Source organism: Glutamicibacter sp. MNS18 (assembly GCF_026107515.2).
In the GTDB taxonomy this organism is placed as follows: domain Bacteria; phylum Actinomycetota; class Actinomycetes; order Actinomycetales; family Micrococcaceae; genus Glutamicibacter.
Genome location: NZ_JAPCHW010000019.1, coordinates 1 through 43,504, shown reverse-complemented (window position 1 = coordinate 43,504; position 43,504 = coordinate 1). Strand labels below are relative to the sequence as shown.

The following is a 43,504-nucleotide window of genomic DNA, read 5'->3' as shown; positions in this document are numbered from 1 at the left end:
GACCCCTGCGCCTGCATCACCGCCTGCGCCGTATGGTTCTCCGACGCGATCATTTCCAGACCACGCTGCTGACGGGCCAACTCAGCATCAATACGCTGCGCGACCTCCGGATCAAGGGAACCAAGATCCTGGGTTAGGGATTCCGGGGCTAGGGACTGGAATACTGAATTCGTCATTTACTCGACGCTCCCGCCGTTGGTGCTGGCGTAGTCGGCGGCCGACAGCAGTGGGCCTTCCTCAGTCACCTCGACGGTGAACAACCAGCCTGCACCATAGGGATCCTCGTTGAGGATCGCCGGGTTGTCGATGGCTTCGGCGTTGACCTCGACGATGGTGCCGGTCACCGGGGAGTACAGGTCGGAAACCGACTTGGTGGATTCCACTTCACCACAGGTTTCGCCTGCGGTCACCGCGTCGCCGACCTCCGGCAGATCCACGTAGACCACATCGCCCAGGGCGTCGGCGGCAATCTGGGTGATACCGACCTTGGCCGGGCTGGCATCGTCGAGCCACTCGTGCTCGGCCGAGTAGCGCAGGGACGCAAGAACTTTACTCATGATGGTTCCTCTCTGAAGGGAAGCAGTGGGCGCTGTCGGGCGCCCCCAGGTATTAACGTTACTTGGAGCGGGTGTAGAACGGCAGTTCGACAACTTCAAAAGGCAGAGTCTTACCTCGCAGCTCGACATCCAGTGCGGTACCGACCTCGGTGTGTGCACCATCCACATACCCCAGGGCCACCGGGTAGCCCAGGGTCGGAGACGGCAGTCCGGAGGTGATTTCGCCGATGACTTCCCCGTCCTTCAGGATCGGGTAACCTGCACGCCCGGCGCGCTTGCCCAGGCCCTTCAGGCCCACCAGCTTGCGGGCGGTGCCGTTGGCCTTGACCTCTTCCAGTGCGGAACGGCCTATGAAGTCCTCTTCCTTCTTGAAGGAGACCACCGGGCCCAGGTTCGCTTCGAATGGGGTGCGTTCCAGCGAGAGCTCGTTGCCGTACAGCGGCATGCCGGCTTCCAGGCGCAGCGAGTCGCGTGAGGCCAGACCGCAGGGAACCAGCTCGAAGTCGGTGCCGATGGCCACGATCTTGTCCCACAGGCCCGCGGCATCCGCGTTGGCGATGATCAGTTCGAAGCCGTCCTCGCCGGTGTACCCGGTGCGGGCCAGGATGGTGTCCACCCCGCCCAGGGTGAGGTAGGCGGCCGAATAGTACTTCATCCCGGTCACGATCTGCGCGGCGGCCTCATCGGCTGCCAAATGCTTGACGATGGCCTCGGCGTTCGGGCCCTGCACGGCGATCAACGAGGTGTCGGCGGAGGCGTCGTGCACCTGGGCGTCGAAACCCTCGGCACGGGCGGCCAGTTCACGGGCCACCACCGGCGCGTTGCCGGCGTTGGGTACCACCAGGTACTTTTCCTCTTCCAGCCGGTAGACGATCAGGTCGTCGATGATCTTGCCGTCCTCGTCCAGGATCAGCGAGTACTTGGCCTTGCCCAGCTTCACCACGGCGAGGTTACCCGCCAACGCGGTGTTCAGCGCCTTGGCGGCTTCCGGGCCGGTCACCCAGACCTCGCCCATGTGCGAGAGGTCGAACAGTCCCGCGGTGGACCGCACCGCCTTGTGCTCGGCCAGTTCCGAACCGTAGCGCAGGGGCATGTCCCAGCCGCCGAAGTCGGTGAAGTTGGCGCCGAGCTCCTCGTGCTTGGCGTGCAACACGGTGTGCTTGATATCAGTCACGGTCATGATTCCTAGTTCTCGAATGCTTCCGGGGCGGGGCAGGAGCAGATCAGGTTGCGGTCGCCCGCGGCTCCGTCGATGCGGCCTACCGGCGGGAAGTACTTGTCCTGCTTCAGGCTCGGCACCGGGAATACGGCCTGTTCCACCGAGTACTTGCGGTTCCAGTCGCTGGTGATCACCGCGGCGGCGGCGTGCGGGGCACGGCGCAGCGGGGATTCGGCCACGCTGTACACCCCGGCCAGGACCTCTTCCATTTCCTGGCGGATGGTGATCATCGCCTCGATGAAACGCTCGATCTCGGCCAGGTCCTCGGACTCGGTCGGCTCCACCATCAGGGTGCCGGCCACCGGGAAGGCCAGGGTCGGTGCGTGGAAACCGAAGTCGATCAGGCGCTTGGCCACATCCTCCGCGGTGACCCCGGTCTTCGCGGTGATCTCGCGCAGGTCCAGGATGCACTCGTGGGCCACCAGGTTCTTGTTACCGGTGAACAGGATCGGGAAGTGCTCGTTCAGGCGGGTGGCGATGTAGTTCGCGCCCAGGATCGCGTGCTTGGTGGCGCTGGTCAGCCCTTCGCCGCCCATCATCGCGATGTAGGCCCAGGAGATCGGCAACACGCCGGCCGAGCCGAAGGCGGTGGCCACGACCGGCACGCCATCGCGTTCGGTGTAGGTGCCCGAGGCGTCACCCGGCAGGAACGGCAGCAGGTGCTCGCCCACGCCGATCGGGCCGACACCCGGTCCGCCACCGCCGTGCGGGATGCAGAAGGTCTTGTGCAGGTTCAGGTGGCTCACGTCGCCGCCGAACTGGCCCGGCTGGGCCAGGCCCACCAGGGCGTTCATATTCGCCCCGTCGATGTACACCTGTCCGCCGGCGGCGTGGACCTTGTCGCACACCTCGCGCACATCGGCGTCGTACACGCCGTGTGTGGAGGGGTAGGTGATCATGATGGCCGAGAGCACGTCCTTGTTGGCCTCGATCTTCGCATCCAGGTCGTTCGCGTCGATGGTGCCATCGGCGGCGGTCTTGACCACGACGACCTTCATGCCGGCCAGCACCGCGCTGGCGGCATTGGTGCCGTGCGCGGACGCCGGGATCAGGCAGACGTTGCGCTGTCCCTCGCCGCGGGAGGCGTGGTAGCCGCTGATTGCCAGCAGGCCCGCGTACTCGCCCTGGGAACCGGCGTTGGGCTGGATCGAGACCCCGGCGTAACCGGTGATCGAGGTCAGCCGGCCTTCCAGGTCGGTGATCAGCTCACGCCAGCCCACCGACTGCTCGGCCGGCACATACGGGTGGATCCCGGCGAACTCCGGCCAGGTGATGGATTCCATCTCCGCGGTGGAGTTCAGCTTCATGGTGCACGAGCCCAGCGGGATCATGGTGCGGTCCAGCGCCAGATCGCGATCCGAAAGACGGCGCAGGTAGCGCATCATCTGGGTTTCGGAGGAAATGGTGTTGAAGATCGGGTGGGTCAGGTAGTCGCTGGTGCGCAGCAGTTCGGTGGGCAGCTCGAAGCCGTCCGGGGCGCTGAGTTCAACACCGAAGACCTGGGCCAGGGTGGCGATATGGGCGCTGGTGGTGGTCTCGTCGGTGGAGATGCCCACCTGGGTCGCGGAGAGCTTGCGCACGTTGATGCCGGCCTCGGCGGCCTTGGCCACGATCGCGGAGGCATCCTCCACGGTCACCACAACGGTGTCGAAGAAGGCCTGCGAGGCCAGGGCGTAACCGCCGGCACTCAGCGAGCTGGCCAGTACCCGGGCGTGGTTGTGGGTGCGGGTGGCGATCTGCTTCAGCCCGGCCGGTCCGTGGTAGACCGCGTACATCGAGGCGCAGATGGCCAGCAGCGCCTGGGCGGTGCAGATATTGGAGGTGGCCTTCTCGCGTCGGATGTGCTGCTCACGGGTTTGCAGGGCCAGGCGGTAGGCCGGCTGGCCGGTATCGTCGGTGGATACGCCCACCAGGCGTCCCGGCAGCGAACGCTGCAGCCCTTCCTTCACGGCCATGTAGGCGGCATGCGGGCCGCCGAAGAACAGCGGTACACCAAAGCGCTGGGTATTGCCCACCGCGATGTCCGCGCCCTGCTCACCCGGGGAGGTGATCAGGGTCAGTGCCAGCAGGTCGGCGACGATGGTGACCATCGCGCCGGCGTCCTTGGCGGCGGCGATGATCTGCTTGTGGTCCACGACGGCGCCGTCATTGCCCGGCTGCTGCAGCACGATGCCGGAGATCTCGCCCTCGGGCAGGCCCTGGGCCAAGTCCGCGATCTCGATCTCGAAGCCCAGCGCGTCGGCGCGGCCCTGGATGACCTTCAGGGTCTGCGGGAACAGGTTGGCATCCAGTACGGTCTTGCCGGTGCCCTTCTTCTTGTTCGCGCGGCGCATCATCAGCACGGCCTCGGCGGCGGCCGAGGATTCGTCGAGCATCGAGGCGTTGGCGATCTCCAGGCCGGTCAGGTCCATGACCATGGTCTGGTAGTTCAGCAGCGCTTCCAACCGACCCTGGGAGATCTCGGGCTGGTACGGGGTGTAGGCGGTGTACCAGGCGGGGTTCTCCACGATATTGCGGCGGATCACCGGCGGGGTGAGGGTGTCGTAGAAACCCTGGCCGATCATCTGGGTCTTGAGCACGTTCTTCGAAGCCAGGGTACGCAGCGCGGCCAGGGCCTCCGCTTCGCTCAGGGCACCGGGCAGGTCCAGCGGTTCGGCCTGGCGGATATCGGCGGGCACCGCGGTATCCACCAGCTCATCGAGGCTGGAGTACCCCAGCGTGCTGAGCATGGTCTGGACATCGCCGGGGCGAGGGCCGATGTGGCGGGCAACGAATTCGCTACTCGTGGACGACGAGGTCTGCGTAATGGTCATGGTGCGGGAAACTCCGTGGGATCGGTCTAGGGGCATGCCAATGAAAGGTCATTTCCCTCCCCATCCCTGTTCATAAACCTGAGAGTTTTACGTAGCCAGCGCACGAATGCGACTACTTGCACCTTCGGTGAACCGGTAACCCGGTTGCTTTCCAGAGTTGCCTCTTGATGGCGGTACGGTTGCCTGAGAGTTTCCTGGGGAGGATTTGCTCCTTCGGCGCCCTTCCATGGCGTGGGAGGGACTCTCCCGCCATCTGTTAGCGGCGTGGTTCGGGAATTGACCCGGAACACACTGCTAACAATAGCCGCAAGCCGCACCCGGACACAACACCCGGGTCACGGCCCCGTCATCTGGCACCCGAACCGGCCCCGGGTCCACCGAGGCGCACGTAGTCGGGATACTTCGGTTGCAGCAGGTCCCCCGAGGAGGTACCGGTCAGCCGGCGCTTGACCCATGGGGCCAGGTATTCCCGCGCCCAGCCAAGGTCCTCGCGCAGCCGCTCCCCACGGGAGTTCTCCGGCAAGCGCGGCAGCGCCGGCTGTCCGATATCCGTGGCCCAGTCGCCGGGAACCAGACCGTTGTCGGACAGCACCCCCAGGACCTTGCGGGCCATGAGCGTATGGCCGAGTTCGTTCATATGCAGCCGGTCCGTGGCCCAGAGCCGGGGGTCGCTGAATTCCCGCCAGCGCCAGTAGTCGGCCACCATCGCCGCATGCTCATCGGCGATGGTGCGCACCAGTTCGTTGTACAGCGCGGTGCGCGGCCGGGTCCTGGAGAACAGGGGTGATTCGGCGGTGTCGAACCCGGTGAACAGCAGCACCCGGCTCCCGGCTTCGGTGAACCGTCGCACCATGCCCGCATAGCCGTTCATCAGCGAGTTGATGTCCACCTTGGGGCGCAGGATGTCGTTGCCGCCGGCGTAGATGGATACCAGCTCCGGTGCCAGCGCCAGCCCGGGTTCCAGCTGCTGGTTGATCACCTGGCTGATCTTCTTGCCGCGGATGGCCAGGTTCGCGTACTGCCAGTCGCCGCGGGCGCACAGTACCTCGGCCACCCGGTCGGCCCAGCCGCGGGACTGGTTGGGCCGCAGCGGGTCCTTATCGCCCACCCCTTCGGTAAAGGAGTCGCCCAGTGCCAGGAATTTCATCAGGCTCGTGCCCTGCCTTTCACGATGGTGCGGGCGTGCTGGCTGAGCAGCACCCCGGTAGTGGTGTCCACTTCCCCTTCCGGCCCGGAGGGCAGGTAGGCGAAGGCCAGGTGGTAGGCGGGGTCGGCGAAGGCCAACGATGAATTCGCCCCGTCATGCCCGTAGGCGAAGATCGATCCGTAGTCGTTGCCCGCGGTGCCCTTGGCGAAGCCCAGCGCGAAGGACTGCGGCCGCCCGCTGATCCGGTCGATGCCGAAGACCCGTTCCCTGGAGACCTGCGACCAGGTTTCGGGGCTGAGCAGCCCGCGCTCGGCGCCGAGGTCCGGTACCGGGCCGAAGGAGGCGGCGAAGATTCCGGCGAGCGCCTGCGCATCGGCCACGGCACCGAGACTGGCCGGCCCGGCGGCGCGGACCGAGGGCTTGTTGGCCCAGGCCAGCAGCCCGGCCTGCCCGTGGGTGCGCTCCTGGTCGACGTCGAATCCGGCCCGCGAATTCAGCGACATCCCGGAAAGCGAGAACGGGTCGAGGAAGCGTTCGGGCGTGTTGACCACCTGGGTTGGGCGGAAGCGGGCTTCCAGCGAGGCGGGCTGGCCGAGGTAGGCGTCCACACCCAGTGGACCGCGGATGCGACGCTCGTAGAGGTCCTTGAGTTCCTCACCGGTTACCCGGCGCACCAGCTCCTCCATCAGCGTGCCCATACTCAGCGAATGGTAGCCGACGATGTGCTGGCCCAGCGGCCAGTAGCTGGGCAGTTCGGCGAGCATCGCGGCGTACTTGGATGAATCCAGCAGAACGTCCTGGGGCACCCCGCCGGGAACGCCCAGGACGCCACCCTGGTGGCTGAGCAGCTCCCCCACGGTGAGCTTTCCCTTGCCGGCGGCGGCGAATTCGGGCCAGTACCGGTTCACCGGTGCCTCCGGGTCCAGTTTGCCCTCCTGCACCAGCAGCGCGATCACCAGCGATGCCAGGCCCTTGGTGACCGAGTAGACGCAAGCCAGCGCGTCTCCGGCCAGGTAGTCGCCGGCGGTGTGGCTGAGCACCAGCCGTCCGCGGTGGTAGATGGCCAGCTGGGCCGAATAGCCCGGCTGCGCGGCGACGCGACTATCAAGATCGGCGGCCAGCGGGGCGAAGTCCTCGGTGATCAGTTCACGCATGGGGCTTGTTGATCCTCTTTCATTACCTGGTCTGCTCCACGGTTTCCTGGCGGAAACGCAGCTTCCATCCGTTCTCGGTCAGGTGCCACCAGGAGGAGCACAGCAGTCCCTGCCCCTCGGGCTCCATCCGGTAGGCGATCAGCACCGTCGTATCGGACAACGCCTGACCGGTGAGCAGTTGCAGCGGCGCGGTGGCGGGCAGGCTCCGGCCCGAGTCCAGTAGGCGCTGCACGGTGGCCACGTCCAGCAGTATCCCACCCCGGGAAATCTCCTGGTATCCCGGGTGCAGGAAATCGACGTATTCGCCAAAGCTGGCCCGCACCCCGGGATCCAGCACGGCCCGTTCCAGGGCCACGATGGTGGGGACCACATCGGCGGCCGGTTGTGCCGGCGCCGCGAGGTCGGCGGCCGGTTCCGACTCATCGGCGGCTTCCGTTGCCGGGGCAGGTTCCGTTGCCGACGCTCCCCTGGCATATCCCGGGCCGCGGTCCACCGGCTGCCCCTGCTGGTGCGCGGTGGCCGCCGCGCGCGCCTTGTCGTCGGCCGCTTCGTTCAGCTCATGGCCGGCATGGCCGCGAACCCATTCAAAACTGTAGTTCCGGCCCCGGATCGCCTCGTCCAGCTGCTTGAGGATGTCCTGGTTCAGCACCGGCTTGCCGTCGGCCTTTTTCCAGCCCTTCTTCTTCCAGCCGGGCATCCATTTGCTCACGCAGTTGATGGCGTACTGCGAATCGCACAGGATCCTCAGCTCCTGATCGCGCACGTGTTCGGTGGCCCTGAACAGTTCGAGCACCGCCTGCAGTTCACCCATGTTGTTGGTGCCATGGTCCCAGCCGCCAGCCGCCCACGTCGCGTCGTCGATGTACCAGGCCCACCCGGCCGGCCCGGGGTTGCCCAGCGCCGACCCGTCTGCTGCAGCAATGATCGTCATGGGTTTAATCCTGCCATGTCCGGCCGACGGTTTTCGACGGGCACCGCGGGTGGGGCCGGTAGTTGTCCACAGATCGGCCAGTGGCCGGGACCACCGCCCGCTCCTGGGCGATCATCGTTCCATGGCATCACCGACCCCCGAGGCGTCCATGGACCACCTCGACACGACCTGCGCCACCGGCGTGGCCACTGCGCCCACCGGCGAACAGTTGCGCGCCCTGGCTGCCTTGGAAACGCAATACCGCCAGTTGCTGGATGCCCTGGAAGACAAGCAGCTCACCGCTGCCCAATCCCTGGCTTTCCTCAGGATCACCGATGCCACCCGACGCACCGCCTACTATGCGATGATCCGTGCATCAGGTGCTGTCACCGCGACCCAGGCCCACCGGCTGTCCCAGACGGCGTTGGAACATGCCATATCCCAGGACACCGGACAGATTGCCGCTGGTGCGCCGTTGGCCGTCAACCAGCTGCTACCGGCCGGGACCAAGTCCCACTATCGTTCGGAAGTCGAATTGATCGCCCGGGTCGCGGATCTGAGGATCCATTCCGCCAAGGCCCTGGTCAAGTCCCACCGGCAACTGGTGGGCAGCGCCGGGCGCCCGGCCCAGTTCAAGGTCCTGGCCCGGCGGTTCGCCTCCCCGGACCAGAACCCCGAGGTCGTCGCGCAGGCCGCGGCCCGGATTTCCTCGTTGCAGCTGCGTGGCAGGGCGCTGGCAAGGGCCGAATCCCGCGTCGCGCAGTCCACCACCCAGGGCCAGTCGGCGGTCGCCGCGGAACTCAAGTCGTTGTCCGACGAACTCAGTGCACCGGACCTGCCTGAACGCGAGGTAGTGCATGAGCGGTGCGCCGGGCTACGCTACCGCGGGCTGGGTCCCCGCGGGCATGTGTGGGAGCTGACCTGCACGACCGTCGACCACGAATTCCTGAGCACGCTGGCGGATCGGCTGGTCAATCCGAAGCTCGCCGCCAACCGGCAGGGCACTTCCTTCTCCGCCGGGGAACTACCCGCCGATGCGGTGACGGCGCCGGAGGACGAATACAACGACCCTGCCTCAGTGAAGGCCCGCAAGTTGCTGCACACCCTGGTTGAGATCCTGCGCCGCCATGCCGGGGCCCAACGCACGGCGAGAGCCTCGCGCACAGCCGCACAGCCGACGCGGAGCACGGCAGACACCGATGCACCGCAACCCGTCGGCACTCCCGACGAGTCAGCCGGAACGGGCGGGAAGTGCGCGGATGCCGAGCCGGTCGGGTTGGTGCTGCCACCGATGATCGACCTGATTGTCACCATTGACTACGATGCCTTGCGTGGGGCCACGGACGCGGCCGGAATCACCAGCCACGGGCAGCGGATCAGCGCCACCGCCCTGCGCCAATCGGCGGCGATTGCCGGCATTATTCCCGAGGTCCTCGGCGGCGACGGCGAAATCCTGGATTACGGTCGACGACGAAGACTGTTCACCACCGCACAAACGCGCGCGGTGGTGGGACGCGATCGCGGGTGCATCAATCCCGGATGCACGATGCCGGCGCATCGGTGCGAGGTGAACCATATCAAACCCTGGCACCGGGGCGGGAAGACCTGTACGGACAACGGTTGCCTGCTGTGCAAGGGCTGCCATATGGCCTTCCACGCCGGGCACTTCAGGATCAAGCTGATCAACGGGGTACCCTACGTATTGCAGTCCCGCGATCGTGACCCCGAACAGCTGTGGAGACGCAACTGGGTCTGGTATCCACAAGCCGAAGCCCTGGCCGCCTAGTGCAGGCGACCGGGGTCGCAGCCAACGGCTCCGGACGCAGTGGCGGATCTAGGCCGCCGGGTACAGCGGGTTATGGCCGGCCTGCACCCGCTCCGCGGGGCGTACCGGATCCGGCGCGGTGCCGTCCAGGAATTGCGGGCCATCGGCCAGCGCCTGCCGGCCGTGGGATTCCAGCCACCCGTCCAGCAGTGGTCCCCGCGGGATGATCCCGGTGGGGTTGATATCCTCGTGCACCACGTAGTAGTGCGCCTTGATCTGCTCGAAGTCCACGGTGTCGCCGAACCCCGGGGTCTGAAACAGGTCCCGGGCATAGCCCCAGAGATTCGGCATATCCGTCAGGCGGTTGCGATTGGTCTTGAAGTGCCCGTGGTAGACCGGGTCGAAGCGGACCAGGGTGGTGAACAACCGTACATCGGCCTCGGTGATGTGGTCGCCCATGAGGTAGCGCCGGGTGGCCAGGCGGTCCTCCAGATAGTCCAAGGCGGTGAAAAGCCGGTCGAAGGCGTCGTCGTAGGCCTGCTGGCTTCCGGCGAAGCCGGCACGGTACACGCCGTTGTTGACCTCGGTGAAGATCCGCTTGATCAGCGGCAGCATCTGCTCCAGCTGGTCCGCCGGCACAAGGTTCGGTGCACCTTCACGGTGGAAGGCCTTCCACTGGGTGGAGAAGTCCCAGGTGATTTGCGGGTAGTCGTTGGTGACCACGGCACCGGTGGGGATATCCACGATCGCCGGCACGGTGATGCCGCGCGGGTAGTCGGCAAATCGCTTGAAGTAGTTCTCCTGGATGCGTTCGGTGCCCAACACCGGGTCACGGCCCTCGGGATCCAGGTCAAAGGTCCAACTGCGCGCATCGTGGGTCGGCCCGGGCAATCCCACACAGATCGCGTCCTCCAACCCCAACAGTCGGCGTACGATCAGCGTGCGGTTCGCCCAGGGGCATGCCCTCGCGGCCACCAACCGATAACGCCCGGCCTCCACGGGCCATACCTGCGCCCCTTCGCCCAGCGGGGCATCGGGATGCCCGATGGAACTGCCGGGCTCCCCATGGGCCTGGGATAGGTCCGTGTCAGCGGCCAGGATCCGGTCCTGGATGTAGTTGGTGTCCCGGGTGAATTCACCACCGGTGACGTAGCTTCCCTTGGTGGAATACTGCTGGTTCATGATGCCCTCCTGAAGGTACTTGGCCACAGACTAGCCTGTTGCGGTGGCGCTGGGGTGAAATCGGTCAAAAAACCAGGCCCTGGCCCCGATGGGAACCACCGTGGGGGCCCTTCGCCCGGCGATCATGGTCGTCGGCGCTTGCGTCCTGGCTGACCGTGGCCAGGGCCCCGGGCCCCGGTGGCGAGCTGGACCAGCCTTGGGCCAATCAAGCCTGGGGCGGCTCGCCCGGCGCAATCCAGCATCCAGTGGGCCACCTTGAGATTGACGCGTCATTCATGTTTGCCAAATCCCACACTACACGAGATAATTGATACGTCAACAAATTATGGCGATCCGGTGTTCCGGCCAAGGAGAGGAAACAGAAGTGAGCGAAGAAACCCGCTGGCTCGACGACCAGGAGCAGCGCCTATGGAGGACCATCCGGGAGTTCCTGTGGCAGTTCCCCAGCGCCATGGACCGCCAGCTATCCCGTGATTCGGCGATGCAGTCCGGCGAGTATTCGGTGCTGGCCACGCTATCCGAGACGGGCAACGGCCCACTGCGTCCCGCGGCCCTGGCCGCCGAACTGGGGTGGGACCGCTCCAGACTATCCCACCTGCTGCGCCGCATGGAAGGCAAGGGCCTGATCAGCCGTTGCACCGACGCGCAGGATGGTCGCGGACAGCTGATCAGCCTGACCGGTGCCGGCTGGCAGGCCATCCGAGATGCCGCGCCCAGCCATGTCACCTTCATTCGCGAAGCGCTCTTCGACCAGTTGGACCCTTCGGAACGCGCGGTGCTGGAGAAATCGCTGGAACGGATCCTTGGCGGGCTGGGGGAACGCTCGGCGGTGGAGACCGGGCCTAGCTGCTGACCCGCTGCGCGTAGTCGCTGCCCTCCAGCAGCCGGGCGAACGGTCCTGCCGCATCGGCCAGCTCGTCAAAGCTCCCGGATTCGACAATCCGTCCGGCGTCCAGCACCACGATATTCTCCGCCCGGGCGATGGTGCTCAGCCGGTGGGCGATCAGCAGCGTGGTGCGCCCGTTCGACAGCCGGTCCAGCGCCTCTTGCACCAACGACTCGGTGACCGTGTCCAGCGCGCTGGTCGCCTCGTCGAGCACCAACACCTTCGGATCACGCAGCATCGTGCGGGCGATGGCCAGCCGTTGCTGCTCTCCCCCGGAGAAGCGGTGGCCGCGCTGGCCCACCATGGTATCCAGCCCCTGCGGCAGCGAGCTGATCAGTTCGGCAATCTGCGCACCCTGCAGTGCGGACCAGATCCGCTCCTCGCTGGCCCCCGGGGCTGCCCACTCCAGGTTCTGGCGGACGGTGCCATGCAGCAGGTAGCTCTCCTGGGAGACCACTCCGATAACCGAAGCCAGGTCACCGGGTTCCAGGTCCCGCAGGTCGTATCCGTCCAACGTGACCGACCCGGCGCCGGGGTCAGCCAACCGGGCAATGAGCGAACCGAGCGTGGATTTGCCCGATCCCGTGGCCCCGACGACGGCGGTGGTCCGCCCCGCCGGTAATTGCAGGTTGATGCCCTGCAAGGTGGGCAGTTCGGCACCCGGATACCGGAATTCCACCTGTTCCAGGTTCACCTCGCCACGCACCTTCTCCCGAACCAGGCGTTGCGGCTTATCCGGGACCGGCAGCGATTCGTCCGCATCCAGGTACTCGAAGACGCGGCTGAACAGGGCCAGGGCCGAAACCCATTGCACCGAGACCCCCATCAACCCCATGACCGGGCGGAAGATCCCGGCCTGCAGCCCGGTGAAGGCCACCAGCGTACCGATGGTCATCCCGCCGGAGGTTGCCGGCAGTCCCGCTGCCAGGTAGAGCACCGCGGGGACCACCGAGAAGATCACCGACATGGTGGCCATCCGCCACCGCCCGGCCAGCTGGCTGCGCATCTCCAGGTCGATCAACCGCCCACTGGACTCGGCGAACCGCCGCGAATCGTCATCGGTGGTGCCCATCAGCTTGGCCAGACGCACCCCCGAAATACTCAGCCGCTCCTCGATCAGCGAGGTCAGCGTGGACATCTCGGCCTGCCGCCGGGAGGTGATCGCCCGCCGCAGATTGGCCACCTGGCGGGTGAGCAGGATCGCCGGGGGCAGGACCACCAACGAGATCAGGCTCAGCCGCCAGGAGATCGCCACCATCGCGGCCGCGGTCGCCACCACGGTGGTGAAGTTCGAGGCGATCGAGGTGGCCGAGGAGGTCACCACAGATTGCATTTGCCCGACGTCATTAATGAGCCGGGACTGGACCTCGCCGGAGCGGGCCCGGGTGAAGAAACCCAGCGACTGGCGCTGCAGGTGCGTGAAGAGCGAGGTGCGTAGCCCATGCATCACCTGCTGCCCCATCAGCGTGGCCCGCCAGGTCTGGATGACCCCGAGCAGCGCGGTGAGCACCGCGATACCCACCAGCCCGCCGGCACCGGCCAGCAGCGCTGCGACATCCTGTTCGGGAATGGCATGGTCGATCAGGTCGCGGACGATAAAGGGCTGGATCAACCCGATCAGCGAGGCAGCGACAATCAGCGCCACCACCACGACCAGGGTTCCGCGGTGCGGCGCGAACAATGCGCCGATCCTGCGCAGGGACACGGGATGCTCTTCGAGCTGGTTACGGTCCTGGCGCATCTTCCGGCGATCGGCCCCGGATTGCGGGCGGCCTTCGCGCGGTGGCCCGAAATGAGGTTCACTCATGGGCACCTCCTTAGTACGGTAAGTCTGACACCATAATAACAGAGGTAACCTCACTATGTGGTTGCATCTTGAAAACTTCGGCTCCAGTCGCCTATTCTTGACCTATGCCTGATGCAAATTCCCAGCCCGACTTGGCTTCCCTGTTCCACCGGGTTTCCCGGGCCGTGAGGAAGCAGACATCGGCGGCCCTGCACCCGCACGGGATCACCCCACATCAGGCCCGCGCGATGATGTTGCTGGCGCGCGCCGCCGCGCAGTACCCGGACTCGGCAGGGGGTCTGCGTAATTCGCAGTTGGCCGAACAGCTGCGCATCGCCGCCCGCTCGGCCACCGAGGTGGTGGACCAGCTCCAGGACAAGGCCCTGGTGCAGCGCACACCCGATCCCTCCGACCGCCGCGCCTGGATCATCACGCTGACCGACCGGGGCCGTGAGCTGAGCACCCTGATCCGTGAGGACCGGCGGGTGCAGATGAACGACTTCTTCTCCCGGCTCGATGCCAACGACCAGCAGGAACTGCGCCGGATCCTCGGTTCGCTGGTCCAGGACGAGGACCAGCATCTCCACCGCTGACCCGGCCACCGGCAGGCGATGCCGTTAAATGCGGCGGCGGGCCCGAAAGGTGGTTCCCACCCTCCGGGCCCGCCGGGGCACTGCAACTGCCCGAACCGTGCGGGTCAGTTCTCGCTCTTGCCCTGGCGCCAGTAGCCCATGAACGCCACCTGCTTGCGGTCGATGCCCACATCACGCACCAGGTACCGGCGCAGGCTCTTGACCACCGAGGCTTCCCCGGCGATCCAGGCGTAGAACGGGCCGGCGGGGTTCTGCCCGGTTTCCCACAGGATCGTGGAATCCACGTCGATATCCTCCGGGTCGGTGTTGGTTTCCACCACCCCGGCGGCGGGAATCGCCACCGCGTCGCGCACTGCGGCTTCCAGCAATTCCCCGTGCGCGGCGGTGCCCCGGGTCAGCCAGTGCAGCGAGACCCCGGAAGCGGTGCTGGAACCCAGGATGTCCCCGGCTTCAGGGACCTCGATGAAGGCCTGGCCGGTGACCGTCGAGGGCAGGGCCTCGAGGATCGAGCAGATCGCCGGTGCGGCGGTTTCATCACCGACCAGCAGCACCCGGCTTGCCGATCCGGGGCGGAACTCGATGCCGCCGTAGCTGGCATCGGTCAGCGCCTTGTTCGGCCCGAGCAGCAGCAGCCGGTCCCCGATCTTGGCGTTGGCGCCGAATTCGGTGGCCGGCCCACCCTGCAGGTGCCCGTCCACGTACTGCCCGTGCAGGACAAAATCCACATCCAGTTCCGGCGCATCCTCCGAAAGGTTGTCGCGGTGCCCCGCCTCGCGCCAGGCTCGCACCGTGTAGGTGCGCATGACCCCGCGCTGCGCCGGGTCGATCTGCAACCAGCGCTGGTACCAGCCGGCGACGTCCGACGGGCTGGTCAGCCCCTGCGGTCGCATGGTCGCCAGTTCGGCGGGCAACCCGTCCGCGGCGCCGGCGGCCAGCAGCAGCTTGATGCGCAGGTCCAGGGGATGCGAGTTGGTTCCGAAATGCTCCAGATCCGGTCCGCTGAGGGTGATCCGGCGGAAGGAATCGGAGAGCTTCTCGGCGCGGATGACCTCGGTCTGGAAGGCCAGGGTCGCGCAGTGTTCGTGGCTCGGGCGCAGTTCGTCGCGGACTTCGCCCAGACCGGTCGCCGCCGACGGGCCGGAGGCGACGCGCCGGGTGCCGGCGGTGTCCGACGCGGCGGCCACCACCGCCGGTTCACGGCGCTTGATCCCCTTGGCGGCCAGCAGGGTTTCGGCGCGTAGCACCCGGTGCTTGCCGATCGGCAGCACCAGCGGGGTGCCGGCCACCGGGTCCGGGATCACCCGCGAGGGCATCCCGAACACCTCCTTGACCATCTGCTCGGTGACCACCACACTGGGGTGGCCCGCGGCGTGGATCTTGCCGTCCTTCAACGCCACCAGGTGGTCGGCGTAGCGTGCGGCCAGGTTCAAATCATGCAGCACGATGACCACGGTGATCCCGCGGGTGCGGTTCAGTTCGGCGATGGTGTCCAGCACCTCGAGCTGGTGGGCGATGTCCAGGTAGGTGGTGGGCTCGTCCAGCAGCAGCAGCCCGGTTTCCTGGGCCAGCGCCATCGCGATCCAGACACGTTGGCGCTGCCCGCCGGAGAGCTCGTCCACCGGCCGGTCGGCCAGCTCGGTGGTGCGGGTCATCGCCAGCGCACGGGCCACCGCGGCCTCGTCCTCGGCGGAGAAGCGCTTGAACCAGCCCTGGTGCGGGTAGCGTCCCCGGCTGACCAGTTCGCGCACCGTTATGCCTTCCGGGGCGTTGGGGGTCTGCGGCAGCAGCCCCAGCAGCTTGGCCACCTCCTTGGCCGGGCGGGTGTGGATATCGGACCCGTCCAGCAGCACCTGCCCACCGGCGGGTTTCAACAGCCGGGCCAGGGCCCGCAGCAGCGTGGATTTGCCGCAGCCGTTGGCCCCCACCACCATGGTCACTTCCCCGGTGGGGATCTGCAGCGAGAGCTCGTCGACGATGGTGACCTTGTCATAGGCCAAGGTCAGGCCGGTGGCCTCCAATTCGGCCATGGGTTATCCCCCGTTTCCTCTAGAGTTGGCACGCACCAGGACCCAGATCAGGAACGGTGCGCCGAATGCTCCGGTGATGACTCCCACCGGCAAGGACAGGTCCGCGAACAGGTTGGCGGCCAGGAAGTTCGCCACCGTGACGATGACCGCGCCGGTCAGGGCCGCCAGGCCGATGTTGATCGCCCCGCGGGTCAACGCCGCGGTGATCGGACCGGCCAGGAAGGCCACGAAGGCCAGTGGTCCGGTGACCGCCACCGGGATGGCGCCCATCGCCACGGCGACGAGGACCAGCAGCATCCGTGCCGAGCCCACGCGCAGGCCCAGCGCGGCGGCCGCGTCCTCGCCCAGTTCCAGCAGTTTCAGCTGCCGGATCACCAGCGGCAGCAGCGCCCCGACCAGCCCCAGCGCGATGAGCAGCACCCAGGCCTTCTCCCAGGTGCTCGGGGCCAGTGAACCGGTCAGCCAGCGGATCGCGTCGGCCGCGGTGTTCAACTGCGCCTGGGTGAGCAGGAACTGGATGACCGCCTGCAGCATGGCGCCGATGGCCAGCCCGGCCAGGATCAGCCGCGGCCCGGTGCGGCTGCCGGAGGCCGACAGCCAGTAGATCAGCGCCGCGACCCCCAGCCCGCCGGCCAACGCGGCCAGGTTCAGCCCCCATCCGGTGAGCCCGAGGTAGATCATGGCAACGATCGTGGCGGTGGCCGCCCCGTAGCCGATGCCGATCACATCGGGACTTGCCAGCGGGTTGCCCAGCCAGCGTTGGAAGAGCGACCCGGAGATGCCGAACCCGGCCCCGGCCAGGATCCCGACCACCAGCCGCGGCAGCCGGTCCTCAAGCAGGATGAAACCGGTGCCCGGAACGCTCTGCCCGCCGAGCACCTGCAGCACCTGCCCGGCCGGCAGCGCATCACGACCGGCGAAGATGTAGGCCGCGGCGGCCAGCAATAGCACGGCTGCGAGCCAGGCGGCGCAACGGGCCACCGGGCGGCGGCGCCGGCGCGTTGCCGGGGCGGCAGCGGTCTGGGCGGTCCTGGCTGGAATCATAGTTTCACCCCGGTCAGTCCGCGGCGCATCAGGATGATGAACAGCGGCGCACCGAGCACCGCGCACATCACCCCGACCTGGATCTCGCCGGGCGGGGCGATGACCCGCCCGGCCACGTCGGCGGCCAGCAGCAGGATCGGTCCGGCGATCAGCGAGCCGGGCATCAGCCAGCGGTAGTCCGCGCCCAGCAGCAGCCGCACCGCATGCGGGATCATCAGCCCGACGAACCCGATGGGCCCGGCCACCGCGGTGGCGCTGCCGGCCAGCAGCACGATGCCCAGCGAGCCGAACAGCCGCATCCGTCCCAGGTTGAATCCCAGGGCGGTGGCGGTGTCATCCCCCATCGACACGGCGTTGGAGACCCGCGCGGTGAGCAGCACGATCAGCGTACCGAGCAGCACCAGCGGCAGCGCCGCCAGATAGGTGTCCACCCCGCGCGCGGCCAGGGAGCCCACCTGCCAGAAACGGAATTCATCCAGCGAGGCGCGCGAGACCATCATCACCGCGTTGGTCATCGCCGTCAGCCCCACGGCCAGCGCCGCCCCGGCCAGCGCCAGCTTGATCGGGGTGGCCCCCTCGCGGCCGATGCTGGCCAGCAGGTAGACCAGCAGCATCACCACGGCCGCGCCGATGAACGCGGCCAGCATCATCGATCCCAGGCTGACCGCCCCGCCCAGGGCCACCAGGCCCACCACGGCCAGTGCGGAACCGGCATTCAGCCCCAGGATGCCGGCATCGGCCAACGGATTACGGGTCAACCCCTGCATCCCGGCACCGGAAAGCCCCAGGGCGGCGCCGACCACCAGCGCTCCCACGGTGCGTGCAATCCGCGAATGAACCACCGCATGTTCGGGGTTGGCGGCGTCGAATTGGGTCAACGCCTCGATCAGGGCGCCGAACGGAATCGTCCGCGCGCCGAAGAGCAGCGAGGCCAGCACGGCGCACAACAACAGCACCAGCAACCCGGCACAGAGCCCCAGTTTGCCCAGCGCCCCGGTACGCTCGGCGCGTCGTGTACTTTCGGTCGCGGTCATTGCTTCCTACACTCGTTCATATGGAACATCTTGCCTCGCCGCGTTGGCTGGGTCCCGGACTGGGCCTGCTGCGTGCGAACAATCCCTCGGAAATGACCCTGCAGGGCACCAACAGCTATCTGGTATTCGACCCGGCCCTCGACGAACCGGCCGGTACCAGCCCGGTGATCGTGATCGACCCGGGACCGGAGCTGGAGGACCACCTGCAGGCGTTGGCCCGCTTCGAGGTGTGCCTGGTGCTGGCCACCCACCGGCATGCGGACCACACCGGCGGGATCAACCGGATCCACGAGTTGACCGGTGCACCGGTGCGCGCGCTGCTGCCCGCACACTGCCGTGACGCAGCGCCGCTGCTGGACGGGGAACTGATCCAGGCCGCCGGTACCAGCCTGCAGGTGCTGCATACTCCGGGACATACCTCCGATTCGGTCTGCCTGCTGCGCCAGGGCGCGTGCACGAACCTGTTTACCGGGGATACCGTGCTGGGCTCCGGGACCACCATCCTGGAGCATCCCGACGGCACACTGGCGGACTACCTGGCCTCGCTGCGCATGTTGCGCGCCGTACCCGATACGCCGTTGCATCCGGGCCACGGCCCGCAACATCCGGGATCGCACCGGCTGCTCGATGACTACCTGGCCCACCGTGAACAGCGCCTCGGACAGGTGCGCGGCGCCCTGGCGCGGCTGGGAAAGACCGCGGCACAGGCGGCCCCGGCCGAACTGCTGGGCCAGGTGTATCCGGACATCGACGCCCGTCTGGCCGCCGCGGCGACCCACTCGCTTCAAGCGCAACTGCACTACCTGGAGTCCAACGCCTAGCCGCTACTTGGCGGCTGCGGCCTGCTGCGCGGCCTCGGCCAGCGACGGCACCACGTTCTCGATGGCCCAGGACAGCGACAACGGCGAGGCCGCGGAAACCGAGAGTACCGCCTGGTCACTGGCCACCGCGACCAGCCCGCCGGTGGATGCCGAGGGGATCTGGCCGAAGAGCGCGTTGGATGCCAGTGCGTCCTCGATGCTCGCCCCGCTGGCCACCGAGGCGAAGAAGATGTCTGATTCCAGTTCGCTGGCCCGCTCCGGGGACCATTCGAAGTAGAAGCTGCCCTCGGGTGTGTTCTCGGTGACCACCTCGGCCTGGGTCATGCCCAGCGCGGAAAGGAAACGGGGACGGTTGTCCGCACCGGCGTACAGGCTGATGGTCTTGGGCTGGGACAGGTCCCCGGCGATGAAGGTGGTGTCCTTGAACACCGGGTGGGCTTCGGCCTGTGCCGCCAGTTCCCCTTCGAGGTCCTCGATCAACGCCGCGGCCTCATCGCTCTTGCCCAGCAACTGGCCGGCGGCCTCGGTGCTCTGCTGCCAGCTGGTGAGGTAGTTCGCCTCCAGCGGTCCGACGGTCGGGGCGATCTTGCTCAGCTTCTCGTACTCGTCCTGCTTCAACCCCGAGTATGCGGCGAAGATCACCTGCGGGTCGGATGCGGCGATGGCCTCGAAGTCGATGCCGTCGGCGACGGAGAACTGGGCCGGGGCATTGTCCGAGCCGATCTCGGCACCCAGCTCGGCAAGCCTGGCGTCCTTCCAGTCGGTGGAGTTGTTGGCATTCTGTCCCCAGACGTCGGCATCCATACCTACCGGCACGGTCCCCAGCGCCAGCAGCGCATCGGCGTTCACCCAGGAAATCGTGGCCACGCGTTCGGGCACCTGCTCGATGGTGGTTTCCCCGTAGATGTGCTCGATGGTGATCGCCCCGTCGGCATCGGGCCCCGAGGTGGACCCCGATCCACAACCGGTCAGGGCCAGGGCAGTGGCGGCCGCAGCGGCCATGAGGGTGTGACGACGAGTGAGTTTCATTGTGAGTCCGTAACTTCTCCAGGTGGCAGTTCCAACCCCGGGGTTGGTTAGGCAAACCATACCCGGGCCGGATGCAACATTACGCCCACGGTCGGCCATTACGCAATACAGCCGGGCTGTAATCGGGCTCACTGCGGGCCCGCCGCACCGCTATTCGGCCAGTACGGCGATTCCCCCGGCGTGCCGGCCGCGCAGCATCCGGCGCGGGGAGGCCAGCGCGATCGCCAGGCGGACCACCAGCAGACCGGCCGCCACCGCGCCGAGCACCACCAGCACCGTGAGGGGTTTGAGCAGGATCGCCAGACCCGCCAGCGGCAACACCAGTACCGCCGAGGCCACCCCGAAGCCGATGGCCGCGGTGAGCGTCGGGATCATGACCGACTTCACCCGGGCCCGGTTCATCACCGCCTCCGGCATGCCCAGCCTATCCAGCCCGTGGTACAAATCCGCCCGATCCAGGGTCCCGGCCGCCTGGGTGATGGCGCTGGAGACGGCCACGCAGGCGAAGCTCACCGCCAGGGTCAGCAGCACCCCGGTGAGCACATCGGAGGCCAGGTGCGCTTCCCATCCCTGCAGGGACGCGTCATCCCCGAACTGCATCATCGCCGCACCGCTGCCGCCGACCACGGCCACGAAGGCGGCCATCGCCACCCCGGATACCTGGCGCCAGGCCTGTTGCGGGGATTCCAGGATCATCCGCGCCCCCAGCAGCGCGGCCGCGTCGCCGGCCTTGCGCAGTTTCGCGCGTCCCACCATCGCCACCAGCCAGGGGCCGACCAGGTTCATGATCCCCAGCCCCAGCCCCATTCCCAGGACCAGCACCACGATCATCACGGCCAGGTCCTGGGCGATCATGCCCAGGTTGGTGAACAAGGCGTACAGCACGGCCAGGGTCACCAGCACGATCACCACACGGATCCAGCTCGGGGTGCTCACGGTGCTGCGTTTGCGCACCGCCAGCGGGGTGATCACCAGCTTGCGCAGCCCGGTGAGCGAACTGATCACCGACAGCACCGCCACGGCGGCCAGCACCGCCAGGATCACCGGCACCGGCACCAGCAAGCTCGACCCCAGCGCCGCCCCCTGGAACCGTACCAACCCCACCAGCGGGACCAGCAGGAAGTAGAGCAGCACCCCGCCCAGCGCCCCGAGTACCGCCGCGGCCAGCGCCTGCAGCACGCTGATCGCGCGCACCTGGGCTCCGGTGGCCCCCAGCAGTCGCAACGAGGCCAACGCCCGGTCCTGGCTGCGGGCCGATAGCTGCGCCGCAGCCCGGCCCAGCACCAGCAACGGGATGACCAGCAGCATCACGGCCAGTGCCGCCAGCGACAGGTAGAAGCCCTGGGCCTCGGTATCGAACTGCCTGAAGGACAGGGCCCCTCCGACCACCACCAGCACCAGGGCGCTGACCACCGCGTAGGCACTGAGGGTCAGGAGCAACGGGGCCCGGCGGGCGGGTGTGGGCCGGCCCAGCAGCCAGGCCATATGCAGCAGGTTCACGGCAGGGCCACCGATCCGGTCCGGGCCTGGGCGCTGTCATCGACGATGGCGCCGTCACGCAACCGCACCACCCGGTCGCAGCGGGCCGCGACCTGTTCGTCGTGGGTGACCATCACCAGGGTCTTGCCGTCCCCCACGGTCCCGGCGAACAGGGTGTCGAGCACCTCGGTGCCGGTCACCGAATCCAGTGCGCCGGTCGGCTCATCGGCGAAAATCACCTGCGCCCCGGTCACCAGTGCCCGGGCGATGGCCACACGCTGCGCCTGCCCTCCGGACAGTTCGCCGATCCGGCGGTCCTCCAGGCCGGCCAGGCCCAGGCGGGACAGCGCTGCCGCCGCCTGCGCGGTGGCCTCGCCGCGGGCCACCGAGTTGATCATCAGGGCCATGGCCACATTTTCCACGGCGGTCAGCTCCGGGATCAGCAACCCGGACTGGAAGACGAAGCCGAAGGCCTCGCGACGCAGCCGGGAACGCCGGGACTCGCCCAGCTCGGTGATCGCCTGCCCGTCGGCGCCGGGCAGGTGCAGTACCACCTGCCCGGAATCGGGGGTCTCGATCCCGGCCAGGGTGTGCAGCAGGGTGGATTTCCCGGACCCCGAGGGGCCCATGATCGCCAGGGAACGACCGGGGTGGACCTGCAGGTCCACCCCGGCCAGGGCGGTGGTTGATCCGAAACGGCGGATGAGGCCTCGTGCGGTGAGCACGGCAGTGTTTTCTCGCATGGTCCAATATTTTCAGTTCCGGCCCGGCAATTCCTCGCCCGGCCGGGCGAATTACGCCGCCGCTTTCCTCATACCCTGGTCGCAGTCGCGCCACCGGGAACTCAGCCGCCGGTATGCTGGAGGCACCATGCTCCTGCAATTGTTCACCCAACCCTTTTGCGCCCCGTGCGTCCGTGCCCGTCATGTGGTGGACCGGGTCAGCCAGCTGGTGCCCGGGCTGCAGGTCGAACACATCGATGTGGTGGCCCGGTGGGAGCTGGGGCAGGCCGCGCAGGTGCTTTCGACCCCGGTCATCAGGTTGCTCGATGGCGGCGAACCGGTGTTCCGCGCCGAGTCGGTTCCCACTGTGGACCAGTTGCTGGCGGTACTTGCCGCCCACACCCGGACGTAGGACCCGACACGACTCACACCCCGGGCAGAACGCTTTCACCCCGTTCATGGGGAAGAATGGGTCGGGTGAGTGTTGTATCTGGTCTTGGGCATGAGTGCTTCGAACGTGTATTGGCCGACTCGTCGAACCGAATCGAATGGCTCCGGGCCCGGGCCCAGGGGATCACCGCCACCGATGTGGCCAAACTGTCCACCGAACGCTCCATCCGCTCGGCCGCCTGGGACAAGCTGCACGGTTCGGGCTTCTCCGGCAACCCCTACACCGAGCACGGCCGACGCCGCGAACCGGTGATCGCCGCCTGGGTGCAGGAGAATTTCAACATCTTCCCCTCCAGCCACCTCTTCCATTCCCGGAACAACCCGATCCACCTGGCCACCCCCGACGGTTTGGGTTTCGCAGCCGACGGCACCCCGGTGCTGGCCGAGATCAAGACCACCAACAAGCCCTTCAACCGGGTACCGAAAAACTACCTGCGCCAGATCCTGTGGCAGCAGTACGTCATCGGTGCGGAGAAGACCCTGTTCGTCTGGGAGCAGCACGAGAACTTCGTTCCATTGCAGGCCGTCCCGCAGTTCCGCTGGGTGGAACGTGATGACACCATGATCGCGGACCTGATCAATTTGGCCGATGCCCTGGTCGCCGAACTGCGCCGGGCCACCGCCCGGCAGCAGCAGCTCAACGACTACGGGCCCGCGGCACTGCGCCTCTAGCTCCTGGCCCCGTCACGGTTAGCGCACTTCGGGACGGATCCGCGGATCGGGCAACGATTCGGGATAATCCTCCAACAGCTCCTGCAGGAGCCTTTCGCGCACCATATTGCTCAGGTCCCACAGGTCCCCGGGATTGCGCGCCGATAAAAAGATGGTCACGGTCTGCAGCCCGCCCACCGCGTCGGTCACGACCAGGGAGTTGCTGCGTCCATCCCACAAATCGGAGGATTCGAGCAGCTCACCGGTCCTCCGGCGCAGGTAATCCACCGGGGCGTTCCACTTCAGTTCCAGCACCACTGTCCCGGAGATCTCGGTGGTACGCCGCGACCAGTTCTCGAACGGCGTGGTGGTGAAGTAGGTCGAGGGCAGGATCATGCGCCGGCCGTTGAGCAGCAGCACCACCACATAGCTGAGCGTGATTTCCTCCACGGTGCCACGCTCGTCCTCCACCACGATGATGTCCCCCACCCGGATGGCGTCGGTGAAAGCCACCTGCATCCCGGCGAAGACATTGGCCAGCGGGGTCTGGATGGCCAGGCCGACCACCACCGAAAGCAGGCCCGCGGAGGCCAGGATACCGGCGCCCAGGGCCCTGACCTGTTCGATGGTCAGCAAGATCGCTGCAATGGCGATCACGATCAGGATCGCGGCGATGACCCGGCGCAGCAACCCCATCTGGGTTTGCACCTTGGCCAGTTTCCGCCCGTTGCCGAACTTCTTCTCCAGCCGTTCGAGCATGAAGTTCTCGACCGCCTTGGCCAGCCTGATCAGGAACCAGGTGACGAACATGACCAGCAGCACCAGCCAGATGAACTGCCAGATCTCGTATCCGGCCTGTTCGCGGTGCAGGGCCAGCAGGGTGCTCTTGACCACCACCGAGGCCAGCGCGCCGAAGAAGGGCAGCCTGGTGGAGGCGATATCCTGCTGCATCGACTGGCTGTGGCGGAAGACCCGGGAGAAGACGAAGCTGAGCACGAAGGTCAGGACTGCGACCAGCAGTAACCCGACCGCGACCACGGCCCAGAATCGCAACGATTCGGGTAGGAAATTGGAGGCTTCAACGACCTCGGAAACGGTCTCTTCGATCGGTTCGGTGGGACTCATGAGCATGCTTATAGCATGTCATAGTCGGCTTTACGGCAGCTGGGCAGCACACCGGTGCATGCCGAATGTGAATTTTCCCCGCACCGCGAGTATCAATGCCGTTGCGTTTATATCCCGATTGCGCTGGCCCCTTGCTTCTGGCCCCAGGCGGGTCTCTACTGGTAGAGGGTCGCTGAACCAGCGCCCGGCGTATATGCAATAAGGAAAGCCGGTGAGGGCAATGCGCCACAAGAAGCTCGGATTAACCGCAGCGATACTCGCATCAGGTCTCTTGGCCATGGCCCCCGCGGCCACGGCCTCCACGGTTCCGGCCGCGTCGCCGGCCACCGCCTGTGCCACCGTGTACTGGGGTTCGCTGCCCAAAGCGGTCCCGACGTACTCGTCGGCCACGGTTCATGATGTCCGCACCGGACGCCACAGCTGCTATGACCGTCTGGTGATTGACCTGAACGGCAAGAACGTGGGCTACTCGGTGAAATACGTGGACAACCTCTACGAACCGGGAAGCGGCAAGAAGGTCAACCTCAGCGGCGGGGCCAAGCTGGCGATTACCGCCCATGCCCCGGCCTACGATGCCAAGGGCAATCCCACCTATCTGCCCGGATCCAAGGTGCGCACGCTGAACTACTCCACCTTCAGGCAGCTGGCCTACCTGGGCAGTTTCGAGGGGCAGACCGAATGGGGCCTGTCCACCCGGGCACTGCTGCCGATGCGGGCCTTCGTCCTGGACGGACCGGGGCAGGGTTCCCGCCTGGTCGTTGACGTGGCCCACTACTGGTACTGATCCGGCTGCCGCGGCGGGTCAGTCGGTGTCATCCTCGGCCTCGGGGCGTAACACCGGCTGACCTGTGCGCGTGTTTGTGCCACCATGCAGTGTATGAGCCGAACCTTCCCGTATCAGCAGGTAGATGTTTTTGCGCCCACCACTTTTAACGGCAATGGATTGGCCGTGGTTTTCGACGCCGATGGGCTGGACACCGGCCAGATGCAGGCCTTCGCGCGCTGGATGAACCAATCGGAAACCGTCTTCTTCATTTCCCCCACCGAATCGGATGCCGACTACGCGATCCGGATCTTCACTCCCAGCATCGAGCTGCCGTTCGCCGGACACCCGACGCTGGGCGCGGCCCACGCGTGGTTGGAAGCCGGCGGCGAACCCCAGGTACCTGATCAGTTGCTGCAGCAATGCCCCGCCGGACTGATCGAGGTCCGCATCGAACGCCAGCCCAGCGCCAAATACGCCCGGCGGCTTTCCTTCCTGGCCCCGCCCCTGACCCGCAGCGGCCCACTGGAGGATGATGTCCTGCAATGGGCTACCGCCGGGCTGGGCATCGACCCGCGGGACGTGATCGCCCACCAATGGCTGGTGAACGGGCCGAACCATGTGGGACTGATGTTGCGTGACGCCGATGTGGTGCTGGGCATCGAGCCGGACTGGGTGGCATTGGAGGGTCTGGAAATCGGGGTCATCGGCCCCTATACCTCGGCGAGTATCCCGATGGGCTCCTGGCAACCGCGCGACAGCGTCCTGCCCCGGGTGGCCGGCACCCGCGAGGAACTGCGCCCGCTGGATGCCTCGGATCTGCAACGCTCGGAGGAACGCTTCGGTTCGGTGGTGCTGCAGCCTCCCGCCGATTTCGAGGCCCGCTCCTTCATCCCCAGTGAGGCCATCCAGGAGGATCCGGCGACGGGTTCGCTGAATGCCGGCTTCGGCCAGTGGCTGATCGAGGCCGCCCTGGCCCCGCAACGCTATACCGTGCGCCAGGGGACCAGGGTCGGGCGTGCGGCGGTCCTGCATGTGGAACACGATGGGGCCGGGGTCTGGGTCGGCGGGGATGTGGTGACCCGGATCGACGGGAACGTTAGCTTCGACGCACATTAGTTGCATTTGTCATCTTTCTTGGGGTCCGGCGACTAGGCTTGGCTCGTGACTTCCACCGAATTTGACTCCAAAGCCGCCTGGCGCGCCCTGTGGGCACTGGTCATCGGCTTCTTCATGATCCTGTTGGACACCACCATCGTCTCGATGGCCATGCCGGCGATCATGGGTGCCCTGGAAGCGGATCTGACCTCGATCATCTGGGTGAACAGCGCCTACCTGCTCACCTTCGCGGTACCGCTGCTGGTCACCGGACGCCTGGGCGACCGGTTCGGTCCCCGCAATATCTACCTCATCGGGCTGGCGGTCTTCACCGTCTCCTCCTTGTGGTGCGGCCTCTCGCCGAGCATCGGCAGCCTGATCGCCGCCCGGGCGTTGCAGGGCCTGGGCGCGGCAATGATGTCCCCGCAGTCGATGACGCTGATCACCCGGCTCTTCCCCTACGCCCACCGCGGTGCGGCCATGGGCGTCTGGGGCGCGGTGGCGGGGATCGCCTCGCTGATCGGGCCGATTGCCGGCGGAGTACTGGTTGACACCCTGGGCTGGGAATGGATCTTCTTCATCAACCTGCCGATCGGCGTGCTGACCTTCCTGCTGGTCATGCGCCGGGTTCCGAAGCTGCCGGTGCATTCGCCGACCTTCGACTGGGTGGGTGTGGTGCTCTCCGCGGGAGCCATGTTCGCCCTGGTCTTCGGCATCCAGGAGGGTGATTCCACTGGTTGGCAGCCGTTCATCGGACCCATCGGGTCGGTTCACCTGATCGTTGCCGGTGTGCTCCTGATGGCTTTGTTCATCTGGTGGCAGGCCCGCACCCGTCTTGCGCCGCTGGTGCCCTTGGGCCTGTTCAAGGACCGCAACTTCTCGTTGGCCAACCTGGGTATCAGTTTCATGGGGCTGTCCATCACCACCTTGAGTCTGCCGATGATCTTCTACCTGCAATCGGTACGCGGGCTCACCCCCACCCAGGCGGCCCTGTTGCTGTCCCCGATGGCGATCGTGGCGGCCATCTGCGCCCCACTGGTCGGCAAGAGCGTTACCCGCCATGACCCACGGGTTTTCGCGGTGCCCGGGTTCCTGCTTTTCGGCGGAGGCATCGTGGCCTACGCGCTACTGATGCATGCCCAGACGCCGCTATGGATCCTGTTGCTTCCCTCGGCCGTGCAGGGTGTGGGTTCGGCGCTGATTTGGCCCTCACTGTCGCTGACCGCCACCCGCGATCTGGGTCCGGCCAATGCCGGGGCCGGATCCGGGGTATACAACACCACCCGGCAGATCGGCGCGGTACTGGGTTCTGCACTGATCGCGGTGATGATGCAGTCGCGTATTGCGGCGCAGGTTGCCACCCTGGAGGGCGGTCCCGGGGTGGAGCAGTTGCCCGATATCTCCGGTGAGCTCACCCCCGGGGTGGAGTTGCCGCAATTCCTCCACGAGGCGATCTCCCTGGGCCTGGGTGAAGCCCTGCTGCTACCCGGCCTCGTCGCCCTGGCCGCAGTGGTGGTGGTCTGCTTCTTTCGTGGCTCACCGGCCAAGGACGCGCCAACTGTCGAACGCTAGTTAGCGCAGAACCCGGGTGGTGTGCTGTTCCAGGACACCACCCGAGTTCTGCGCATCGTTTGCTGTCAGGCCTGGCCATCGGGCTTGAGCGTGAATCCAGGAACCTTGTCGGTGAGCTGTTCCCGTGACGCGGCAGCCAGAGCGTTGGCATGCCCACCGGCTCCGTCTGTCCATGATTCGGATGTGGCGACCCGGCATTTGCGAAGCCGCCGTACCCACGGCCCTTTCCGGGACCGCCCGGTCACCGGTTGAGCCAGCGGGATTCAGTTCTTGTTCTTCTTTTTCTGCTGGCGATAGGAACGCCGGCCGAAGATCAGCGCGACGGCGATTCCCGCCAGCCAGATGTCCTTGGCCAAGGCGGTGCCATCGGCTGTGGGGCGCACCCCATCGGATTCGGTCATGCCGGGGGTGCGCAGATAGCTGCTCAGTAGCACCCCGGAGAACGCGGCCAATCCCAGCCCGGCCAGCCGTGATGGAATCAGTGGAAGCAACAGGGCCGATCCCAGACCGATTTCCGCACCGGAAACCATCTTGCCGAATGCGGCCGGTTCCAGGGAGGCCAGCTGCGGTACCCCGTTGGTGGCCAGTTGTTGCAGGCCGGCGGCACTTTCCTCGTCCAGGCGCAATTTATTGATGCCGCTGTTGAGGATAAAGGCACCACTGACCAGACGCAGTGCTGCATTTGCAATTGAGATACCCATAGATACTCACTTCCTTCATTAGTGCTTTGTCTACGGCCATGCCCAGTCAATGACTGCCAGGCACCTGCTGTTTAGCCTAATCACCCTAGACCTGGATCACAATGACCAGACACGCGCTCACCGAAGATCCCCAGTTTCGGTGCCGTGTTTCCCGGGACTGTGGCGGACGCCCCCGGGTCGAAAGGCGAACCATGCTAGATTCGAAAATCATGATCTCATCCTCCGCCGTACCTGCTGCCGCCCTTGAACTGCTGATTGAACAGGGCTTCGATACCACCAGCGTCGACGAGCTGGCGGCCGCGGCCGGGATCTCGCGTTCGACGTTCTTCCGCCGCTTCGGGTCCAAGGAGAACATGGTCTTCGCCGACCAGGAAATGATCATCACCCACCTGCAAACGGTTCTGGGCACAAGTTCCGCCCCGGCCTTGCAGGCCCTGGTCGACGCGGTGGGAGTGGTTTTCGACCAGTACACCGCCAACCCCCCGGCGGCCGAGCTGCGCCACCGACTTCTGCAGGAAGTCCCGTCGTTGCGTGATCGCGAGCTGGTCTCCACACATCGCTTCGAGCGGGCGTTCAACGGTTACCTGACATCCCGCGGTCTTTTCGCCGCCCCGGAGGAGCATGCCCTGCGTTTGGGAATCAGCGCCGGGATCGTGGCGATCCACAACGACCACCTGCGGACCTGGCTGCGCGACCATACGGCAACCAGCCGCGAGGCGCTGGCCGAGGACGCCCGCCGGTTCCTGAACCGCTTCAGCGACATCTTGCTTCCCGGCAGCGACGCCACCGCACCGCCCACAGGCCACACGGTGGTGGTCTCGGTGATCAATGGACCGGTCGACCAGCAGCTGGTTCTCGACGAGGTGGCCCGTGCCCTGCGCGAAACACCCCTGAAATGACACAGAGTATCTTGACATGAAACTGAGTTCCATTAGGCTTGGGGTTGCACCAGCATCCCCCTGACCTAGGAGCGTCCACTGCCATGATCCAGGAATCCACTGTCACCTTCCCCACCGGTGTCACCGAACCGGAGTACGAGCTCTGGGGCAATGATGTCGATGTCGATCCCACCGGGATCTTCGAGGACCTGGGTGAGCAGGACCGGGCATGGTGGGACAAGGCCAGGACGTTCGCGCTGGATGAGGTACGCCCCATCGCCCATGAGTACTGGGAGAAAGCCGACTACCCATTGCATCTGGTCAAGCTCCTTGGCGATGCAGACCTGTTGCGTGACGGACAGAACCTCGAGGGATCAACACCGATGAGCGCCATGGCCGCGGGGCTGGTGAATATGGAGTTGCACCGCGCCGATGGCTCGGTCGGCACCATCGTCGGGGTGCAGGCCGGACTGGCGGTACGCTCCATCCTGAAGTGCGGCAATGCCGAACAGATCCAGCAGTACGCGGTCCCGATGATACGCGGCGAGCTACCCGGTGCCTTCGCCCTGACCGAGCCCACCCACGGGTCGGACTCGGTGGGTCTGGAAACCCGGGCCATCCGTGTCGAGGGCGGCTACCTGGTCAGCGGGGAGAAGAAGTGGATCGGCAATGGCTCCATCGGCGGCATCAGCGTTGTCTGGGCCCGCGATGAGCAAGGCAACGTCCGCGGCTTGCTGGTGGACCAGGCGTCCGAGGGCTACGTGGGCACCACCATCGTGAACAAGCTGTCCTTGCGCGCCATCTGGCAGGCGCACATCCGTATGGACAATGTCTTCGTCCCCGATTCAATGGTGCTGCCCGGGGCGAACAGCTTCAAGGACACCGCCGGGGTCCTGTTTGCCACCCGGCTCGGAGTCGCCTGGGCCGCAGTAGGCCATGCCACCGCCTGCTACGAGTCGGCCGTGCAGTATGCCAAACAACGGGTCCAGTTCGGCCGCCCGCTGGCCGCCTCGCAGATCGTGCAGGAACGCCTGGCCCGCATGCAGTCCGAGCTGGCCACCATCCAGTTGCTGGCGGTGCAGTCCACCCGCCGCGATATGGCCGGCAAACTCACCGGTCCGGCGGCCTCGCTGGCCAAGTACACCGCCACCCGCACCGCGCGCTCGATCGCGGCCAATGCCCGCGACCTGCTCGGCGGAAACGGGATCCTGACCAATAACCGGGTGGCCCGGCACTTCGCGGATATGGAGGCCCTGCATACCTACGAGGGCACCGAAACCGTCCAGGCCCTGATCATGGGCCGGGCCATCACCGGGCATTCGGCCTTCGCCTGATCTGCGGACGGCTTGGCACCGAACCGGCCCGCGTACTCAAGCGCGCTGGCCGGTTCGCTGGTTCAGCCCAGGCGCTTCGTGGTTTTTGCGGTCGCCACATGTTCCCACGGGTTCTCCGGCCAGGGGTGCTTGGGGTAGCGCCCACGCATTTCCGAGCGCACCTGCGTATACGGACCGTTCCAGAAACTGTTCAGGTCATCGGTGACCGCCAACGGCCGACCGGCCGGTGAGAGCAGGTGGAACTGCACCGGCACCCGCCCGCCGAGCAACCGGGGAGACTCGGCCAGACCGAAACATTCCTGGAGTTTGACCGCCACCACCACACGGCCGGATTCCTCGCAGACCTCGGGATAGCGGATCCGGATCCGCGAGCCGCTGGGAACCTGGAGGCGTTCGGGCACCAGGGTGTCGAAGTCGTGGGCGTGCTGCCACGGGATCAGCCGGCGCAACGCCGCAGCCAGGTCGATCTTCTCGGCCCGTTTCCCCTCGGCCAGGGCCCGGAGTTCGGCATCGAGCCACTGTCCGCTGGATGCGATGAGGCAGGCCTCGTCCATGGCCGTAAACGGTGCGCCCAGTTCGCGATGGGCCAGGGCCAGCCGGGCCCGCAGTTGCCCGAAGCCCGGCTGGCTGCCGAAGATCCGCAATCCCTCGCGTTCCAGGGCGTCGTGTACCGCCTGCCGGGATAACGCGGCATCGGCCCTGATCGGCGTCGAGGCCAGCTCGATGGCGCCCAGGGTTTCCACGCGTCGGGCACTGACCTTGCCCTCGCGGAAGTCCGCCCGTTCACTGAGCTCATGCAATTCCGGCAACAACTCCAACACCACCTGCCGGTCGATGCCGGCCGCCAGCCGGATCACCGCGCGGTGACCCGTCCTTCCCACATCCCCGATGGCCAGGAATTCGTGGTGGCCCAGAGTGCTGTCGCGGGGAAGTGTCGCCCGGGTCCCCGAGGCCAGCAGGTATTCATCGGGCGCGACCCGGTATCCCACCCACTGCGGGTAGGCCAGGGCCATCACCCCGGCCAGGGCCTGCTCCGTGTCCTGCCGTGCAGGCGCCACGGTGCTAGCCAGCCGTTCATAGCGCCGGCGTTCATTGGCCCAGGATTGATGCCCGGGATGGGCCCTGGAGCGCAACCGGCGCAGCAGGTCCGCGGCATCGGCGGCGTTGGCCCGTTCGGCGCTGGAGAGCAGTGCCACCACTTCGGCCGAGGCCCGGGTGCCGAAGCGGCGGGCCCCTTCCAGCAGCGCCCGCCCGATGCGGGGATCCGCCGGGATCTGCACCAACGCCCGGCCGGCGGCGGTCAGCTGCCCGGATGGGCCAATCGCCCCGAGAACCCGTAGTACCTGCTCGGCATCGTCCATGGCGGCAGGTGGCGGTGACTGCCATAGCTGCAATCCGTCGGCCCGTGGAGTCCCCCAGGCGGCCAGGTACAACGCCGTCTGCACCAGATCGGCCGTGGCAATCTCCGGGGTGATGAATGCGGCGGCCGCGGCGTACGACCGTGCGTCCAGGGTGCGGACCACCTTGCCCGGGCCCAGGCGTCCGGCGCGGCCGGCACGCTGGGTGGCCGAGGCCCGGCTGGCCACCACGGTCACCAGTCCGCTCATTCCGCGCACCGCATCCCGGCGTGGTTCACGGGCGTAACCGGAATCGATGACCAGGTTCACCCGGGGAACGGTCAACGAGGACTCAGCGACGGAGGTGGCCACGATGATCCGGGGCGGTTCATCCTCCTTCGGCTGGCCCAGGGCCAGGTCCTGTTCCCAAGCGGGGATGCGGGCATGTAGCGGGTAGGCCCGGAACCGGCCATCGGCACCGATCATTTCGCAGACCCGGTCCACCTCCCCGGCGCCGGGTACGAAGACCAGGGTGTCGTGCACGACCCCGTCGGCCGTGTTCGCGCGGGTGTGCCGCACGGCGGTCTGCGCGATATGGCGCAGGTAGTCCCGCTCCAGCCCGTGCTCGCCGTTGCGGGTGGCTGTGAACGGGGCGAATTCCTCGGTGACCGGATGCTGGATCCCGGAACCGCTGATGATCCGTGCCGGGATGTCCCGGGCCAGGTAGTCGGCCAACTCCCGGGCATGCAGTGTCGCGCTCATGACCAGCAGGGCGAAATCCTCGCGCAGTTGGCTGACCTGGTTCAGCATCGCCAGCACCAGGTCGGTTTCGATGGACCGCTCATGGACCTCGTCAACGATCACCGCCGATACCGCCGGAAGATCCGGGTCATTCAGTAGGCGGCGTAGCAGCAGTCCGGCCGTAACGAATTCGATGCGAGTTGCCTGGCTGGTCGCCTGCTCGCCCCGAACCGAGAACCCGATGCGCTCCCCCACGGAGGTTTTGTCCAACGATGCCAGCCTGCGTGCGGCGGCGCGGGCGGCCATACGGCGCGGCTGGGTGACGATGATGCGACCGTGCAACCCCTGGGCCGCCAGCGCGTTGGCCACTGCCGGGGGCACAATGGTGGTCTTTCCGGAGCCCGGTGGAGCCTCGATCACTTGCGGCAGTTCCAGCCCCTGGCCAAGGTTCTGCTGGACCTGCTGGTGGGCCGGGCCAAAAGCCAGCCCGGAGGATATCCGTTCCAGGTCGAATTCCTGCCCTGGATTACTCATGACCGGGCGCGTTCCAACAGGTCACCGATCGCCTCGACCACCGGTTCGATCGGGTACAGGGTTCCGCCGTGGGTGCGTCCCACCAGGGGGACCATCCGGGCGTTGGGCATGGTGCGGGCCATGACCTTGTTGTGCTCGAAGCGCGGCTGGTCCCGGGTGCCGATCAACAACAATGTGGGAACCTGCAGTTCCCGCAACTGTTGCAGTTCGATATTCTGCTGGGTTTCGGCGGATTCGAAGTACGCGGCCAGGGCCAGTGGGTCATTGGAGAGGAAGGCCATGCGGGTAGCCGGATCCAGCCGTCCGCCGGTTTCCTGTCCGGTGACAAAACCCTCGATGTCCCCTGCGCGTAGGACCTGCAGATATCCGTCGAAGAACAGGTTGTCGATCTCACCGGATTCGATCGCGTAGGTGCCTCCGAGCATACTCAGGCTCAATACCCTCTCGGGGGCGTTCAGCGCGATGGACAACGCGGTGCGGCTGCCGAAGGAATAGCCGACGAAATGCGCCCGCTCCAAGTCCAGGTGATCCATGACTGCCAACACGTCACCGGTGATCAGGGTCAGGGTGTAACTGTCACTGTCATGTGGCTTATCCGATTTCCCATGCCCGCGAAGGTCGATGCGGATGGTTCGGCGGCCCTGGCCCAGGGCCTTGGTATAGCCCAGTCCGCGCCAAATCGACCGTGAGAGGGCCGAACCATGAAGGAAGATGATGGCCTCTCCGTCCGCTCTGTCGTCGTCGAAGAAGATTTCGGTTCCGTCGGCGGGATTAGTAACGCTGGGCATACCCTCGATTAAAGCCCACCGCCGGTCCACGGCGTAATTCTTAACTGGTTCAGCGCGGTCGCACAGCGGGCACCTAGAAACGGTTCCTAGGCTGGGACTACCTCAATGAAGGTGCGAGTGATGATCATGAGCGCCGGGTTGTGTTTCCCCTCCTCTTGGAAGCACAACCCGGCGCTTGCTCGTTAAGCTCCCATATTGGTTTCCCCTCACCGGCGTTCCCAGCCCTCGACAATTCGCACCATAAGGAGAACACTGAAGGTAGATCCCCGGGATCCGCCGACTGTTTGGTGCCGTAACGGAAGGACAGGTCATGACCCAGGAACCGCAGCAGAAGAAGAGCAAGGAAGAAGAGCAGCACGACCATGATGAGGAACTGGTCGAGGAATGGGAAGACGAGTCCTTCCCTGCATCGGATCCTCCATCGAACTACTGACATTCGTTTCCTTGCTGCCATTCACGGGACACACAGCTAATTTCAAGGATCCGTTCCTAGAGTGGTTTATACCTTCTCAAGGTGCGAGTGATCCAAGAAAAACCGATCCGGCGCGGCGTTACCTCCTTGACCGCCCGGGTCGGTTTTTCGTGTCCACTGCTTCATGACGTCACGTTCCCAAACCCGGCATCAAAGATCCTGAATCGATACCCGGTGACCTAGGCTTGGAGCTGTGCCATGGCAACCGCCATCGATTAGAGAAAGGTGCATAGTGGAGTACGAACGCTTCAGCCCTACCGCAGACACACATCGACCGTGGGCCGCCGCGGAGGATCGCTACGAACAGTTCGGCTATCGTCGTGTTGGGGCCTCCGGGTTGCTCCTTCCGCCGATTTCATTGGGACTGTGGTGGAACTTCGGGGACAACCGCACATTCGATAGCCAGCGTGAAATCCTGCGCCACGCATTCGACCGGGGAATCAACCACTTCGATCTGGCCAACAACTACGGCCCTCCCGCCGGCTCCGCCGAGGAGAACTTCGGGCGCATGCTGCGCGGCGATTTCCGCCCCTACCGCGACGAGCTGGTCATTTCGTCCAAGGCAGGCTGGGACATGTGGTCCGGCCCGTTCGGCACCCTGGGCTCCCGCAAATACCTGATGGCCTCCGCCGACGCCTCATTGCAGCGCATGGGCCTGGACTACGTGGATATCTTCTATTCACACCGCTTTGACCCCAAAACCCCGCTGGAGGAAACCATCGGTGCCCTCGATACCCTGGTCCGCCAGGGCAAGGCGCTCTATGTGGGAATCTCCTCCTATTCAGCGGAACGCACCGCTCAGGCCTCGACCATTGCCAAGGACCTGGGAACCCCGCTGGTGATCCACCAGCCGTCGTACAACATGCTCAACCCCTGGGTTGAGCATGGCCTGTTGCAAACCCTGGAACAGGAACAGATGGGCTCCATTGCGTTTACCCCGCTTGCCCAGGGGCTGTTGACCGACAAGTACCTGGACACCACCGAGGTTGAACGCTCAGGCGGACGCCGCTCACTGCAGGACCAGCTCAGCACCGAGAACCTGGACAAGATCCGGAAGCTCAACGACCTGGCGAACACGCGCGGCCAGTCACTGGCCCAGCTGGCGATCGCCTGGCTGCTACGTGACGGGGCAGCAACCTCGGTCCTGATCGGCGCCTCGTCCACTGCGCAGCTCGATGAGAACCTCGGGGCATTGCGCAACACCGATTTCACCTCCGAGGAATTGGAACAGATCGCCACGATCACCCAGGGGGATGCCGGAATCGACTGGTGGAAATCCTCGGCAATCAGCTGAACACGCCGCTCGTCGATCAGGGGCTGGTGCGGCTTTGCCCTACCAGCCCCTGCCCATCCTCGATCATAAAACGATTTCCGAAGCATATTGCATCGATTTCTATCGAATACGCAGTGGCTATATTCGTTCACTGACGATATGCTCAGAGAAGCGTATCGTGACTTGCTTCACAGATGGTCGGTAACATCGACTGGGTGACGAGTCATGGGGAGCATCAAACACGTCTTTGCACACGTCAACAGGAGCGATAATGAGTGCCCAAACCTACAAGGTTCTAAACCCTGCCACCGGCCAGATCGTCGAGGAATTCCCGGTTGCCACCGATGACGAGGTTCAGCAGGCACTGGACGCGGCCCAAACGTCCTACGAGACCTGGAGCCAAACGGATATTGCCGATCGTGCCGTGATCGTCAACCGGATCGCCGAGATTTTCGCCGAACGCGCCGATGAACTGGGCCGGATCATGACCACGGAAATGGGCAAGCCCCTCTCCGAGGCCGTGGGCGAGGCAGAGTTCTGCAAGGACATCTTCGAGTACTTCGCCACCGAGGGCCCGACACTGGCGGCCGACCAGGAAATCAAGTCGCTCTCCGGTGGCAAGGCCGTAGTGCAGAAGCGTCCGATAGGCCCATTGCTGGGGATCATGCCGTGGAATTTCCCGCTCTACCAGGTCGCGCGCTTCGCGGCCCCCAACCTCATGCTGGGCAACACGATCATCCTGAAACATGCCGAATCCTGCCCGCGTTCGGCCCTGGCGATCCAGGAAATCTTCGACCAGGCCGGAGTCCCGACCGGCGTATACAACAATTTGTTCGCCACCCATGATCAGATCTCCACCATTATCGAGGATCCGCGCATCCAGGGGGTCTCACTGACCGGTTCGGAACGCGCCGGCGCGATCATCGGTGAACAGGCCGGACGCAATTTGAAGAAGGCCGTCCTGGAGTTGGGAGGCTCCGATCCCTTCGTTGTCCTCGACTCGCAGGATATCGCCGGGATCGCCGAAACCGCGTGGGGTTTCCGCATCGACAACACCGGCCAGGCCTGCAACTCGAACAAGCGCATGATCGTCATGGAAGATATCTACGACGAGTTCGTCGCCGAGCTGACCAAACGTGCCGAGGGCCTGCAACCGGGCGACCCGCTGAAAGAAGAAGCCGGAACATTCGCACCGATGTCTTCGCGCAAGGCCGCGGAAGACCTGCACGCACAGGTCCAGGATGCCGTGGCCAAGGGTGCAACCCTGCATGCCGGCGGCGTACTGCATGAAGGCCCTGCGGCCTACTACTCCCCGGCCGTACTCACCGGTGTCACCAAGGAGATGCGCGCCTACTACGAGGAACTCTTCGGCCCGGTGGCAGTGGTCTACAAGGTCTCTGATGACGACGAGGCCCTGGCATTGGCCAATGACACCGTCTACGGCCTCGGCGGTTCGGTGCACTCCGAGGACGTGCAGCGTGCCGAGAAGGTCGCCATGGGGCTGCAGTCGGGCATGGCGAGCGTGAACGCCGCCAGTGCCGAAAGCGCCGAAATGCCTTTCGGCGGCGTGAAGCGTTCCGGCTTCGGCCGTGAACTCGGCCCGCTGGGCATGGACGAGTTCGTGAACAAGCGGCTTTACTACATCAGCGAGTAACCCCAGGCAAAGGGCGGATCCCCATCTATATGATAGATGGGGATCCGCCCTTGTCTATATCTGCCTCTACACTAAGGCCTTTTCCCGCTCATCTATAGATTCCTCAACATGTTTGGTTGCCGTTTCTCCCGCGGCAGGACGTCCGCTGGCTGCACGCTTGAACCAGCCAATAAGGCGCAACCAGGTGACATCTCGAACAAAGATGGCATCGATGGCAATCATGGACAGCGAGAACCACGGTAATCCCATCAGTACAGCAATACCCAGATGGAACGAAACCATGGCGAACAAGATCGGGATCCGTGTCCAACGGAAGAGCAACGCTCCTGGGAAGATGACCTGCAGCACCACCGAACCGATGCTGCCTATGGCCACAACAACTGCCGAGACGGTAATCAAATCGTTGATTTCCGGCCATGGACTGTACCGCATCATGCTCAGTGGCCCGTAGATTGCGCTGCCGTCTTTCCAAGGGGCACCTCCAGCTTTGAACAGAGCTCCCGAGACATAGATAATGCTGATCTGGCATGCCAACGCCACGATCGCAAGATTGTGTAGCAGGTTCGTCAGTTGTGCCGGCAAAACCCGATTTCCGAAATAGAGTTTGACAACTATTGGTTGAGGTTTCTCCGTTACTTTGGCACGGCGCTTGGCATCGAATGACAGTCGACCCGAATGATCGGTAAACAGCATCAGGATCAGCGAAATCCGAAGGGCACTATCGCCCTGGTCCCCCCCAAAATACGGAGCCTCTATGAGGTTGATCCAAAATAACAGGAAAACTGGAAGTACGATTCGGCCGCGATAGCCGACCAGGAGTCCGACAGCCAGGAGCATTGTGACTAGAAAATACACGGTCACTAATACGTCGTTAACGGCAAGATTCTGGAAGATCTGGAAAATTGCGATGTCGTTGTAAATACCGTATTGCGTTTCGAGGTGGCCTGACCATGCCGCAGCACTGCCATAGGTGTAGTGCCGGGTTGAAAAGTTCGTGAGCAATATCCCCAACGCTGCACAAGCGAAGATGATGCGTGTTACGGCAATTCCATAAGATGCATGTTTCGTGTCATAGAGCCAGACTTCGATGGTTGAGACAGCTGAACGCAAGGCGCCAATGACGTAGACCGGGGTTTCCTTCCAGAAAGCAATCAAGATGAGCTTCAGGGACGCGAAAACTTGGAGCAAGGAAGACTTCATCGTTTTTCTACCTCTTCGAACGACAGAAATATTTCTGAAAACTTCTCCTCGTTCTGCCCTGGCATCAATGTTGTGCCACGCCAACCGGTACTGATATAGGTCGGCTCGGGTCGTTCAGCATCCGGATCATTACGCCGATTGAAGGGAATCATTCCTTGGCGCCCCACCCGGTACTGAATCGACCGTACATTTTCGCCCCACATAGCACGAGCTACCTGAGTGGCATATGCTCCTGCGCGTTCCTCCATGGCGAGGAAGGTTGCGGTCCTGCTCTTGGAACCACCTAATTCGGAAGCTGCATCGTTAAATGCCTCGCCCAGTCGCTCCGTCCAGTCCACGCCCTTGTAGTAGTGATGTCCCACCATGTCCTTCTGTTTCTTGCTCAAACCGTTAAAGGCACTGCGATACTTGGAGGCCAGCTGATGACTGGCCACCGCCGCCCTTGCTGGAAACGGATTATGGTGGATAAGGTCCATCTCGCGGCGAACGGTCTCGACCCATTCGGTACGGGCCGCACCATCAGGTCCTTCTACTACTGCTCGAACCCAAAACGAGCTATCCGAATCGATAGGTTTTGGCGCAAAAACTGACCAATTCTGGTTGAAGGTTGTCGACATGTAAGTCTTTAGCACGTTTCCTGGAACAGCTTCCCGCAAGGCACTGTTGGGGGCCACCCACAAGAATGTTGCAAAAATGTGCCAGGCAGTGAGCAAGGTACAAACGAGCGCTATGACGCGTAACCACACAGGACGTCTTTTCTTAAGACTACGCCGTTCTACTGGTCCTGCAGTCTGGTTCTCTTCGTTCATGCCTCGTCTTCGATCCTAGATTTGAACTAACCAAAGCTCTTCCGTGGTACTCCCAAGGGTAGCCGTACGGGGTCTCAGTTTTTAGTTTTGCCAGTTCACCGTTGTATTGGGAAATAAAGGACGATGAGCCGGATTGCCTTCATAGGGCAACCCGGCTCACCTAATTCGCAAGACTCAGAGCGCTAGGCCTTCTTGCGTCGTCCGAACATGATTCCGGCACCTGCCAGTGCAAGAAGCACTGCCAGCCCACCGAGCATCAAAGTTCCGGATGTACCAGTGTTGACCAGGCCATCCTTACCATCGGTCTTGGTTCCGTCAACCTCGGTGCCGTCTTCGGTGCCCTCAACCTCGGTACCGTCTTCGGTGCCGTCTTCGGTTCCGTCTTCGGCTCCGTCAACCTCGGTACCGTCTTCGGCTCCGTCAACCTCGGTACCGTCAACCTCGGTACCGTCAACTTCGGTGCCGTCTTCGGTTCCGTCAACTTCGGTTCCGTCAACTTCGGTGCCGTCTTCGGTGCTGTCTTCGGTTCCTTCAACTTCGGTGCCGTCTTCGGTTCCGTCAACTTCGGTGCCGTCTTCGGTTCCGTCAACCTCGGTGCCGTCTTCGGTGCCGTCTTCGGTTCCGTCAACCTCGGTGCCGTCTTCGGCTCCGTCAACCTCGGTGCCGTCTTCGGCTCCGTCAACCTCGGTGCCGTCTTCGGCTCCGTCAACCTCGGTGCCGTCTTCGGCTCCGTCAACCTCGGTGCCGTCTTCGGTTCCGTCTTCGGTGCCGTCTTCGGCTCCGTCAACCTCGGTGCCGTCTTCGGCTCCGTCAACCTCGGTGCCGTCTTCGGCTCCGTCAACCTCGGTACCGTCTTCGGCTCCGTCAACCTCGGTACCGTCTTCGGCTCCGTCAACCTCGGTACCGTCTTCGGCTCCGTCAACCTCGGTACCGTCTTCGGCTCCGTCAACCTCGGTGCCGTCTTCGGTTCCGTCAACCTCGGTGCCGTCTTCGGTGCCGTCTTCGGTTCCGTCAACCTCGGTGCCGTCTTCGGTGCCGTCTTCGGCTCCGTCAACCTCGGTGCCGTCTTCGGCTCCGTCAACCTCGGTGCCGTCTTCGGCTCCGTCAACCTCGGTGCCGTCTTCGGTGCCGTCTTCGGTTCCGTCAACCTCGGTGCCGTCTTCGGTGCCGTCAACCTCGGTGCCGTCTTCGGTGCTGTCTTCGGTGCCGTCTTCGGTTCCTTCAACTTCGGTGCCGTCTTCGGTTCCGTCAACCTCGGTGCCGTCTTCGGTTCCTTCAACTTCGGTGCCGTCTTCGGTTCCTTCAACCTCGGTGCCGTCTTCGGTTCCGTCAACTTCGGTTCCGTCTTCGGTTCCGTCTTCGGTGCCGTCAACCTCGGTGCCGTCTTCGGTGCCGTCTTCGGTTCCTTCAACTTCGGTGCCGTCTTCGGTTCCGTCAACCTCGGTGCCGTCTTCGGTTCCTTCAACCTCGGTGCCGTCTTCGGTTCCTTCAACCTCGGTGCCGTCTTCGGTTCCGTCAACCTCGGTGCCGTCTTCGGTTCCTTCAACCTCGGTGCCGTCTTCGGTTCCTTCAACTTCGGTGCCGTCTTCGGTTCCGTCTTCGGCTCCGTCAACCTCGGTACCGTCTTCGGTACCGTTTCCTGGATCAATGACACTAAATGAAACGGAGTCCGTGTTAGTTTCATCGGCTATATCTGTTGCTGAAACTACGTACGTGCCCGGTTCAACGTCTTCAAAGGTGACAGCCCACACACCATTCTCGTTGACTGTGACCTCTTCAGTCTTGTCTTCCTGATCCTCAGCAGAAATAGTGACCGTCAAAACTGTGTTCGGTTCAGCAGATCCTTCAACTGTCACAGAACTTGTTTCAAGCACTTCATCCAATTTAGGAGCGGTGATTTTTATCAGTTCTGCTTCGTACTCGAATTTCGCTGTAGCAGAACCCAACTGAAGGTTTACGTCAACAAGATTTGGAAGTACCTGAAAGGAGAGTGCGCGAACAGTAAAGCTATCAGCGCCGAGATCCCCATCTTGATTTAACGGAGCTGCGGTAGGCTGCTCGTTGATACGGATCTGAATCACTTCTTCTAATAGCGGTTCAAGTGCCCCGTCAAGTAGTTCAGCGGCGAGCGGCTGGATCAAATCACCCAAGGCTGTGGGTAGTTCATCAAGAACTCCGCTGACCGCTGGTTGAAGTACTCCTCCGATATCTGATACCAGGCCGGTAAGGAGATTGACAATCGGCTGGAGGACTGTCCCCACTGGAATCGTTGCCACCGTGATTCGGCTTGTATCAATTACCGGGTCGGCATGACCTTCCTGACCAAGCAATCCGCCAACGGTTGAATCTACTGTAACCGGCGCCTTGACCAAATGTAAGTCGGGTAGCGCAGGAATCGGATTCCGTATGGAAATGTCAGCTTCAATGTCAATATTCAACGCCAGGTCGTAAACTCCCGATTCGACAAGGGACACAACCTTACTAATTAGTGAGTCCGGATAGTTGTCGCCACTACCAAGGAGCGCGTCTGACACACCATCTACGATCGCTGTGATGGTCTCTGCATCCAATACTTCGGTATTAGGACCGAATTCGTTCAGGTTGTTAACACCTTTGGCTTCTGCCAGAATCTCGGCGAGATCCACATGGATAGTCCCACGATCCAGATCCACAACCACCGAAGCATCTTCGAGAGTCTGCCCGTTGTGCACCGGTTCGCTCAGCAGAGTTGTTTCCACTCCATCCAACAATGGATCGATATCGAGCGAGAGGTTATTCAGCTCCGCATTAACAAGTGGCAATGCTCCAATTCCGGACACTACGGATGCTACCAACTGCTCAACTCCGCCATCAGGACCGATCAAATCCGAAATCGGAGTCAACACTTCACTCAGTGTGGAGTTCACGGAAGTAACTAAACCGCCGACTAGGGGACTGGAGACATCGATCTCAAGTCCGGCCACGATGTACTCGTCACCCGGTGTCTCGCCGCCACGAGTAGCCGTTGCACCGAGGGCTCCTAGCTTCACGGAGGCTTCATTCAGCACCGTATTTCGAATTTCGCTACCGAGCACTTGTTCCAAGAGCTCGCTAAGATTTAACTGCGCCGGGTTGGAGCCAACGCCAACGGAGGAACCAACGTTTAAGGATCCATCCTCGTTAATCAATCCGGCTGAAGCAGATGCCTTTTGGTTGTCCGCTTGGCTCCGGCTCGATGCAGCGCCTAGCTGCCCAAGGTAAAGTAGTCCGTTTCCTCCAGCTTCCGGAGTTAGCAACGGCAGGCTCACCGTTCCAAGGTCTACCTCAACCAGTTCATCCAAAAGGGAAACATTCAATGGGTCATTGTTAGGCCCCGGGTTGCCAGGATATTCGGAGTTCGTATATCCGGCTCCTGCAACATCCAAAGCAAGCCCATTGACGTACAGGACATGGCCGTGCGCAGCAGAATCTGCCTCAGTGCCGTGCGAATCTGCCATAGCCGCAGGTGCAGCGAGCAGGGAGTGTCCAAGGATCACTGCAGCGGCAGTGCTCAGACCAAGCCCTCTCACGCCCCGCCGGCGACCAAGCGCGGCTAGTTTCTCATCTCTCAAGGTGAACTTCCCGTCATTTCAGATAGGTACTACCGTTTCGGTTTAACAACGCATTTACCGCTCGTGGTGAGTACTAGCGGATTCCCCTGCCTCACAATCAACGTTGCGAGTCATCGGAAAAACAGCGCTCCTTAAGTGACCCTAGAAACTTTCAGAGGGAACTGGATGGTTTGTAACATCTATTTCTGACAGCTTGTAGTTTATAAATTTTAGCTATCCAGCTATTTTTGCTATCTACACGATTACTGGCTCTTCAGAAATAAGGGTGTAACCAGCTGAACTCAACACCCCGGATCCCGGGCGTGTCACCAATGCAGCAAAAAGTCGAGGCCTTCGCGAAGAATGGAAGTTACCACACAACCTTCT

Annotated in this window: 35 protein-coding genes, 1 pseudogene and 1 riboswitch; of the genes and pseudogenes, 14 read left to right on the top strand and 22 right to left on the bottom strand. The window is 64.4% G+C overall.

Annotated elements, in window-relative coordinates:
• The 7 genes and pseudogenes from OK351_RS17015 to OK351_RS16985 form a co-directional block, all read right to left on the bottom strand.
• Positions 1–176 (bottom strand): annotated as a pseudogene (locus tag OK351_RS17015) (serine hydroxymethyltransferase); the annotation flags it as partial.
• The gene (gene gcvH / locus OK351_RS17010) at positions 177–557 is read right to left on the bottom strand and encodes a glycine cleavage system protein GcvH (RefSeq protein ID WP_265161429.1); all 381 of its coding nucleotides are present in this window, start codon (positions 555–557) and stop codon (positions 177–179) included.
• A gap of 58 nt (positions 558–615) precedes the next feature.
• Entirely contained in the window at positions 616–1,737 is a 1,122-nt protein-coding gene (gene gcvT, locus OK351_RS17005) for a glycine cleavage system aminomethyltransferase GcvT (RefSeq protein ID WP_371931488.1), read from the bottom strand.
• A gap of 5 nt (positions 1,738–1,742) precedes the next feature.
• Positions 1,743–4,589, bottom strand: coding sequence for an aminomethyl-transferring glycine dehydrogenase (gcvP, locus tag OK351_RS17000; protein ID WP_265161427.1), 2,847 nt, complete (start codon positions 4,587–4,589; stop codon positions 1,743–1,745).
• A gap of 161 nt (positions 4,590–4,750) precedes the next feature.
• A riboswitch (glycine riboswitch) is annotated at positions 4,751–4,848 on the bottom strand.
• An 87-nt stretch (positions 4,849–4,935) separates the two neighbouring features.
• Positions 4,936–5,736 (bottom strand): SGNH/GDSL hydrolase family protein, encoded by an 801-nt coding sequence (locus tag OK351_RS16995; protein WP_265161426.1) that lies wholly within the window; start codon positions 5,734–5,736, stop codon positions 4,936–4,938.
• The gene (locus tag OK351_RS16990; RefSeq protein WP_265161425.1) at positions 5,736–6,890 is read right to left on the bottom strand and encodes a serine hydrolase domain-containing protein; all 1,155 of its coding nucleotides are present in this window, start codon (positions 6,888–6,890) and stop codon (positions 5,736–5,738) included. The genes OK351_RS16995 and OK351_RS16990 overlap by 1 nt, the downstream gene beginning before the upstream one ends.
• Positions 6,891–6,912: 22 nt before the next feature.
• Complete coding sequence (locus tag OK351_RS16985) at positions 6,913–7,821, bottom strand: RNase H family protein (RefSeq protein ID WP_265161424.1); 909 nt, start codon at positions 7,819–7,821, stop codon at positions 6,913–6,915.
• A gap of 121 nt (positions 7,822–7,942) precedes the next feature.
• Between OK351_RS16985 and OK351_RS16980 the strand changes: the two genes are divergently transcribed.
• Entirely contained in the window at positions 7,943–9,586 is a 1,644-nt protein-coding gene (locus tag OK351_RS16980) for an HNH endonuclease signature motif containing protein (protein ID WP_265161423.1), read from the top strand.
• A 48-nt stretch (positions 9,587–9,634) separates the two neighbouring features.
• Here the strand turns inward: OK351_RS16980 and OK351_RS16975 are convergent, their stop codons facing one another.
• Complete coding sequence (locus OK351_RS16975) at positions 9,635–10,747, bottom strand: glutathione S-transferase family protein (RefSeq protein WP_265161422.1); 1,113 nt, start codon at positions 10,745–10,747, stop codon at positions 9,635–9,637.
• A 364-nt stretch (positions 10,748–11,111) separates the two neighbouring features.
• Here OK351_RS16975 and OK351_RS16970 point away from each other — a divergent pair, with 364 nt between their 5' ends.
• On the top strand, positions 11,112–11,600 hold the full coding sequence (locus OK351_RS16970) for a MarR family winged helix-turn-helix transcriptional regulator (RefSeq protein WP_265161421.1): 489 nt from the start codon (positions 11,112–11,114) through the stop codon (positions 11,598–11,600).
• Here the strand turns inward: OK351_RS16970 and OK351_RS16965 are convergent.
• Positions 11,590–13,440, bottom strand: coding sequence for an ABC transporter ATP-binding protein (locus OK351_RS16965; protein WP_371931487.1), 1,851 nt, complete (start codon positions 13,438–13,440; stop codon positions 11,590–11,592). The two genes, OK351_RS16970 and OK351_RS16965, sit on opposite strands and share 11 nt — an antisense overlap.
• A 104-nt stretch (positions 13,441–13,544) precedes the next feature.
• Between OK351_RS16965 and OK351_RS16960 the strand changes: the two genes are divergently transcribed.
• Positions 13,545–14,012, top strand: a complete 468-nt coding sequence (locus OK351_RS16960; protein WP_265161420.1) for a MarR family winged helix-turn-helix transcriptional regulator — start codon at positions 13,545–13,547, stop codon at positions 14,010–14,012.
• Between the two features lie 104 nt (positions 14,013–14,116).
• Here OK351_RS16960 and OK351_RS16955 read toward each other — a convergent pair whose 3' ends face one another.
• From OK351_RS16955 to OK351_RS16945, 3 genes are read right to left on the bottom strand one after another with little or no spacing between them, the layout of a single operon-like run.
• A complete protein-coding gene (locus OK351_RS16955; protein ID WP_265161419.1) occupies positions 14,117–16,039 on the bottom strand; it encodes an SIP domain-containing protein in 1,923 nt (640 codons plus the stop codon).
• Between the two features lie 3 nt (positions 16,040–16,042).
• Positions 16,043–17,083: a FecCD family ABC transporter permease gene (locus OK351_RS16950; RefSeq protein WP_265161418.1), complete on the bottom strand. Its 1,041-nt coding sequence runs from the start codon at positions 17,081–17,083 to the stop codon at positions 16,043–16,045.
• The gene (locus OK351_RS16945; protein WP_265161417.1) at positions 17,080–18,117 is read right to left on the bottom strand and encodes a FecCD family ABC transporter permease; all 1,038 of its coding nucleotides are present in this window, start codon (positions 18,115–18,117) and stop codon (positions 17,080–17,082) included. The genes OK351_RS16950 and OK351_RS16945 overlap by 4 nt, the downstream gene beginning before the upstream one ends.
• A 20-nt stretch (positions 18,118–18,137) precedes the next feature.
• On the opposite strand from OK351_RS16945, the gene OK351_RS16940 reads away from it, so the two are divergent.
• Positions 18,138–18,938: an MBL fold metallo-hydrolase gene (locus OK351_RS16940; RefSeq protein ID WP_265161416.1), complete on the top strand. Its 801-nt coding sequence runs from the start codon at positions 18,138–18,140 to the stop codon at positions 18,936–18,938.
• Positions 18,939–18,941: 3 nt separating this feature from the next.
• Here OK351_RS16940 and OK351_RS16935 read toward each other — a convergent pair whose 3' ends face one another.
• From OK351_RS16935 to OK351_RS16925, 3 genes are all read right to left on the bottom strand, one after another.
• Positions 18,942–19,967 carry an ABC transporter substrate-binding protein gene (locus OK351_RS16935; RefSeq protein ID WP_265161415.1) on the bottom strand — a complete coding sequence of 342 codons (1,026 nt, stop codon included), beginning with the start codon at positions 19,965–19,967 and terminating at the stop codon, positions 18,942–18,944.
• 150 nt (positions 19,968–20,117) lie between these two features.
• Complete coding sequence (locus OK351_RS16930; protein ID WP_265161414.1) at positions 20,118–21,467, bottom strand: FtsX-like permease family protein; 1,350 nt, start codon at positions 21,465–21,467, stop codon at positions 20,118–20,120.
• A complete protein-coding gene (locus tag OK351_RS16925; protein ID WP_265161413.1) occupies positions 21,464–22,189 on the bottom strand; it encodes an ABC transporter ATP-binding protein in 726 nt (241 codons plus the stop codon). The genes OK351_RS16930 and OK351_RS16925 overlap by 4 nt, the downstream gene beginning before the upstream one ends.
• A 127-nt stretch (positions 22,190–22,316) precedes the next feature.
• Here OK351_RS16925 and OK351_RS16920 point away from each other — a divergent pair, with 127 nt between their 5' ends.
• Both OK351_RS16920 and OK351_RS16915 read left to right on the top strand, forming a co-directional pair.
• Positions 22,317–22,580 (top strand): thioredoxin family protein, encoded by a 264-nt coding sequence (locus tag OK351_RS16920; RefSeq protein ID WP_265161412.1) that lies wholly within the window; start codon positions 22,317–22,319, stop codon positions 22,578–22,580.
• 56 nt (positions 22,581–22,636) lie between these two features.
• A complete protein-coding gene (locus OK351_RS16915) occupies positions 22,637–23,290 on the top strand; it encodes a YqaJ viral recombinase family protein (protein WP_371931486.1) in 654 nt (217 codons plus the stop codon).
• A gap of 18 nt (positions 23,291–23,308) precedes the next feature.
• Here OK351_RS16915 and OK351_RS16910 read toward each other — a convergent pair whose 3' ends face one another.
• The gene (locus OK351_RS16910) at positions 23,309–24,394 is read right to left on the bottom strand and encodes a mechanosensitive ion channel family protein (RefSeq protein ID WP_265161410.1); all 1,086 of its coding nucleotides are present in this window, start codon (positions 24,392–24,394) and stop codon (positions 23,309–23,311) included.
• Between the two features lie 220 nt (positions 24,395–24,614).
• On the opposite strand from OK351_RS16910, the gene OK351_RS16905 reads away from it, so the two are divergent.
• From OK351_RS16905 to OK351_RS16895, 3 genes are all read left to right on the top strand, one after another.
• Positions 24,615–25,178 carry an AMIN-like domain-containing (lipo)protein gene (locus tag OK351_RS16905; RefSeq protein ID WP_265161408.1) on the top strand — a complete coding sequence of 188 codons (564 nt, stop codon included), beginning with the start codon at positions 24,615–24,617 and terminating at the stop codon, positions 25,176–25,178.
• Positions 25,179–25,271: 93 nt separating this feature from the next.
• Positions 25,272–26,276, top strand: a complete 1,005-nt coding sequence (locus OK351_RS16900) for a PhzF family phenazine biosynthesis protein (RefSeq protein ID WP_265161406.1) — start codon at positions 25,272–25,274, stop codon at positions 26,274–26,276.
• A gap of 45 nt (positions 26,277–26,321) precedes the next feature.
• Positions 26,322–27,827, top strand: a complete 1,506-nt coding sequence (locus tag OK351_RS16895) for a DHA2 family efflux MFS transporter permease subunit (RefSeq protein ID WP_265161404.1) — start codon at positions 26,322–26,324, stop codon at positions 27,825–27,827.
• A gap of 263 nt (positions 27,828–28,090) precedes the next feature.
• Here the strand turns inward: OK351_RS16895 and OK351_RS16890 are convergent, their stop codons facing one another.
• Positions 28,091–28,528 carry a DoxX family membrane protein gene (locus tag OK351_RS16890; RefSeq protein ID WP_265161402.1) on the bottom strand — a complete coding sequence of 146 codons (438 nt, stop codon included), beginning with the start codon at positions 28,526–28,528 and terminating at the stop codon, positions 28,091–28,093.
• Between the two features lie 191 nt (positions 28,529–28,719).
• Here OK351_RS16890 and OK351_RS16885 point away from each other — a divergent pair, with 191 nt between their 5' ends.
• On the top strand, positions 28,720–29,427 hold the full coding sequence (locus tag OK351_RS16885) for a TetR/AcrR family transcriptional regulator (protein WP_265161400.1): 708 nt from the start codon (positions 28,720–28,722) through the stop codon (positions 29,425–29,427).
• An 83-nt stretch (positions 29,428–29,510) separates the two neighbouring features.
• Positions 29,511–30,740: an acyl-CoA dehydrogenase family protein gene (locus OK351_RS16880; protein WP_265161398.1), complete on the top strand. Its 1,230-nt coding sequence runs from the start codon at positions 29,511–29,513 to the stop codon at positions 30,738–30,740.
• A 62-nt stretch (positions 30,741–30,802) separates the two neighbouring features.
• On the opposite strand, the gene hrpB is transcribed toward OK351_RS16880, so the two are convergent.
• Both hrpB and OK351_RS16870 read right to left on the bottom strand, forming a co-directional pair.
• The gene (hrpB, locus tag OK351_RS16875) at positions 30,803–33,352 is read right to left on the bottom strand and encodes an ATP-dependent helicase HrpB (RefSeq protein ID WP_265161396.1); all 2,550 of its coding nucleotides are present in this window, start codon (positions 33,350–33,352) and stop codon (positions 30,803–30,805) included.
• Positions 33,349–34,140: an alpha/beta fold hydrolase gene (locus OK351_RS16870; RefSeq protein ID WP_265161394.1), complete on the bottom strand. Its 792-nt coding sequence runs from the start codon at positions 34,138–34,140 to the stop codon at positions 33,349–33,351. Before OK351_RS16870 ends, hrpB begins: the two co-directional genes overlap by 4 nt.
• 310 nt (positions 34,141–34,450) lie before the next feature.
• Between OK351_RS16870 and OK351_RS16865 the strand changes: the two genes are divergently transcribed.
• The 3 genes from OK351_RS16865 (at position 34,451) to OK351_RS16855 (ending at position 37,539) form a co-directional block, all read left to right on the top strand.
• Positions 34,451–34,573: a hypothetical protein gene (locus tag OK351_RS16865; RefSeq protein ID WP_265161392.1), complete on the top strand. Its 123-nt coding sequence runs from the start codon at positions 34,451–34,453 to the stop codon at positions 34,571–34,573.
• Between the two features lie 268 nt (positions 34,574–34,841).
• Positions 34,842–35,906: an L-glyceraldehyde 3-phosphate reductase gene (gene mgrA / locus OK351_RS16860; RefSeq protein ID WP_306349499.1), complete on the top strand. Its 1,065-nt coding sequence runs from the start codon at positions 34,842–34,844 to the stop codon at positions 35,904–35,906.
• 250 nt (positions 35,907–36,156) lie between these two features.
• Positions 36,157–37,539, top strand: a complete 1,383-nt coding sequence (locus OK351_RS16855) for an NAD-dependent succinate-semialdehyde dehydrogenase (RefSeq protein WP_265161388.1) — start codon at positions 36,157–36,159, stop codon at positions 37,537–37,539.
• Between the two features lie 66 nt (positions 37,540–37,605).
• Here the strand turns inward: OK351_RS16855 and OK351_RS16850 are convergent, their stop codons facing one another.
• The 3 genes from OK351_RS16850 to OK351_RS16840 all read right to left on the bottom strand — a co-directional run bounded on the left by OK351_RS16850 (position 37,606) and on the right by OK351_RS16840 (position 43,138).
• A complete protein-coding gene (locus OK351_RS16850; RefSeq protein ID WP_265161386.1) occupies positions 37,606–38,739 on the bottom strand; it encodes an HTTM domain-containing protein in 1,134 nt (377 codons plus the stop codon).
• Positions 38,736–39,548, bottom strand: coding sequence for a DUF5819 family protein (locus OK351_RS16845; RefSeq protein WP_265161384.1), 813 nt, complete (start codon positions 39,546–39,548; stop codon positions 38,736–38,738). Before OK351_RS16845 ends, OK351_RS16850 begins: the two co-directional genes overlap by 4 nt.
• Positions 39,549–39,730: 182 nt before the next feature.
• Positions 39,731–43,138 (bottom strand): choice-of-anchor G family protein, encoded by a 3,408-nt coding sequence (locus tag OK351_RS16840; RefSeq protein WP_265161382.1) that lies wholly within the window; start codon positions 43,136–43,138, stop codon positions 39,731–39,733.
• Between the last annotated feature and the right edge of the window lie 366 nt (positions 43,139–43,504).

Excerpts from the sequence above, each read along its gene's own strand:
- gcvH (WP_265161429.1), bottom strand. The coding sequence starts at position 557 with ATGAGTAAAGTTCTTGCGTCCCTGCGCTACTCGGCCGAGCACGAGTGG.
- gcvT (WP_371931488.1), bottom strand. The coding sequence starts at position 1,737 with ATGACCGTGACTGATATCAAGCACACCGTGTTGCACGCCAAGCACGAG.
- gcvP (WP_265161427.1), bottom strand. The coding sequence starts at position 4,589 with ATGACCATTACGCAGACCTCGTCGTCCACGAGTAGCGAATTCGTTGCC.
- OK351_RS16995 (WP_265161426.1), bottom strand. The coding sequence starts at position 5,736 with ATGAAATTCCTGGCACTGGGCGACTCCTTTACCGAAGGGGTGGGCGAT.
- OK351_RS16990 (WP_265161425.1), bottom strand. The coding sequence starts at position 6,890 with ATGCGTGAACTGATCACCGAGGACTTCGCCCCGCTGGCCGCCGATCTT.
- OK351_RS16985 (WP_265161424.1), bottom strand. The coding sequence starts at position 7,821 with ATGACGATCATTGCTGCAGCAGACGGGTCGGCGCTGGGCAACCCCGGG.
- OK351_RS16980 (WP_265161423.1), top strand. The coding sequence starts at position 7,943 with ATGGCATCACCGACCCCCGAGGCGTCCATGGACCACCTCGACACGACC.
- OK351_RS16975 (WP_265161422.1), bottom strand. The coding sequence starts at position 10,747 with ATGAACCAGCAGTATTCCACCAAGGGAAGCTACGTCACCGGTGGTGAA.
- OK351_RS16965 (WP_371931487.1), bottom strand. The coding sequence starts at position 13,440 with ATGAGTGAACCTCATTTCGGGCCACCGCGCGAAGGCCGCCCGCAATCC.
- OK351_RS16960 (WP_265161420.1), top strand. The coding sequence starts at position 13,545 with ATGCCTGATGCAAATTCCCAGCCCGACTTGGCTTCCCTGTTCCACCGG.
- OK351_RS16955 (WP_265161419.1), bottom strand. The coding sequence starts at position 16,039 with ATGGCCGAATTGGAGGCCACCGGCCTGACCTTGGCCTATGACAAGGTC.
- OK351_RS16950 (WP_265161418.1), bottom strand. The coding sequence starts at position 17,083 with ATGATTCCAGCCAGGACCGCCCAGACCGCTGCCGCCCCGGCAACGCGC.
- OK351_RS16945 (WP_265161417.1), bottom strand. The coding sequence starts at position 18,117 with ATGACCGCGACCGAAAGTACACGACGCGCCGAGCGTACCGGGGCGCTG.
- OK351_RS16940 (WP_265161416.1), top strand. The coding sequence starts at position 18,138 with ATGGAACATCTTGCCTCGCCGCGTTGGCTGGGTCCCGGACTGGGCCTG.
- OK351_RS16935 (WP_265161415.1), bottom strand. The coding sequence starts at position 19,967 with ATGAAACTCACTCGTCGTCACACCCTCATGGCCGCTGCGGCCGCCACT.
- OK351_RS16925 (WP_265161413.1), bottom strand. The coding sequence starts at position 22,189 with ATGCGAGAAAACACTGCCGTGCTCACCGCACGAGGCCTCATCCGCCGT.
- OK351_RS16920 (WP_265161412.1), top strand. The coding sequence starts at position 22,317 with ATGCTCCTGCAATTGTTCACCCAACCCTTTTGCGCCCCGTGCGTCCGT.
- OK351_RS16915 (WP_371931486.1), top strand. The coding sequence starts at position 22,637 with ATGGGTCGGGTGAGTGTTGTATCTGGTCTTGGGCATGAGTGCTTCGAA.
- OK351_RS16910 (WP_265161410.1), bottom strand. The coding sequence starts at position 24,394 with ATGAGTCCCACCGAACCGATCGAAGAGACCGTTTCCGAGGTCGTTGAA.
- OK351_RS16905 (WP_265161408.1), top strand. The coding sequence starts at position 24,615 with ATGCGCCACAAGAAGCTCGGATTAACCGCAGCGATACTCGCATCAGGT.
- OK351_RS16900 (WP_265161406.1), top strand. The coding sequence starts at position 25,272 with ATGAGCCGAACCTTCCCGTATCAGCAGGTAGATGTTTTTGCGCCCACC.
- OK351_RS16890 (WP_265161402.1), bottom strand. The coding sequence starts at position 28,528 with ATGGGTATCTCAATTGCAAATGCAGCACTGCGTCTGGTCAGTGGTGCC.
- OK351_RS16885 (WP_265161400.1), top strand. The coding sequence starts at position 28,720 with ATGCTAGATTCGAAAATCATGATCTCATCCTCCGCCGTACCTGCTGCC.
- OK351_RS16880 (WP_265161398.1), top strand. The coding sequence starts at position 29,511 with ATGATCCAGGAATCCACTGTCACCTTCCCCACCGGTGTCACCGAACCG.
- hrpB (WP_265161396.1), bottom strand. The coding sequence starts at position 33,352 with ATGAGTAATCCAGGGCAGGAATTCGACCTGGAACGGATATCCTCCGGG.
- OK351_RS16870 (WP_265161394.1), bottom strand. The coding sequence starts at position 34,140 with ATGCCCAGCGTTACTAATCCCGCCGACGGAACCGAAATCTTCTTCGAC.
- OK351_RS16865 (WP_265161392.1), top strand. The coding sequence starts at position 34,451 with ATGACCCAGGAACCGCAGCAGAAGAAGAGCAAGGAAGAAGAGCAGCAC.
- OK351_RS16855 (WP_265161388.1), top strand. The coding sequence starts at position 36,157 with ATGAGTGCCCAAACCTACAAGGTTCTAAACCCTGCCACCGGCCAGATC.
- OK351_RS16850 (WP_265161386.1), bottom strand. The coding sequence starts at position 38,739 with ATGAAGTCTTCCTTGCTCCAAGTTTTCGCGTCCCTGAAGCTCATCTTG.
- OK351_RS16845 (WP_265161384.1), bottom strand. The coding sequence starts at position 39,548 with ATGAACGAAGAGAACCAGACTGCAGGACCAGTAGAACGGCGTAGTCTT.